Below are 53,649 nucleotides of genomic sequence, written 5' to 3'. Positions count from 1 at the left end.
ACCAACCCGTCCAACCCCTTCTTCGCCGGCCTCATCTCCGCGATCGAGGAGCGCGGACGCGAGCGCGGGTACTCGCTCATGCTGATGGTCACCGAGGACTCGGCGGAGAACGAGCGCCGCGCCGCGGAGGAACTCATGCGCTGGGGTGTCGACGGGGTGCTGGCGATCCCGGTCCAGCACGGCGCGGAGCACTGGCACCGGCTGTGCAAGTCCGGCACGCCCGTCGTGCTGCTCAACCGCCATCTGCCGGGGCTGGACGCCGACGTCGTCGGCGTCGACTACTACGCCGGTGCCCGTGCCGCGACCGAGCATGTGCTGGACAGCGGCGCGACGGAGCTGTACCTGGTCGAGGAGGACCTGGACATCTCGCCGGTCGCGGACCGTATCCGCGGGTTCCGCGAGACGCTCGCGGCCCGCGGGATCGGTGCTCCGGACGACGCGGTGGTGCGTGTGGACGCCCCGGAGGGCCTCCCCGTCTCGGCGAAGTTCGACCCCGGTGCCGCGTACGCCATCGGCGCGGACCTCGCCCGCCGGGCGGGGCGCGGCGCCGTCGTCCTGGCGGGCAACGACTACCACGCGCTCGGCCTCTACCGGGCGTTCACCGAGCGCGGGCTCCGGATCGGTGCCGACATCGGCGTCGTCGGCCACGGCGACCATCCGTTCTCCGCGTATCTCGACCCGCCGCTGACCACGGTGCGGCTGCCCGCACCCGACGTGGGCCGGGCCGGAGTCGACCGGCTCCTGGAGCGCGTCCAGTCCGGCGCGCACCCCGGCGCGGAGGACACGGAGCCGATCCACACGCTCCTGGCTCCCGAACTCGTCGTACGCGCCTCCACCGGGCCGCTCCGCAGAGGTGAGAGCTGATGGGTGCGTTCCTCGCCAAACGCCTGGCGCAGGCCGTGGTGGTCGCCTTCGGGGCGCTGACGCTGGTGTTCTTCATCGTGCGCGTCGTCCCGGGAGACCCCGCCAAGCTGATCGTCGGGCCCGATGCCTCGGCCGGCCAACTGAAGAGCGTTCGCTCCGACTTCGGCCTCGACGACCCGTTGTGGCGACAGTACGTGGACCACCTGGGCGGGATCGTACGGGGCGACCTCGGTGACTCCTGGCGGCTCGGCGGCTCGGCCCTCACCAACACCCTCGACCGCTTCCCCGCCACCCTGACCCTGTCGCTCGCGGCGCTCGTGCTGACCGTCGCCATCGGGATCCCGCTGGGGATGCTGTGCGCCCGCCGCCCCGGGAAGGTCCTCGACCTGGCGGTCTCCACCGGGTCGCTGGCCGGTCAGGCCATCCCGTCGTTCTGGCTCGGCATCGTCTTGATCCTGCTGTTCGCCCGTCGGCTCGACTGGCTGCCCGCGACCGCGGACGGCTCGCCCGCCGCGGTCCTGCTGCCGGCCTTCACGCTGTCGCTGCCCTTCATCGGCTGGCTCGCGCGGCTGGTGCGCAACAGCGCGCTGGAGGAAGGGGCCAAGGACTACGCCCGTACGGCCCGCGCCAAAGGCGTGCCCGAGGGGACGATCCAGTACGTGCACGTGGGCCGCAACATCGCGATTCCGGTCGTCACCGTACTCGGCCTGCTGATGGGCAACTTCATCGCGAACGCGGTCATCATCGAGGTCGTCTTCTCGTGGCCCGGGATCGGCTCGCTGATGGTCGACGCGATCACCAACCGCGACTACTCGGTCGTCGAAGCCGCCATCCTCACGATCACGTTGTCCTACATCGTCCTGAACCTGCTCGTGGACGTCGTCTACTTCGTCATCGACCCCCGCCTCACCCCGGAGGACGCATGAGCAGCACCACGGCCGCGGCCGAGCGCCCCGCCGCCCCCGCCCGGACCCGTTCCACTCCCGGCGCCGCGCGACGGATGCCGCTGCGCGTGTGGATCGGCGGCGGGGTGCTGGCACTATTCGTCCTCGCCGCCGTCGTGGGGCCGGTGCTGCGCCCGTACGACCCGGTCGCAACCGACCTGCCGAACCGGCTTCTGGCACCGGGAGAGCGCACCGAGGCGGGGGCTGTCGCCTGGCTGGGCACCGACCAGATGGGGCGCGATCTGCTCGCCAACCTGCTGGCCGGGTCGCGGATCTCGCTGCTGGTCGCCGTCGCGACCGTCCTGGTGGGCGGTGCGGTCGGCCTCGCCGTCGGGCTGGTCTCGGGGTACTTCGGCGGCTGGCCGGACACGATCGCCTCGCGCGTCGGCGACATCCAGCTGGCTTTCCCGTCGATCCTCCTGGCGATCCTGCTGGCGGGTGTGCTCGGCCCGAGCGTCACCAACATCGTCATCACCCTGGCGATCACCCGCTGGGTCATCTTCGCCCGGGTCGCCCGCGCGTCGGCGATGGCGACGCGCCGGCTCGGCTTCGTCGACTCCGCGCGGGTGCTGGGCGCCGGGCACATACGCGTCATGGTCCGCCATGTGCTGCCGTCCTGCTGGCAGCCGCTGCTCGTCGCGGCGACGGTCCAGGTCGGCCTGGTGATGGTGGCCGAGGCGTCGCTGAGCTTCCTCGGCCTCGGCGTGCCGGTCGACACGTCCTCGTGGGGCGCCACGGTCTCCGTGGGGCGTGACTACCTGGGTTCGGCGTGGTGGATCTCCACGATGCCCGCCGTGGCCCTCGCCCTCGTCGTCACCGCGGTCGGCGTGATCGGCGACGGCTTCCGTGACGTGTCCGATCCGCGGTCCCAGATATGAGCAGAGAGGAGCGAGCGATGGCTTCCCCCGCCGACGACGGCGCGCGCACCACCGGTGCCGCGCGGTCCCCCGCCGCACGGCTTCGCGGCGTCCACATCGGGTTCGGCGGCCGCGGCGGCGAACGCCCGGTCGTCCGGGGAGTCGACCTCGATCTCGTACCCGGAAGGGTCACCGCCCTGGTCGGGGAGTCGGGCAGCGGCAAGTCGCTGACGTCGCTGGCCTTCATGGGCCTGCTGCCCGCCGGCGCGCGGGTCAGCGCCGGATCGGTCGAGATCGACGGCCGGGACACGGCCGGGTTCACCGACGCGCAGTGGCGGCGGCTGCGGGGCGCGAAGGTGGCCATGGTCTTCCAGGACCCGATGGCCGCCCTGAACCCGTCCTTCACCGTGGGCTGGCAGATCGCCGAGACCCTGCGCCGCCATCGCGGCACCGGACGCAGCGCCGCCCGGAAGCAGGCCGTCGAGCTGATGCGGACGGTCGGCATTCCCGACGCGGAGCACAAGTACCGTGCGTACCCGCACGAGTTCTCCGGCGGAATGCGGCAGCGCGCGGTCATCGCCATGGCGCTCACCCTGGATCCCGCGGTCCTGCTGGCCGACGAGCCCACCACCGCGCTCGACGTCACCGTGCAGGCGCAGATCCTGCGGCTGCTCGCCGCCCGGCAGGCCGACGCGGGGATGGCGATGCTGCTCGTCTCGCACGACCTGGGCGTGGTGGCACGCGTCGCTCAGGACGTGGCGGTGATGTACGCGGGCCGGATCGTCGAGACCGGTGCCCTCGACGACGTCTACACCAGCCCTGCGCACCCGTACACCCGCGGGCTGCTCGACGCGGTGCCCGACCCCGCCCGCCCCGGCCGGCTCGTCCCCATCGAAGGTCAGCCGCCAGCCCCCGGACACCGCCCGGCCGGCTGTGCCTTCGCGCCGCGCTGCCCGTACGCGACCGAGACATGCCGGACCGACGACCCCCCGCTCGTGCCCCTGGCGGCTTCCCGGCCGGGCCCGGCCGCCGGGCACGCCGCCGCCTGCCATCACAGCGACCGGGTCCTCGCCCGGGCGACCAGCGCGGAGGTTCCCTCGTGAGCGCCACCCCTGCGAGCCCGCCGGAGGCCGACGCGGCCCTCCTGCGGATCCGCGGCCTGCACTCCGGCTACACAGTTCCCGGCCGGTCCGGGCTCGGGCGCCGCCGCGTCGACGCGGTCGCGGGCATCGACCTCGCGGTCCGGGCGGGTCAAACGGTCTGCGTCGTGGGCGAGTCCGGATGCGGGAAGTCGACGCTGGCCCGCTCGGTGGTGGGGCTGCTGGAGCCGTTCGCCGGGTCCGTCTCGTTCGCCGGTCTCGACCTGGCGTCGGCGGGCCGCCGACAGCGGCGGCGCGTCGCCCCCGACCTGCAGATGGTCTTCCAGGACCCGTACACGTCCCTGAACCCGCGGATGCGCGTGGCGGACATCGTCGCCGAAGGGTGGCACATCCACGCGGGCCGGGCCGCCCCCGGCGACCACGCCGCCGAGGTGGCGCGCCTGCTCGACCAGGTCGGGCTCGATCCGTCGTACGCCGGGCGCCGCCTGCACGAGCTGTCGGGAGGGCAGTGCCAGCGGGTCAGCATCGCGCGGGCGCTCGCGCTGCGGCCGAAGCTCGTCGTGTGCGACGAGGCGGTCTCCGCCCTGGACGTGTCCGTACGCGCCCAGATCCTCAACCTGCTCGCGGACCTCCAGGGCGAGTTGGGGATCGCGTACCTGTTCATCTCCCACGACCTCGACGTGGTCCGCCATATCGCCGACGAGGTGGCGGTGATGTACCTGGGCACCATCGTGGAGCGCGGCACCGCGGCGCAGGTCTTCGACGACCCGCAGCACCCCTACACCCGGGCGCTGCTCTCGGCCGCCCCCTCGGTCCGCGACCGTCCGGACAGCGCGACCGAGGCCGCGCTCACCGGCGAGGTGCCCTCTCCTGCGGCCCCGCCCTCGGGGTGCCGATTCCGGACCCGGTGCCCGCTGGCGGCCGATGTCTGCGCCACGGAAGCACCGGCTCTGCGGGTACGGGGCGACGGCGAGCACCCGGCGGCGTGCCACTTCGCGGGGCAGGGCGCGGCAGCCGCCGCATCGGCGGAGACCGCGGAGGAGAAGCAAGCATGATCTCCGGCTGGTTAGCAGGGCCGGCTTGCGTTGGTCCGGCCTTCGTCATCCGACTACGCCGGCACCTCCTGAGGCGGCGGTCGGACCTGTCCGGCGGAGGTCGGTTCTTCGCGGACGTCACCGGAAGACGCGGGGGCCGGCCGTTCGCCGGGACTGCGATCCTGTGCCGCCCCGGGCCCGTCGCCATCTGTCGCGGCAAGGAGGACGGGCCTGTCCGCGTGCGGGTATGGGTCGACCACTCCGAAGAAGTGCTTGAACATGCCGGGGGACGAGCCGCGGCAGACCGGAGCGGCCGCGATGAGTACGTCGGCTTCCTCGGCAAGGCGGAGCTTCGCCTCCACGTCCGCCGGGGCTCCGGGGCGCTCGATCGTGCCGGTGAATGCCGGGCCCAGGTGACAGACGTCGATCTGGGACGCCTCAACCGGAAGCATCTTTTTCCGGCGTATCGAGGACCAAGTGATCTCGACCCGCAGGTGAATCACCCGGTGATGGCGCTCGGTTCGACCGAGTGGATCCCCACGAATCTGGCTTTCGACAACAATTTTTCCGCATACTCGTCGGAGTGCTCAGACGCCGTGTCTGAGGAGTTGTCGCGCTGGTACCGGGGGCGCTTCGACCGTGGGCCCGTTCAGGAAGTTCGAGGTCGAGGAACTTGAATGCCTTGAACAGGAGATCGGGCTGTCTATTCGTCTTCGTATGACTCGTTCCTGGAGACAGGGACGGGGAGAACCTGACGTACTCGGATCGTTTGGCGGTTCGTGGATCGGAGCCGTTCCAGAATTTCGATGATCTCTATCAACTCGGCCGTGATGATGAGGGTGAATACGGCTGGGGCGCCTTGCTTGGCGAGTATCACCGCAGCGGTGATCGTTCGCTCGGACAGCTCGTTTTGTGAAAGCGCGAAGTCAAGGAGTTTAATGTCCAGTTTGTTCTTTCATTCTCTCTGCTTTGCTATCACTCCTTATATTGCGGGGATAGCCTTGCCTTCGCTCTATCCGCCGAGCTAGCGTCTGTATCTCCAGCAATCCAGAAAAGGGTGGGGAATGCGTAAGACATGCATGTCCGTGACGGCCGTCGGCGTCCTGTCGATGTCTCTTTTTTCCGGCCACGCAGCGGTGGCCCAGGATTCTCCGGACGGAGATGAAGGGGGAGTAGGCACTAGGATCGTGGGCGGCGAATACGCCACTTCTTCCGACGGTATGGCAGCGGTGCTGTACAAAGGCCAGTACCAGTGCAGTGCGTCCATCGTGGACAATCGCTGGATCCTGACGGCCAAGCACTGCCTCTACGACGACAACGGTGTGCGACTCGACGACAGCAAGTTCTCGGTACGAGTGAAGAGCCTCAATCGCACCAGCGGGGGCGGCGTCGTCGACATCGCGTTCACGAAGGCCCGCGACAATCACGACATCGCCATGATGAAAACGACTCGTTCGGCCGACGCCGAGCCCGTGCAGCTGGCGACAGCTCACCCGGCTGTCGGGGCGACCACCTATTCCTTCGGATGGGGGAGAACCTCACTCGGGGGTTCCAGCAGCATTCTGCTCAAGCGCGCCGAGCTGAAAGTGGTGTCCAACAGCGGAGTTGACGGATACGGCGGTCAGGCGGTTGACGCGAAGGGGATAAACGGGGCCGGGTGCTACGGGGACTCGGGAGGCCCGCTGTTCAAGCTCGTGGACGGACGGCGATACCAGGTCGGCGTCCTCTCCGGAGACAACAATCCCCAATGCAAGACCGGGGAGCGGGACAGTTATGCGAGCGTCCCGGAGAGCCTCAGTTGGATCAACAAGGTCATGGCCGACTTCTAGTGTGAAGCGCTACCGACCTGAGTCTGAGGTTTGACGTCAGTTCGGTATGAGTCATCCGGTCCGGGGATTCCGCCTTTGTCGGCGACCGCTCTGCACGAAGCCCGTCGCTGCCCCAAAAGGCCTGGAAGGGGGCCCTGCCGTCGTTGCGGCGAAGTGGTCACCGCTGACGACACCAGGGTCCGTACCGGCCGGGCAGGCCAGAGCATGCGGGCTGCGTGGTACCGGCTTCGGCGCACCCCACTGCCTTGCACAGCGGATGACCTCATGGCAGATGACAAGCTTCACCGGACCGAAGTGGGCCTCCGCCGTGCGGTACGGCGGAGGCCCACTGCACGGCAACCGCAGCGTCCCACCGGCCCGGACCGGGTCACACAGGTGGCGGGGCCGGAGTCCGGTGGGCGCCTGCGGGACGACATCGCACCGCCGACGCCGGCGGTGTGTGAACAGCGGACGCCGCGCAGGCGGCGGAAAGAGAGGAATCTTAATGACTGTGTCAAGCCGTCTGTGTGGCAGGCGGGACGGAGGTGAACAGCCTCTTGTCACGCAGTATCGCCCACAGCACGTCGACCCGGCGGCGGGCGAGTGCGAGCAGGGCCTGGGTGTGCAGCAGTCCCTCGGCCCGCTTCTTGAGGTAGTAGTCCCGGGACGGGCCCGGCCGCATCATTGCGGATTGCGCCGACATGGAGAACAGCCGGCGCAGGCGCCGGTTGTGGCGTTTGGGCCGGTGGTTGTTTCCTGTGCGGCGGCTGGTGTCCCGGGTGACCGGGGCCAGGCCGGCGTGCGAGGCCGGACGTCCGGCGTCGCGGTAGCCGGACAGGTCGCCGGCGATGGCAATGAACTCCGCACCAAGGATCGGGCCCATGCCGGGCATGGACTCGATGATCTCGGCGCGGTCGTCGGTGCGGAAGGTCTCGCGGATCTCCCGGTCGTTGTCCTTGATTCGCCCGTCCAGGGCCAGCAGCTGGCGGGCCAGGTCGCAGACCAGTTTCGCGGCCCGCTTCTCGCCGGGCGGCGCGATGTGCTGGGACTGTGCGGCCTCCACGGCCTTCGCCGCGACGTCGGCGGCGCCGCGACCCTTGCGGCGTTCCAGCCGGGTCGTCAGCCGCTTGACGCCGATCCGGCGCAGGGCGGCCGGGGTCTGGTACTCGGTCAGCATGACGACCGGGCCCTTGGCCGCGGAGTAGTCGAAGGCCCGCTCCAGGGCGGGGCAGATGCCGACCAGCAGGTCACGGAGTCGGTTGATCAGCCTGACGCGGTCGGCGGTGAGGCCGGCCCGATAGTTGGTCAGGACCCGGAGTGTGGTGACCAGCTCGGGGGGTGTGTCCAGCAGGGCGAACCCCTTCGGGCGCATGCGCGCCTGGTCGGCGATGACGCGGGCGTCCCGAGCGTCGGTCTTGCCCTCGCCCGTGTAGGCCGCGGACATGCGGTTCACGGTGCGGCCGGGCACGTAGACCACGTGCTGGCCGTGGGCGACCAGCAGGGCCAGCAGCAGGGTGGAGGCCCTGCCGGAGATGTCCACCGCCCACCGCATCTCGTCGGCCCGCTCGCGGGCGGTCTCGATGAGGGCAAGGATCTGGGCCTCGTCGTTGATCATCTTCGTCGAGAACAAAGTCTCGCCATCGGCGTCGACCGCGACCGCCCAGTGATGCCCCTTGCCGGCGTCGATGCCGACCCATATGCGCTTGTGAGACGTGCTCAAGCCCGTCGCTCCGTATCCCTCGTCACCCACATGCCGCGGTCCGGAGAACACCCCGCCGACAGGTCCCTGACCAGCGATGACCGCAGTCCTCAATCAGTGGTCGGAGCGTCCCGGAGGACCGGGCGGCCATTCCTCTCGAGCCATCAACGGCAAACCGACATCAGCCACACCCGGTCCTCCCGGACCGCCAACCATTCTTAGGGAACCGATATGGCAGGAACGGAAATCCCCACCCCCCTCCGCCGACGGCGGACGGGAATGAAACGGCGTCTCATCATGGTCGCGGCCCTGCTGTCCGGAGCGCTCGTCGCGTCCGCCGCCGTGTCGGCCGGCGCCGCACCGGCCGGCACGGCGAGCGCGCCTCCCATCACCACGGGTGCCGTCTTCAACAACCCGAAGGGCACAACGGCCGAAAAGGAGGCGATCAGGAACCACATCATCCAGGCGATCAACAAAACGCAGCGCGGACAGCTGATCACAGCCGCGCTGTACGCCCTCAAGGACGACGAAGCCTACGCGAAGGCTCTCGTAGCTGCGCACCGCGACCGTGGCGTGAACGTCCGTCTGGTACTGGACGCGAAGTACTCCACTTTCCCCGCTGCGGAGTACGTCATCGGTGAACTGGGGAGGGACCGCAGCCAGCGGTCCTGGGTCGAGGTCTGCCCCGCGGGCGAGGCCTGTATCGCCACCGGAGGCGTGAACCCGATCAACCACAACAAGTTCTTCACCTTCTCGCGCGTCGGCGACGCCGGGGCGGGGGCGGATGACGTGGTGATCCAGACCTCCGCCAACCAGACGCTGGAGAACATGAAGTACTGGAACAACGCCTACACGGTCGTCGGCAACAAGGCCCTGTACACGGCCTACAACAAGTACTTCGACGACCTGGCCGCCATGAGGAAGAACCCCAACTACTTCACCAGCGGCAAAGTCGGTACGGAGAAGTACTACTTCCTGCCGCAGAGCACCGGTGACGTCGTGGTGGACATTCTCGGCAACGTCTCGTGCGCCGGCCGGACGAAGGTGAGCGTGGCCGCCTTCGCCCTGCACCGCGACGAGGTGGCGTCGGCACTGGGCTCACTCGCGGACCAGGGCTGCGACGTGCGTATCGTCTACGCCAACAGCAACGACGCGGACAAGCTGGCGGGCCACGGGAACATCGCCCTGCGCCAGCTCAAGACATCGGACGGGTACCTGGTCCACTCCAAGTACCTCCTGATCGACGGTACGTACGCGAACAAGGCCAACACCCAGTGGACCTTCACCGGATCGCACAATCTGGACCAGTCCTCGCTCCGGGAAAACGACGAGGCGCTGCTGAGGCTGGAGGGGAAAGCCCCCTACGACGCCTACCAGAAGAACTTCACCAGCCTGTTCAACCAGGCCCAGCCCTAGCCTCGATCGTCTATGAGGGGCCGTCAGCTTGCTGACGGCCCCTTTGCGGTGGGGGTCGGTGGTATTTTCGGGGTCTGGGCGAGTTGAGTGCTCGGCTGTCGCGTCGGGTGTGCGCCGGGTTCCACGGTTCCGGTCGGGGGGTGCTGCTCGCAGGGAACCGCGGACCGCCCGGCTGGAGGTACGGGACTGGAAGGCCGACGACTTCCTCAAGTCCTCGGACGACGACATCGCCACCTATCTGGTGGACAAGTACAGCATCGCCTGCCCAATGCTGCGTCCCGAGGACAAGTCGATGTTGGAGCCACACGACACCTATGTCGTGGTGGAGGACTTTGCGGGACGCTGGGTGGAGAGGCTGGCCATCCTGCTGACCTTCGTCGTACCCCTGCACCGGCGAGAGCGAGGTCTTCACGCTCCGCCCTCATACGTGGGTTGAGCGGGAATAGACGACGCGCATCCACGACGGTGAACTCCACATTGACTGGACGGGCCGGAGCGGTGACGCGGAGCCGCGCAGCGGCACCTCGAAGCAGAACTCGCCGACCTGAACCGCCACTTGGTCTGGGCAAGACAGGACATCGACCGCAAACACGGAACCACGGTTCACCAGCACATTACCGCCCGGCGGACGGAACTCCTCACCGACCGCGGAATGGAGCATGCTCTGGGAATCCCGGTACGCCGCCGGGACGACGCACAGGTCCTGCCCGCGTCAGTCACCCGCCGCCCGATGGCCCCCCGCCCGCGCCCAGACAAGACCGGGGCATTCACGCCCGAGTGGGAACTGCTCACCGCAGACTTGGTACACAACACGCTTTGCAAGCCGTATGTCGAGATACCGACGGCCGAGGCGGAGAAAGTGAAGGGGATGCTCGCCGAAGCGGCCGCGTTCGACCAGGAGGAGATCCGACGAAGTCGCTGGACCTGGGGTCGATCGCATACCATGAGCACCTGACCTTCGTATGGATCGCCTTCGGATCGAACGGGGAGCTGAGGGCCGCCTTCGTCATCGACGGTCGTGACTACGCGAATGCCGGACAGGCTCGTGCCGCCGTTCGTGAAGCGCTGGAACAGACCGATCAGCGGGCACAGGTCGCCGACTTTCGGCCAGCCGATATCCCGGAGAACGAGAAAGATCTCGACCACTGGCCGAGTTGGGCCGAATTCCGCCGTTTTCTCGACGTCTACGGCCCGGTGTACCTTGGCGCCAGCGGTCGGCTCCACCGGCGAGGGCGGTTCCGCAGCCGACACCTGTCACCGTGCCGCAGACCCCGAAGGCGAGGACGTGCGTCACGCGTCCGTCGGCCAGCTGTCCCTCACCTACTGGGTGAACCGGCCCCTGCACCGGTTCAGCCGGGAGGAGCTGCGTCAGTCGGCGCTGGCCTATATGCGGGGGCTGGTCGCGCCGCTGGAGCGGAAGAACGGGTGGGTGCGCCACGAGGCGCCATGTGACCGAGTGGAGGTGGGAGACCTCTACCGCCGGGCCGTCGCAGCGGCCGGGTAGAAGCTGAGGGCAGTCCGGGCCGGGGAACGCCGGTGAGGACGGGAAGCAGCCCTGACAACGCCGGGACGGCGCGGAACTGCCAGACGCGTCGGGTTCGGCAAGCAAGGCCAGAAGGCGTACGAAGAGGAATCCGTGTAAAGCCCCGTAAGTCTTGTCACCGGGCTCCAATCTGGCGGATATGGGCCCGGGGTGCAGTGCGTGATCGTTCGCTTCGGCAGGGGCGGTCAACTCCGAAGCCGGTCTCCAACTGCCGGTGGGGAGGCCACGCTGAAGGTCTGCGGCGTAGGCGTGGTGATGCTGCCGGGGTAGTAGCGGGACGCCGACCTGGCCGATCGGCACATGGTGAACGTGGGAACCGCCTGCGGTCGCCCTTTCCCCTCCGGACAGCCGGTCCGGCGAGGAGGGCAGGCCCGTTGCCGGCTGAGGGCCGCAGGCGGGGCGGAGGCCCCGTAGTAGTCCGAGCGGAGGAAAGCTCCGTGCATGGCGAAGGGGGCCAGCAAGTCGGCAGGGAGGATGCTGCAATGCCGGGAGGCCGCCGGTGATTCCGACGCGCTGGAGTTCGCGCTGCTCAAGGCCGAGCGCCGGGTACTGGAGATGCAGACCAAACTGCACTGTTGGGCGACCGACGATCGTGATCGCCGGTTCGATGACTTGTTCAATCTCGTTGCCGATCCCGCGTTCCTGCTGGTCGCGTGGGATCGGGTGAGGAGGAACAGGGGCGCTCGCTCGGCCGGAGTGGACGGGCAGACGGCCCGCTCGGTGGAGGGCGGGCAAGGCGTCGAGGCATTCCTCGACGGGGTTCGGTCCGATCTGAGAGACCGCACCTTCCGACCGCTTCCCGTGCGCGAACGGATGATCCCCAAACCGGGGAGGGCCAAGCGCCGTCGGCTGGGGATTCCCACCGTGCGGGACCGGGTGGTCCAGGCGTCCCTGAAGCTGGTACTGGAGCCGATCTTCGAGGCGGATTTCCTCCCGTGCTCCTACGGGTTCCGCCCGAAAAGCCGGGCTCATGACGCGTTCGCCGAGGCACACCACTTCGCCAAGAACTCCTATGAGTGGATGGTGGAGGGGGACATCGAGGCGTGCTTCGACTCGATCGACCACACGGCCCTGATGGGCCGAGTGCGTCACCGAGTCGGAGACCGGCGCGTCCTTGACCTGGTGAAGGCGTTCTTGAAATCGGGCATCCTCAGCGAGGGTGGCCAGTCCAGGAACAAAGCCGACGACGATGGCGCCGCCGAGGAACGGGCCGACGGTCTGCGGCAAGGCGGCTGCGATGTTCAGTACGCCGAGGTCCTTGGCGAAGGTGTCGGCTGAGGGCAGCACTTCGGACATCAGGGCCGAGTCCACGGCCTGGTAGACACCGAAACCAAGACCGCAGACGACGGTATAGATGATCATGCCGGTGAGGGTCGGCAGGAGGAGCGGTACCAGCATCGCCACCCCCATCACCGCGGCGGCCGTGATGACAAACACCTTGCGGCGACCGAGACGGTCCGACAGCGGGCGTCGCCGCCCTCGTCGTCGTCCACGGCGTCGGCCAGCGCGTAGGATTCGGTGGGGACGCGCGGATCCAGGTGCTCGAGTTCGGGATGGTAGTTGTCAACGTCGAAGGTCATTCCTTCGACGTGCTGAGTGTGGCGGGTCCGGCGACGCAGGCATGCGGCCGTCTGCTCAGCCTGGACGGACCGAGACGGATGGGATCAGGCCGGGTCGTCCGCAGGTGTGGACGCGGCGGCAGCCAACACCCTGTCCACTTGCCCGAACCGTCTGCAGCCACCGGGGCACCCATCGATTTCGGGCGGCTTCCTAGACCCCTGCCAGGCATCCGTAGCCGAGCGTGAACGGTCCACAGAAGAAGGGGCCGGACAGATGTCACCGGCAGACGACCCTGCCGCTGAGGGTCCGGCCGGTCACCGCGTCAGGACGGTCACCGGGCTGCGGGCCACCGGAGCCGTGTTCACGTATACGCCGCCATGGTGTCGCGAATGGGCAATCACCTGTCGCATGGGGGCAACGACACCGCCGCCGCGATGGGGCCTTGCCCAGCCACCGCAGCCGCCCCGCGGCGTCTACCGCCAGATGCAGCCCGGCCAGCACCTCGTCCATCACCGCGAGAGTCTCCTCCCGGTGATGGGTGCCGAGGCCGTAGCGCACGGGCCAGCCACCGACCACGAGCGGACCCAGCGCCGTCCACACATGCCGCAGCACATGGTCGTCGACCACGGGCCCGGCGACCGGCTCCGCACCCCAGGCGACGGTCACAGCCCGCCGCCCCGGTTCACCGGCTGAACCGGCAGGACTTCACTTCCGTGTGCGGCGGGATAGTGTTCGCCCATGCCGCTGAAGTGGGTATCCCTTGCCTCCGGCCGTCGGGTCGAGCTCCTGGACCTGAGCCTGTCGCAGACGTACGGGGGGCTGCTGGAGGGCTCTCCCTTCAAGGAGCTGAACGACAGGAAGCTGACCCGGCTGGTCCAGGACAACCGGAGGTTCGCCCCGGCGCTCCTGGTCCCGCCCTCCCGGGAGTATCCCGATGTCCGGCCCGGGTCCATGGGCCCGGTTGAACTGCTCCCTGCTGTGACGTGCGTGGGCTGGTTCCGCTCGGAACCGGCCGATCCGTCCTACGACTTCTCGGCGCTCACCGTCATCTGGTTCCAGGCCGCTGCCTCGGTGCCGGCGGGCGGCAACGCCGATCCCGGACTCCTCGCCATCGACTGGGAGGCAGCGGCCCGGGACTGCCACTACTGAACGGAACGCTCTGCGGGTGCCGGAATGCGTCCAGGGCTGCCGCCGGGCCCGCCCAGCGCCCGCCGTGCCTAGGCGCGGCCGAGGTGGAAGACGGTGACGGTGACGGTCTGGTCGTGGACCTGGTACTGGATGCGGTAGAAGCCGATCTGGATGCGGTAGATGCCGGTGGTCCCGACGGTGAAGGCGCCGGTGGTCCCGACGGTGAAGGCGCCGGAGGGGCGGGGGTTGTCGGCCAGGAGGTCGACGGCGAGGAAGACCTGCTGGATGCCCTCGCGGTCGTCGGCGGCGTGTTTCTCCGCGGCGGCCAGGGCGGAGGGCTCCCAGGTGACGCGGTAGGTCACGAGCCGTCCCCGAAGATCCTGCGGCGGGCCTCGTCGTGGGGGATGCCGGGACCGGTCTCGCCGCGCTCCTTGCGCGCGAGGTATTCGGCGCTGATCCGGTGGTATTCGAGTTCCTCGAGTTCGGCCGGGCTGATCAGCACGGCCATGGTCTGGCCCCGGTCGGTGAGCGCGACGTGCTTCTGCTCGGCGCTGACCTGCCGTGCGAGGGCCCCGAGCTTGTTCCGGGCCTCGGTGATGGGATATGTGTCCATGCGCAGAACTCTACAGTAGTGCGCACTACTGCGCAGATGGGTGGATGTGGTTGGTGCTCGGCTGGCCCCGGGCAGTCGACGTCGGCCGCTCCGGCACAGCCGCCGCGACCCTGACGCCCGCCGGGGAGCAACCCCCGGGCCTCAGGACCAATGCCTGCTGAGATCCTGGGGAGGCACCACCAGCCAGCGCCGGCAAAGATCCGCGCAGGACACCCGGACCCCGGCCGAGGAGGACGCAGTGAGCGCCCAGCCCCAAGACCCGCCGCACCCCAGGGTCACCGCCATCCCGCGCACGATCAACGCGATCGGCGCGGCCCTCTCCCGTGAGAAGCACGCCCGCTTCCACGACGAGGTCATGGCCGCGGATGCAGGCGACCCGATAACACCGTCCTGAAAAAGTGGTGGATGGAGGCGATGTTCGACAAGGTGCCGGGCGCCGAGCGCAGCCGGGCCAACGCCGCCGCCGGCCGGGACCTGGTCTCACTCGACGAGATAGCCACGCGGGCGTCGGTCGCCGAGGAATCAGAGGTTGGCGGATGGTTCGGGAGAGCATGATGCGTGTCGCCGTGGTCGGCTCGGGCGCGCTGGGAGCGGCGGTGGCGGACGAGCTCGTGCGCCGCGGCCTGTCCGTCGTGGTCTGCACGGCGGAGGAGTCGCGGCCGCCGGTGACGGATGTGGCGTTCGGCTGGCTCAACTCGCACGGGTCGGCGGCGGAGCCGCCGTCGGCCGCGCGCGACCAGGACGAGCTCGCCCGGTCGCTCGGCGTGCTGCGCAACATCACGGCGACGCCGCCGTTGCGCGGCGTCATCACCTGGAACGGCGCCGTGAGCTGGGCATCGACCGCAGCCGCGACGGCTCGATTCGCCGAGCGATCGGGTCCCGGCGTCGCGACCGTCGGGGCGGAGGCTCTGCGGCAGATCCTTCCCGGCCTGCGGGTGCCGCCGCCGGTCGTCGCGCACGCGAGCGACGAGGGCATGGTCGAGCCGGACGACCTGCGCCGCGCGTTCCTCGCCCGCGCGCGGGCCGGTGGGGCCACCGTCGTCGCCGCTCTGGTGGATCGCATCCGGGCGCGGCGGGCGGGCGGCTACGAACTGCAGGGCACCGGAGTGGCACTACTCGTCGTCGATCGGATCGTACTCGCCTGCGGGACGGGCCTGCCCGCCCTCGCGGAGCAGCTCGGCGAGCACATCGAAGTGCCCGGTGTCCCGGCCGCGCGCTTCACCTTCTCCGCGCCGGAACTACGCCTGGACCGGGTGGTGTCCACGCCGGCTTTCGAGATCAGGCCGTCCGCCCGGCACGGCTTCGTCGGCGCCGAGGACGTGGTCCCGGGCGAGACGGAGACGGCGACGCGGGCGCGGGTGCGTGCGTCCCTGAGTGCCGTGAGGGAGGCGTTCGGACTGCCGCGGGAACCGGTGCTGGGGGACGTGACCACAGGCGTCCGCCCGATCCCGGCCGGCGACGGCGTGCTCTGCGCACCGCTGGCGAGCGCTCCGGGGGTCGTCGCAATGGCTGCGCACCCCGGGGTGACGCTCGCGGCCTCGCTGGCGCTGCGTGCGGCGGAACAAATCGGGAACCCCTAGAGTCCTGCGCCGGAGTGCGTCCTCTCAATGTGATTGCTGTCGCTGGCAGTTCTGTAAGCCTCGTCGGCTTTACCAACCGTCACTGGGGTGTGTGTGACGTTCGCGTGGAGTGGCCCGCGGGTGCGGGGGAGGGGTGTGGACTCGGGGGCTGGTGGTGCCGCTGCTGGGGTGGCGCTGTTACTCGGAGGGGCGGCGGATGGCGCGCGTTCGGCTGGTGGTGGGTGAGTTACGGGTGCAGGAGATCATCCGTGGGGGCGGGCAGGTCTGTTAGACGGTCGTGGATGCGGACTGCTCGGTGGTGGCGGAGTCGGACGGGTTCCTGCGTACCTGCGCGGCGGGTACGGACCGTACGTACGCGTACGTGCTGGTGGATCATCTGCGGTGGCTACGGTTCGCGGGCCTGGACACAGGAGCAGTGTCACTTGAGGGTCTGCGGCACTACAGGGCGGCTCCGGGGGCGGATTATCCGGGGCCTTTCGGGCTGCCGTGGCGGGAGGGGAAGCGCCCGTACGGGCACAGCGCGTTGAAGACCGCGGCGGCCTGCCTGAAGGGCTTCTACCTCCGCCTGGGCATCCACGGCGTGAACCCCGTACTGGCGGAGGCACTGCGCGTGACGCGGCTGCCGACGCGGGCGGACCGGCGGCGGGCGATGCTCGGGCACGTTCTGCACAGCATGCCCGCGAACCCTCTGGCTCCGGCCCAGCGGGTGCGCCGGCATCCGAAGACGCTGTCCGAGGGCGCCCGGGAAGTGTTGCTGGGGGGCGGTGTCGTGCGCGCGGGACCGGATGGTGGTCACATGGCTGGCCGACGGCGGTTTCCGGATCGGTGAGCTGTGCGGGCTGCGCCTGGTCGACCTCACCTGCGCGAGCAGGCCGCGTGCGGTCAATGCCGGGGCCCACACGTGCACATCTGCCACCGTGAGGACAACGCCAGCCGGGCCCGGGCCAAGACCAAGACACCCTGGACCTGCCAGGACGGCATCGTCTGCGGCGGGACGGTGCGGCGGGCGCGCCGGACGGTTTGTGGGAGATCATCGAGCCGTCCATCCTTGCGGACAGGGGGCGTTCACAGGGCGCCGGGACCCGGGTACTCGCACTCGCCGGTTCCGGGGTAGGAGCCGGGGGAGTGGGAGGTACCTCGCATCCCGCTGAGCTAAGACCGCGCGGTCCTCGCCGGCGCGGTGGTCCGCGAGAAGCTGCGCACCACCACCGCCACGGCTAACACCGTGCGGGGCCGGGTGTACGACGTCGTCGCGCACCAGCAGGCGGCGATGCCCGAGCAACTGCTCGTGCCCCTGGCCGCCGACCGGGAGCCAAAAGCCGGCCCCAGGAGGCGATTGACCTGACGGCGCTGCGGGCCTTGAGGGAGTCCCGCACCGACGTGGAAGCCCTGCGACCGGGCGGGCCGTCGAGCACCATTCACGGAAGGCGCCCTTGTCGGCGTAGGTGATCGTGAGGCATCCGCCTCGCTCCAGGTGTCGTGGAGTCCAGCCGGGCGGGAACTCGACGCCGCCGGGCTTGCCGCGTTCATGTAGCGGTAGTGGTGCTCGCTGTGCGCTACGGCACGGACGGGGACCTGTCCTTCGCCGTGGCCTACGGGCAATGGCCCGGGGAAATGGGACCCGGATACACCGACGGCCTGTCCGTTCGGGACGATCACGTGTTCCAGCTCTACTACGGAACGCAGAATCCGAAGCTGCCGCCGCCGGAATTCAGCTACTTCCACGGCGGCGTCTACACGTGCGGCTTCCAGATGTACATGCATACCTGGTCACACGAGATCACCGGTCCTCGCCCGGACCTGCTCCGTGACGCCGTCCAGGCCGCGGGCATCCCGACCGAGGACAACAGGAATACGGCACACGCCAAGTCCCTCACCGTCGTGGAGAAGACGTTCCGCCTCTCCCTACCCCGCCACAAAGTGCTGCACCAGGCCATCCCCGCCGCTCTGATCAAGGGGCAGACACCGGCGCAAAGAACAGACGTTCCACCAGCGACCACGGGCGGGGCCGGACGGCCGCCGGAGAGCTGTCCGGCATCGACCTGGCCCGGTCGCCCTGCACCAGACACGCGCGGCCGCCAAAGTCCGCAGCGAAGCGGGCGCGCGGAACGCGAAGCGGCGTACCCGTACCGCAGCCGCGCGACCTGACGGTCGCAAGCCGGCCGGGTTCGCCGCCGTGCTCCAGGGCTGATGGCCGACCGGGCCCGGGACATCCCGGCCGCCGGCGGCAGCATCCTGGACCTTCTCTGCACCATGCCGACAGGTGATCTACTCGGTGTGCAGCACCGAGGCGATGGTCATCCGGGCCGCCGACCGGGCAGGGATCAGGGCGCCGAGGACTGCGATCGCCACACCCGCCAGGAGCATCGCGGCCAGCTGCGGCGCGTGCCACACGTCCTTCATATATGCGGGGAAGTCGACCACCCCGACGTTGTCCACGACGAGGCGGTGCGCCGCGATCCCGAGCGGGATGCCGAGCAGCCCGCCGACCGCGCCCAGCCCGGCGACCGAGGTCACCGTCATCACCACCACCTGCCGGGGTGTCATCCCGATCGACTTGAGCATGCCCAGGTCCCGGCGCCGCTCACGGGTGTTCAGGAGAACGGTGTTGAAGACACCGAGCGACGCGACGAGTGTCAGCAGCACCGTGAACACCGTCGAGAAGGTGATGACGGTGGCGGTGCCGGCGTTGCCGGAGTCCATCACCGACGCGTGCAGGCCCGGGTCGAGCGCCGCGACCGCCTCGGCGTAGGCGCGCGCGTCGGCGCCGGGGGCGAGACGTACCGTGTATTCGGTGGCGTGGGCGTCCGGTGCGAGTTGGGCGAAACTCTCCCAAGTGGCCTCCAGGGCACGGGCGTCGCCCTCCATGATCTGGCCCACGACGGTCGCGGTGATCTTCCTGCCGTTCAGCTCCAGCGTGACCCGGTCACCGAGCTTCAGCCCGCGCTGGGTCAGGAACGCCGGACCGGCCACGATCTCGCCCGCCGCGGCCGGCGCCCGGCCCTTGACGATGGTGTGCTCGTACAAGGAATCGTCGCCGCGGTAGAAGTCGGCGAAGACGGGCTGGGTCTGCCCGGTCATGTTCGCCTGGGACAGCGCGCGGGCCCGTACCCCCTCCGCACCCGGCAGGGACCGCAGCCGTTTCTCGATCTGCGGGTCACTGAGCCGGGGCGGGGTCCGGTCGTTGCCCGATCCCCCGGTCGTCACGTGGATCCTGGCGCCTCCGTCCTCCCGCCCGACATTGCCGTACGCCACCATGGTGCTGGTCAGTCCGGTCGACAGGGTCACCGTGGTGACCCCGAGGACGATGGCCGCCATGGTCAGCAGGGTGCGGCCGGGGCGGGCGAACGGCTGGCCGAGGCCCAGACTGACCGGGCGCGGCAGCCGGGTGGCGCCGAGCAGCCGCTGGACGCGCAGCCCGCGCCCGGTCCGCGGCGCGCCGCCCGCGCTGATCGCCTCCGCGGCGGGCAGCCGGTGGGCGCGCAGGGCGGGGACCAGCGCGGCCAGCAGGACGAGGGCGGGCATGCCCACGAGGCAGGCCACGGACACCCACGGGCTGATGCCGCCGACCGAGGCCCGGCCCACGTCGATGCCGGTGAACGCGACCTTCAGGATCGGCCCGGCCAGCGCGTTGCCGGCCAGCGTGCCCAGCACGCAGCCCACCACCGCCGGTACGGAGAGCATCGTCAGGTAGACGGCCACGACCTGGTTGGGGGTGAAGCCCAGGGCCTTGAGCACTCCGATGTGCCGGTACCCGGAGACGACCGCCCCGCTGACCACGTTGCCGACGATCAGGGTGGAGACGAGCAGGCCGAGGATGCCGAAGAGTGTGATGAACGGGAGGTAGGAGTCGGCCAGCGCGGAGAAGGCCTGCTTGAGGGTGAGGTAGGTCTGAGCGCCGGTCAGCGATTCCTTGGACAGTCCCGTGGTGGCCCGTGTCAGCGAGGCGCTCAGCTGGGCCTCCGTCGAGGAGTCCGTGAAGCGGTAGAGCATCTGGGCGGAGGTCGGGTGCAGTGCGGCCATCTGCTCGGGCGAGACCCAGGCGCTCGCCGACTTGCTCATGCTGGCGGCGAATCCGACGACGGTCAGCGTCGCTCCGCCGGGGGTCTCCAGCTTGGTGCCGAGGAGCGCGGTGCCTGGGGAGCCCTGGGCGGACCAGTTGACGACGATCTCGCCGGGTGCGGTGGCCCAGCGGCCCTCAAGGAGTTCGATCCGGTCCACGGGTCCTGCTGGATCGGCCCGGCCCACCACCGTGAGGGTGCCGCCCGCCGTCCAGAGCCAGTCCTTGGGGATGTCGACGACGGCCTGCCCGAACGGTCCGGCCGCGGCCTCCACCCCGGGCTGCCGGGCGGTCCGTGCCAACTGCTCCTGCGAGACCTTCGTGGTGTCGAAGGCCGCCACCGTATGGGCACCGCGCTGTGCGGCGTAGGCCTTGTCGAAGGGGCCCGAGGCGGCGCTCAGCAGCGCCAGCGCGAGCAGGACGGTCGTGGTGGAGCAGAGCACGACGAGCCCGATGACGAAGGTCTGGAGCCGACGGCGCTTCACGGCCGCGCGGGAGGCTCTCCATACGGCGCTCACGCGGTCGCCTCCAGCGTGCTCTCGCGGGCGACCCGGCCGTCGGCGACTTCGATCAGCCGGCTGGCGCAGCGGGTGGCCAGCTGCGGGTCATGGGTGACGATCAACAGGGTCTGGCCGATCTGGTTGAGGTCGATCAGCAGATCCATCACCTGCTCGCCGGACCGGCTGTCGAGGGCGCCGGTCGGCTCGTCGGCCAGCAACAGCGCGGGACGGTTCATCAACGCCCGTGCGACGGCCACGCGTTGGCGCTCGCCGCCGCTCAGCGTCGCCGGATAGTTGTTCCGGCATTCGGCGACACCGAGTTCGTCCAGGAGCTCCAGGGCCCGGCGGCGCGCCTGCCGGGCCGGGGTGCCGGTCAGTTGCGCGGCCAGCACCACATTGTCCAGGGCGGGCAGATCGTCGATGAGGTTGAAGAACTGGAAGATCATGCCGACGTTCCGCCGCCGGAACAGCGCCAACCCGGTCTCGTTCAGTTCCCCGAGGTCATGCCCCTGCACCTCGACTGTGCCCGAGGTCGGCCGGTCCAGGCCGGCCACCATGTTGAGCAAGGTGGACTTGCCGCAGCCGGAGGGGCCCATCACGGCGACCGCGTCCCCCGCCCTGATCTCCAGCGACAGGCCGTCCAGGGCCTTCGCGTCGCCGTACTCCTTGTGCACGCCGTCCAGCCGCACCACCACGTGCCGGGCACTGCCATGATCGGTTGTCATGGCTCGAACTTAGGACGGAGTCCGCGGACGGGGCGTCACCCCCCGGATGTATCCGTCCGGGCGGGTCATCCCGGGGATGTATGGAGCTGCATCCGGGGGCTGATGTGGGGCGCGTCGTGCAGCTGCGAAGATGATCCGGTGTGGGGATCTGGGACGATCTGGCTGGTCATCGCCCTGGCGGCGGCAGTTGGCGTCGCCGGGTGTTTGGGTGCGGCGGTGGTCCGGGCGCGGCGGCTGCACCAGGCGGCCATCGAGGAGCGCGGCTGGCTGCTGGAGCGGGAGCGCGAGAGCGCGACGCGGACGGCGGTCGACACCGAGCGGGCCAGGATCGCCACCGAGCTCCACGACATCGTCAGCCACAAGGTGAGCCTCATGGTGGTCCAGGCCGGAGCCGCCCGCGAGGTGCTGGCCACGATGCCCGAGGAGGCCGCGGCGGCGATGAGCGCCGTCGAGACCGCCGGGCGGAACACGATGACCGAGCTGCGGCACCTGCTCGGCCTGCTCGCACCCGCGCAGAACGGCGACGACGAACCCTACGATATGGACCTCTCACCGCAGCCGAGCTTGAGCCGGCTCAGCCCGCTGATCGACCGGATCGCCTTTGCCGGCCTGCCCGTGGAGATGCGCATCTCGGGTGAGCCGCGCCCGCTGCCGACCGGGATCGATGTGCAGCAGGAGTACGAGCGCCGGGGCATGCCGATGCGGCTGCGCAACCGGGAGGAGGCCGAGGCGTCCCTCGGCGGGCTGGAGATGGTGGAGCCGGGGCTGAAGCAGGTCCACCACTGGCGGCCCGACGAGGGCGCGGAGGTTCTCGACGACCGGGACATCGCGATGTACGGGGCCGTCGCCCGCAAGGGCTGAACACCGGCAAGGGGCTGATCACCCCGCAAGGGCTGAACAGAGGGAAGCGGGACGGGGGCTGCCTCCGCCCCGGGCTCGCGGCAGGGGACTGGCCCCCGGGGCCTGGGGCCCGGCCCGGGGCAGGTGAGGGGGGGGCTGGCCCCACCTCCGGGCTCCCGGCTGCCGGATGGGCCGGGGGCCGGTGTTCGGCCACGCTCGGGGCATGACGTCCTACACCGCCCACTCCTTCATCCTCGCCGTCTGCGCGTCCGCCATCGCCGTCCCGGCCGCGCCCGCCGGGCCGGGGCCGGTCACGCCCCCGTCCCGGGTGGCCTGGTCCGCCGCCCCGGGCGGTACCGACCCGGCCGATACGGAGGCGCCCGATGCCCAGGCGGCCCGTGCCCTGGCGGCCGAAGCCCGGACGGCGGGTGCCCGTCAGGCCCCTCAGAGCACCCCGCCCGCCTCGTCGTGCCACACCTCCGGCCAGTACCGGTAGTCGTCCGGGTCCTCGGCGGGCAGACAGGCGACCGTGTCGACCGCGGCTAGCAGCTCGACCATGGTGTCGGCGAGGTGGTGGTAGAAGTCCTGGGTGAAGTCGTGTGTCTCGTTGAGTTCTCGCTCCCGGTGGTAGAGCCACAGGCAGAACACGGGAGTGGAGATGTCGTCGTTCACCGGGGTCAGCTCGTCGCCGAGCAGGGTGTAGAAGAGGGCGCCGGTCCGGCCGTCGACGACGATGTCGTAGTCCGCGACCAGCCCGCCGACGATGACCAGGTGTTCCGCATCGGGCGGCAGTTGCTCGTCTCCCCGCCACAGATGGGCGTGCTTGGGGTTGCTCCGCGAACTGGCCCACTCCTCCGGGAGGGTGGGCAGGGGGCCTGGGTCCGGTCGGTAGAACAGGGAGCCGTCGAAGGGCACGCCGACCTCGGTCAGGAACCGCCGGGTCGGTTCATGGGCCAGGGCCGGGGGCCCGGTCCGCGGAGATCCGGATGATCTCGTCCGCCCCGAACTCCTCGTCCAGCAGTCCCGGCGGCAGATCCAGCGCCAGCCCCCGCCCTGGTCCGGCGATCAGGCCGAGCGGGCGGATCTCCGCCGCGATCCGCCAGAACGCCGGTATCGCGTGTTTCCGGTCCGACGCGGAAACGGCAGGGCCCGAGCCCTCCTCGTCCCAGTCCTCCTCGGCGATCGCCGCATGGAGCAGCGGCCGGGCATCGCGGACCGCATCGGGCCCCGTACGGCCCGCCAGCACGGCGAACGGGCCGCGCCGGGCGCGGAACGCGTCCACCATGTCCAGCAGACGGCCCAGCGCGGCGACGGAAGGCGCCAGCGGGAGCAGTTTCGCCAGGCTGGGCGCGTCCTCGAACATCCACATGCTGAACACCCGGCCGTTGGCACCGTCGAGGACGACCTCGTCGCCCGTCGGCTCGCCCTCCAGGATCAGATGCCCGATCAGGACCAGCTCCAGCTCCGGCTTCGGCTCCGCGGGGTCCCCGCCTTTGGCGGTCAGATGGTCGCGGACCGTCTGCGGCTGCGGCGCCGTGAGCGGATGGAAGCTCACCGGGCCGTGTCCGCGCAGCCCCGGGCAGCCGCTGAGGGCGCGGCGCGTGGGTTCGTGGACGATCGACGGGTGCTGTGCCGCCTCGGGCACGACGACGCCGGTCTCGGACATGGGTCTCCCGCTGGTGGTACGTGGATCAAAGGCACTGACCACCGCAGGCGCCGCCACTGGCATCGCCGCCCGTCGGCGGCGGCGACGGGCGGCGAGGGAGAAGGGCGGAGAACGGGAGAAGGGGGGGGGGGGGGGGGGGGGGGGGGGGGGGGCGGGGGGGGGGGGGGGGGGGGGGGGGGGGGGGTGTGGGGTGTGGTTTTGGGGGTTTTTTTGTGGTGGGGGGGGGCGGGGGGGCGCGGCCCCCCCCCCCCCCTTCCCTGTCATCAGGGTTTGATTACCATCTTGTCGAGCTTGCGCAGCGTCGCCCCGCTGGCTTCCACCGCTTCGAGGTCGATCCGTACCTCGCTCACCCCTCCCTTCAGGGCGGGTGAGGTGAAGTTGAAGCCCTTGGACGAGCCGGGGCCGAGTCCGCACGCGGTCCGGTACTGGACGTCCATCACCTGACCGCGTGAGAACACCACGAACTCGACGCGCACACAGCCTTTGGTGTGCGACTTCACGGTCCCGGTGATCTTGGCAGACCGCTCGTAGAAGGTCACGGAGCCGTTCGAGTAGCCCGCCCGGACACCGTCGGATCCGCTGACCTGGAACTCCGAGGGGGCGCTGGCCGCCGCCATCGCCTCCCCAGCGCCGAGCCCCGTCATGAGTGCCGCCCCTGCGAGAACTGCGCCCGCGGCCTTGGTCCTTACCTTGATCATGTGGTGCTCCCCAGTGATCGAGAACGGTTATACACCGTAAGGTCCTGTACACCGTAAGAGAGTCAATTCGGGGGCGGCAAGGAAAGCCCGCATATCACGCTCGTATCACGGACTCACACACCACGCATCGGGCGTACCGGCCGCCCCGTGCGGTCACCACCGGTCCGCCGCGCCCGGCACGTCCGCCGCGCCCCACACCTCCCTCGGGTCCCCCGGAGTCAGCCCCCAGCCGCTCCGCCACCGCCCCCAGCCGGTCCGCGATCGCGGCCAGCCGGTCCGCGATCGCGGCCAGGGACTCCGCCGCGCGCAGGCGGGCCGCCGCCGCGTCCGAGCCGTCGGCGCCCGCACGCGCGTGCGTGTACGCCGTGCGGATCTCCGGCCAGCGGGCGGCCTGGGCCTCCGTCAGCGTGCCGCGCAGCTCCGCGAGCTTCAGCAGGTTCGCCTCCGCGCCCGAGGGTGAGGGTCTGGGCCTCGCCCCAGTAGTGGTCGCCGACGAGGGCGGCGAGTTCGGTGTCGTTCATCACCGGGCTGATCCGCTGGGCGATCCGGTTCAGGTTGCGGTACGAGCCCTGGAGGCGGAACGGCGGTTCGGTGCGGGCGGCGGCGGCGATGTACGCCTCGTTCGCTCACCGAGCTGACCGGCCGCACGCCCGCCCTGCTGACCGGCGACAACGAGCGTGCTGCGCAGCAGCTGGCCGACGAGGTCGGCATCACCGACGTCCGCGCCGGGCTGCTCCCCCAGGACAAGGTCAGCGCCGTCAAGGCGTGGGAGGCCGAAGGGCGCCGGGTCCTGGTCGTAGGCGACGGCGTCAACGACGCCCCCGCCCTGGCCGTCTGCGCCTGCACGCCCGCTCGGCCGCCGCGGCCGGGGCGCTTCTGAGGGAGGCCGCCCGCCTCGCCGGTTTCACCGCCCCCTCCGGGTCCGGCGCCCGTACGGCCCGCACTGCGCGGGCCCCGGCCCGACCCGCACCACAGCGGCGGCCCGGGCCCCCGATCACGCTGACGGCCCCCCGCCCGTATCTCCGTATCTTGCTGAACCACCCACCCCCAACCACGGGAGCCCTGTTCCTTCAGGACATTCCAGCCCGCGCCGCTCGGTGAGCCGTTCGCCGAAGCGCTCACCGAGGCAGCCCAGTCGGCGGCGATGGCAGTCCGCCTGATCCTCACCGTCACCGACGCGGTCCGCCGCGCCGCCCGAAGGCACCACTGCGGCACAGACACGGACGACGAGCCCGGACTCGGCGAGGACGCGGCGAAGCTGGCCCCGGGCTGGGCCGCCGACACCCTGCGCACCACCCTCCCCGGCGACATCCTCACCGACCTGACGGCGTCCCCCGCCTGGCCGCAGCTCGCCGGGCAGCTCGCCGCCCTCCAGCACGCCGGCGTCGACATGACCGCCGGTGGGCTTGAGGTCGGCCAGCACCAGCCCCCGCCAGACGATGCCGCGACGGCCGCCACCCGGTTCGCCGAGATGCGCACCGCCGCCGACCGCAGGGGCCACGACGTCGATGTCCGGGACCGGCAACGAGTCGGTCGGCTGACCGGCAACGCGGGCGTGGACCGGGCCATCGCCGCCGCAGCCGCCAACTGCTCGATGAAGGCTCGGTAGAGGCCCGCTCTCCCCTTCGGAACATTCTGGTCGTCCAGGAGTGCCATGGCCATGGAGAACATGAGCGGATTGCCGGCGGCGTTTCGGCAGGTGGCATCGCGTGAGGGTCAGTGCTTGGGGAGGAAGAGGTCGAGCCGTAGTTCGCGGACGCCGTGCAGTGTCACGTGTCCGGTGGCGCTCACGTGCCGGACTGTCTGGTCGACGGTGCGCTGTGCGTCGGTGCCGGAACGGCGTACCCAGCGGGCGTCGATGCCTTTGATTCCGCGGAGCCGGTCGTGGTTCAGCAGCAGGGCGATCAGGGCTGGAGGGGCGCTCCGGCGCAGCAGGCGCAGTTCGCGGAGCCGCTGGACGACGGCTGCCGCGTCGGTGTAGACGGGGGAGCGGCCCTGCCCGGCGTTGCGGGCGTGGATGAAGGTGAGGAGCACCGCGACGATCTCGCCCCAGTGGGAATCGAGGACAGCTGGCAGCCGTACGGCGAAGACGTCTCCGGTGGCCCGGCCGTCCCTGTCGGTGTCCACGAAGGCGCAGGCACTGTGGTTCGCTCGGCCGTAGTCGGTGGTGAACCCGCGTTCGGTCAGGTCGTGGACCGGTAGCCCGGCTCCGTTGCGGATGCCGATGCGTACGGCGTTGGCGGCGTCCTCCAGGGTCCGGACGGCCACCGGGTCCGTGCCTGAGGCCGGGAGCATCGCCTCCAGTGCCGACCGCGGGTCCGGGTACCGGCTGCGGGTTTCCCGGGGGAAGAAGACCAGGTCCGCGAGTCTGGGGCGCACTTCGTCCAGCAGCCTGGTCTCGCCGGAGAGCCGCGGCTCGGCACCGGCGACCACGGACTCGATGAGCATGCGCGTCTCCGGCAGGACGGAGAGGAACGCCTCGTCCCCGTCGCGTACGGCCAGCAAGGCCAGGCAGACGGCGATCAGTTCGCACCGGGGCTCGTCCAGGCCCCCGGCCGGGAAGCGGACCACGAAGGGCTTCGGCCCGTTGCTCAATCTCCTGGTCAGGCATCCGTTCAGCACGTGCCACCGGCTCCGGCGTACGGCGGCGAACGCCCACGGTCCGTCGATCCTGACGGCCACCACGATCACATGACCTGTCTGACAGCCGATCTCACGCCCCCTGTTCTCTCCCACAGCCTGCCCGTATACCGGGTTCAGCATTCGCAGCTTCCGGCAGAGCCCCAGCGCAGAAAGTCTTCATCTCCTTCGCCGCCGACGACGGCTATCGCGTACTGTGCATAGCGCCATTCCTTGCGGCTCCGGGCTTCGGTTCGGGACTCCGCACAGCACCGGACGCCCACTTCGCGTGGATCGAGGACACTGCCTTCTACGGCCTCCGCAGGGCAGGTTTGACGCTTCGCCAGTCCAGGAATTCACGAATCCGCGCGCTTCGCGGAGGTCGGCGCCACATCCGATGCGCGAACCGAAGGTTGACGACGGCGCGAGAAGCGCCCCGGGTGCCTTCGAAGACTGTGACTGGCCACAACTGGCATCGGCGGCGATGAGGCGTGGCTGCGCCTGCAATAGTGAGGGCCGCTGGCCGCGTGACTCATCGGCCGCCGCAGCTGTCTGTCGGCAGGCACGGGCCTTCGTCACGGCCGCTCGGCCGACGGGGTACACGTACCTGAGGCTATGAGTTCGGGGTGTCCGCTGTTTCCCTGGTAGGCGGAAACGGACCAGCGAGTGTAGGCCCAGTTCTTGTTGCTGTTGTACTCGGCGATCAGCTTCCTGCAGACAGTCCTGGAGACGACCTCCTGGAAATGGGCTTGCTGCGCACGGCCGGAAAGAGCGTTGTAGCCGTCCAGTGCCCACACGTACGCGGCCTTCTCGACGGGATCGAAGCCGAGGTTGATCGCATCGTCTTCCTCGAAGGGGACGAGGCCGTGACCTTCGGCGACCCGCGTGTTCCAAGCCGCGGAAATGGCCTTGGCTGTCGCCAGCGACACGAATCTCGTCCCTGTCGGTGCTGGGATGCCCAGCGGTCGCCATACCGGGCTCGCTGCCCCGCCACTGCCCACCAATCTCGTTGAAGCATCCACCGGTGGCCTGCCCGTAGCCGAGAGGAGTTGCTTCGGTCTGGCCGTCGAAGTCCTTCCAATAGATGTAGTAGCGACCGTAGGGCCAGGTAGTGGGGTGGTCCTGGAGCCGGTGCGCGAGGATGGTACAGGCGCCCATCTCCCCTGCTCTGCGGAACACTTCCTTGTAGTCGTCGGTCAGGGTGGAGACCGGGCCGCCCGTCACCATCACCGTTTGCTTCCGCCTGTTGAACGTGATGACGGGCTTCATGAAGTCCATGCCCTTGGTGGCGAGTACGGACTTCATATGGTCTTGGATGGCCTCTTGCGTGTCCTTCTCCCCCTGGTTTCTTGCGGCTGTGCTCGCCCGCCAGTCATCGGGGATCGGCTGGGACCGGGACAAGGGGTCGGTGCGCTTGTAAGCGGGCCTGGACACCCCGGCCAGCGGGTCCGCCGGAACGATGACCGTGCGAGGGTCCTCACGCTGCTGGGTCGTACCACTGCTTGGGCGGGCGGGGCCGGTGTGCTGGGCTGTGCTGCCCGGGCTGGTGACCGCCTTTGCTGTGGTGTCGCCCGTGCTGCTGGCGCTGCTGGTGGGGAACGCCAGCGTTCCGCCCACGACACCACCGACGACGGCGGCAATGATGAGGACAGCTGTGACGGTGCGTCTTCGAGAGGAGGGACGCGGGGCAGGCCAGGCGGGGTCGTCCGGGGCGGGGATGTCCCATTGGGCTGTGCCCAGTTCGCCGAGATGGGTGGTTTCCGGCCCTCTACTGACGTCACTGAGGACCTGAGTGGCCTCGGAGGCCAGTAGCAGTGAGCATGCGTCCGCCGCCGGGACGGCGGATATCCGGTCGGAGGGGTTCTTGGTGAGGGCCTTCTCCACGATCTCCCGCAGACCTTCGGGTATGCCTTCCAGGTCGGCGGGCTGGGACATGATGCGGAAGGCGATGACGTCGGGGGCTCCGGTGCCGAAGGGGTGTCGGCCGGTGGCGGCGTGGGCGACGAGGGCGCCCCAGGCGAACATGTCGCCTTCGGGTCCGGTGGTGCCGGTGCGGTAGTGCTCGGGGCTGATCCAGCCGGGGGTGCCGGTCATGATGCCGGTGCGGGTGACGCTGGTTCCGTCGGCGGCGTGGGCGATGCCGAAGTCCAGCATGCGGGGTCCGGCGGGGGACAGGATCACGTTCTGCGGTTTGACGTCCCGGTGGACGACCCCCGCTGCGTGGATGGCGGCCAGGGCCTGGGCGGTGCCGGCTGCGAACGCGTACAGGGTGCCTGCGGTGAGCGGCCCGTGGGCCGCGAGGTGCCGGTCGAGGGTGGGGCCGGGGGCGTAGGCGGTGGCCAGCCACGGGGCGTCGGCGTCGGGATCGGCCGCGACGAGCGGGATCAGGCACGGGCCCTGCACTCGGGCGGAGAGCTGGACTTCGCGGCGGAAGCGGGCGCGGAACTCGGGGTCCTCGGCCTGCGCAGGGTGGATCACCTTCACCGCGGTCCGCTGCCCGTCAGGGGCCAGGGCGGCGTAGACGGTGCCCATGCCGCCCGTCCCGAGGCGGTCGACGATCCGGTAGGGGCCCACCCGGGCGGGGTCGCCGGGACGCACGGGCCGTACCCGCGGCCCGCCGGAGCCGGTATCACTCACAGGCGCTGTTCCTTCGCTCTGAACTGAATCTGCGGGACGAGCCGGGCACAGCACGGCCGGGGGCGGCCGGCCGCTTCTGCGCTCGGTCAGGGGCTGGATCGTAACCGCAGCCTGTCCGGCAGGACGAGCCGTCTCAACGGCCGGTGCCGGCAGGGACCTTGGCCGTCGCCCGCCCGTGCCCCGACGGCTGTGCCCCAGGCGCACCGAGTCGTGTGGAGAGCTGAAATCCCAGGACTCCCCTCCTGTCGCAGGAGAACCACCCGGCGCGCCCACCGGCACCACGGGCCCCTGCGCTCTCCCGGGGCGAGCCCGGAGAAGTCCACGTGAAGTTGCCCCGTCGTCGTCTGGTGACAGGATCGCGGCATGACTGGAGTGCTGCCGCGGACGATCCGGGCCATTGACACCGAGCGGCTCATGTTCCTGGAGAAGGAAGCGGCTCGGTTGGGTTTCAGCCAGCGGCTTTCGGTCGGCTGGCTGCGGGAGCACGCGGCGGTCTCGGCGGTGCACTATCTGTTCCCGGCGCTGGAGCACCGGCTCGGCCACCGGCCGCAGGTGTCACCGCAGTGGCGGTGCGAACTATTGCTCACGGTCCGGACCGGCGAGGAGGTGCTGAGCCTGCTCGATGTCCTGCCCGCCCGTTTCCAGGGGCTGGCGGAGACGCTCGACGCGTCGGAGAAAGCGGCCACGGCGGCGCGCATGAGGACTGCGTGCTCCGTGCGGGAATGGGTCGAGCAGGGCCGGCAGCCCTCCTGATGATCCCCCGCTGAGGGTGAGGGCAGGCGACGACCGCCACGCACAGCCGAGGGCCAGTGAAGATCGTGCGGCAACGCCAGGCCCCGGCCCTTCCTGCTGCTGCACGGGGTCATGGCTCCCGCCCCGGCACGGCCATGACCCCGTGCAGGCGGCCTCTGCCGCTGCCGGAGGGTGGGCACCCGGCCCGGGCAGGCCGCCCAGGCGGGCTCCGGGTGCCTTTCCGGATAGGTTGGGGGCATGGCACGCAGGGTTCGGCGGATCACCGTCAGCGGGTACAAGTCGATCAGAGAGGCAGGGCTCGACCTCGGGCCGGTCACCCTGCTCGTCGGCCCCAACGGCGCGGGCAAGAGCAACTTCATCGAAGCGGTCGAACTGCTCGGACGCATCGCCGACGGGGAACTGCGGATGGAGGTCGGACTGCGCGGCGGAGCGGAGGCCATGCTCCACGACGGAGCGAAGGGAACCGCCCGGATCAGACTGCGGCTGGAAGCAGGCGAAAACCATCGGAGCAACGTCTACGAGGCCGTGCTGGTACCCGCCGCCCAGGGGGAGCTGATCTTCAAGCGCGAGACGCTGGAGTTCCACGACACCAGGCGCTTCGAGCAGCCGTGGACCGAGTCCCTCGGCCAGGGGCACCGTGAGTCGAAGCTTACCGAGACCGCCGCCGGAGGAACGCTCGCAATGGGCGGCGTCGCACGGCACACGCTGGAGATGCTGCGGGGCTGCCGCGTCTACCACTTCCACGACACGACCCCCAACGCACCGGTGAAACAGGCCGGCTACACCTCCGATTCGGAGGCCCTGCACCCTGACGCCCGGAACCTGGCGGCCTTCCTGCTCCGCCTGCGGGAGGAGCACCCGACGGTCTACCGGAAGATCGTGCGCACGGTCCGTTCCGTCGCACCGTTCTTCCGCGACTTCGTCCTGTCCGAAGACACCGAGGAACGGGTGCGCCTGCGGTGGAAGCAGACGGAATCCCGGCCGTGCTCGACGACGGCCGGGAACTGACCGCCGACGACTTCTTCACCGCGGGAACGGAAGACCGCTACCCGGACGTGTTCGGCCTCATTCCCGCTGAATCCGACCACATCCGGTCCCAGCGCGACGAGCTCGCCCAATACCTCTCCACGCTCCCGCGATACGGAATCACGCTCGGGCACAACGTAGACGCCAATACGAGACTCCTCACCGCGCTCACCGGCCGATGAGCCTGACTGGGCCGTGCACCGTACGTGCGGTGGCACGGCCCGTCGTCATCTTTGTACAACGACGCGGGGCCCCAGCTCCCTGTCCCTTAACAATGAAGTCAACCGCTGGGCCAACGAATCCAGCCGAGTGACGAGTCGCTTCCCGTCCTCAAGGGCGAAAAGCCCCCTTCAAAGCCCAGCGGATTGCTCTTTCGGGTGCCAGTCCGCCTCAGACCAGTCGTACTCCACGAACTCGGCGGGAACCTGCCCACAGGGGGCGTAGACGCTGATGAACAGAGTCGTGGTCGAGTCGTTCCACTGTACGTCGACCTGTTCACCGTCCACCGGATTTTCGAATCGGAAGCCCAGTTCGCGGAAGGTTGCACCTGTACGGTCGCCTTCGTGGGTGAGATTCCAACCCTTCTGCACCAGTCGATGGCGCACGCGCCGCTGCGCCTCTCGGGCGGTGGCTTCGGGGACGCCGGGCACGCTCCAATCGAGGCCGAAGCTGCGGACGTCGCTTCGCGCCTCATCAATGTGGGCGATGCCCTTCAGCCCACGGTAGTAACAGGCGCCGGTATCGACCCTGCCCGAGCTTGCGGCGTACTTCTCGGGCAGCGCGAAGTCGTCGTGCACCTCGTCGGACCGGGCCTTGAGCCGTTGCGCGACCGCGTCGGGGGCGGCCGAAGGATACGGCGCGCCATTCCACACGACGTTTCCCGCCACCACGGCAGCGACCAGCAGCGCCACCATCACGAGCCCTGTGACGGCATACAGAATGGACCGCCCGGAGGTCCGGGCTCTACGCGCAGGGCTCTGGATCATGCGTGTGACGGTAGGCGCCTGCATCGCGCGGCGCATGAGTAGCCGTACTGAGCTTGTTCCGCTTTGACGGACACCATCGGTGTGGTGGTCAGGCTGCGAGGGTGGCCTCGTAGTCTGCGGGTGTGCGGTAGCCAAGGCTGCTGTGGAGCCTCCGCAAGTTGTACCAGCTCTCGATCCACTCGAATATCGCGGTGCGGGCGGCGGCCCGGCTGGGCCAGGGGCGGGTGTCGATCAGCTCGTTCTTCAAGGTGGCGAAGAACGACTCCGCGAGGGCGTTGTCCCAGCACTGCCCGGTGCGGCCGACCGAGAGCCGGATGTTGAACTCCGTTGCCAGGGTGGCGAATTCACGGCTGGTGTACTGCTTGGGTTCAACCAGTCGTAGCAACACTCCTGATCAGAGTAGTGTGTTGTGGGACGGCCAGCGGGTTGGATGACGGAGTTGACAGGGCGGTCACCTATGAAGTCGCCGGGGCGGCCGTCGACGCGGCGGGAGGCGATGTCGATGACGGTGGCCAGGTAGAGCCATCCTTCCTCGGTCGGGATGTATGTGATGTCGCCGCACCCGCGTGTGTCGAGGGCCGTGGGGTCGGGCTGGAAGTCGCGGACGACCAGGTCGGTCCGGGTGGCGACCCGTGGATCGGGGACCAGTGGTCAGCCGGCGCCGTCGAAGGCCAGGTCACGCGGATCAAGCTGATCAAACGGCGGTCATACGGTCGAGCTTCCTTCGCTCTCTTGCGAACGCTCGTCCTTGCTCAGCCGCCGTGACCGTCACGAAACCCACCACAGCCGCTTTGAAAAGCGTCTCATCAGAGCCGAGGGCAGCGAGCACGGCGAGGTAGTTGATGTCGACGCGGAAACGGTTCCGGACGAAAAGAGCGCCGACCTGGCCATGCGAACGCGGCACATATCCACGGACCGGGAAACATGGATTGATCAGGCGCAAGGTGGCGTAACCGGCCCCGGACCGAGGTCGGGCGGCCGGGCTCAAGGGCTACGGGTGGGGCAGCGGACGGGAGCCGTGGTGTGTGCACAGTGAGCCGGGCGGCGATAGCGGCCGCGATGGCAGATCTGGTGGTGGCGCATCCACACCTAGCGGTGGATCCCTCCTCACATCCCGCACTGGCAGGGTGCGAGGAGGTCATCTGGTCGGAGCTGCCTGGTTGTGTGGACGGGGTCCCGGCACTGTTGAACGGCCTGGTCGACCCCGATGCCGCCGAGGTTGCCGGACAGACGCTGAGCTGGCTGGTGATGGCAGGACCGATGCACATCAGCGCCGCGATGCCGGCGATCGTGCCGTACCTGCTCCGTCTGGCGGCCGACCCCGAAGTGCCCCATCGGGGCAAGCACTTCGATCTCATACTGGTGGCCGCGGCCCTGTCGGAGCCGGTCGACCCCGGTAACCCGCGGGATCTGGCCATCAACGGCCGTGAAGAAGAACACCCTGAGCGGGCCCTGTGTCGCAAGGCGTTCGAGGCCAACGCGGTATGGGTGCGCCGGCTGCTGGCCGACGATCAACTTCCGGAAGGCGAGCCGCTGCTCCAGGACGAACGCGACTCGCTGCTTCGGGCCGCCGGACTCAGTCCGGCCTGACCAAACACGGACCTGTAGCCATCCGCGGTCGGCTCGCGGGAGATCGGGCCGGGGTCGGTCAACCGCGAGCCCGCGACGCGACCCGTTGGAACGCGCTCGTCTCTGACGACCCGCACGGTGAGCCTCGCTTCCCACCCGAGCTCATGTGCCCAACCACCATGGTCATCACGAAATATCCGCCACAGCCTGGAACCTCCCCAGGTGTCGCTCTTCAGGTGGCCAAACCTGCTCGGGTGATCTCCCCACCCTTTGCGTGATCCTTGTCGGCGTGTCGAACTGGCGTCGGCGTGTCGTGGAGAGCCTGCGTGACGCCTGCTCGTCGCGCTGCGACAGTGGGGGGAGGGCAACTGGTTAGGCGCGGACGAGGGGTGGCTCGAAGCCGTCGACGAGCGCGACGGCCAGCCCGTGGCAACCTGCCCACAACGGGCGCCCCCTGGTCCCCGGCGAAGTCGAAGTCCGAAAGGTCAGTGCCTGACCTCCCGCTCGTGGCGAGGCGTCACTCACCCGCGCCCAGGCGCAGGGCGTTGGTGAGCTGCTCGGTGTTCATGGCGTAGGACGGGTCCAGGGCCTGGACCGAGCGGAAGACGCCGACGGTCTTCTCGTTGTCGTAGGTGACCTGGAGTTCGGCGGCCAGGGAGAGCCAGGTGGTGAAGGACACGCCGAGCTGGGTGAGGCGGCCCAGGGCGGTGTCGTGGGCGACCTGGGTGGATCCGGCGCAGGCGTCGACGACGACCGTGACGCCGAGGCCTCGCCGCAGGGCACCCACCGAGGTGCGCAGCACACAGCCTTCGGTGGTCAGCCCGGCGATCACCAGATGACGGACGCCTGTCGCCTTGATCGCTTCCTCGAATCCGGGGTGGCCGAAGGCGTCGAAGGTGCCGGCCCGGTGGACCAGCGGCAGGTCGCCGATCTCCCGGGCAAGTTCGGGGTAGAGCGTGCCGCGCGGGTCCCGCTCGGGGCCGAGTGTCACCACCAGCGGCGCCCCGTACCCGAGCGCCATCCGGGCCAGGGCGACGGCTCCGGTGACGTTGTCGGTGATGGGCTGGGTCCGGATGAGGTTGGCGTAGCCGGTGACGTAGTCGACCAGGACGAACGCGGTGTTCTCCGGGGTCCTTGCTTCGATGTCCATGGGAGTTCCTCTGCGGATGCGGATACGGGTGTACTCAGTGGAGCTGGGTGCGTTTGTGTACGAAAAGCACAGCGGCCAGTGCGGCGAGGAGGGTTCCGGCGGCTGGGATCAGGACGGCCAGGTGGAGGGAGGCGGTGAAGGCGTCCGCGAAGGCGGCCGAGACGTTGTCCCGGATCCCGGCTGGGACGGCGTCGACCGGGGCGCCGGATGCGATGCCGTCGGTTATGTCCCGTGTGGCTTCGGACGGAACTCCGTGTCGGGTGAGCTGGTCCGGCAGCCGGTTGATCAGTCCACTGGTGACGATCGTCCCGGTGACGCTGGCGCCGAGGGTGCTGCCGATCTGCCGGAAGAGGTTGACGGTGCTGCTGGCCATGCCTGCCTCGGCCGCGGGGGCGCTGACGACCGCGGCCGCCGTGCTCGGTGGGAGGACCAGGCCCGCGCCCGCTCCGAAGACCGCCAGATACCCCCCGATCCAGACTGCGGAGGTGTGGGCGGTCTGGGTGAGCATCAGCAGGGTTCCGGCGCTTGCCGTCAGGGAGCCGAGGGCGAGGGTGGCCTTGAAACCGAGCCTGCGGACCACATGCCCGGCCACCGCGCTGACCAGCAGATAGGCACCGGTGACCGGCAAGGTGATCAGGCCGGTCTGAAGGATGGATTCGTGGCGGACGCGCTGGAAGTACAGGACCTGGGCGATGGCGACGGCCAAGAACGCGTACTGGGCGACCAGCGCGACCAGATTGGCCGCGGTGAACGAGGGGTTGCGGAAGAGCCTCAGGTGGAGCATCGGCGTGCGGGTGCGGGTTTCGACGACGAGGAAGGCGACGAGCACCACGGCGAACCCCGCGAAGGACCACAGCACCTTCGGGGCGCCGAATCCCTCGTACCCGCCGTCGATGACGGCGAAGTTGAGCAAGGCGATGGCGAGAACGGTCAGGGCGAGACCGGGCGGGTCCAGGTGCCTTCCGTGCTGCCGGCTCTCGGCGACGTAGCGGGGCGTAAGCACCAGGATCAGCACCGCCAGCACGACGTTGACGAGGAAAACGGCGTGCCAGGAGAAGTACAGCAGGACCGCGCCGGCGAGGATCGGGCCGAGGGCGAGGCCGAGGCCGGAGACGGCGACCCAGATGCCTACGGCGGTGGTGCGTGCGTGGGGATCCTTGAAGGTGCTGGTGACGATTGCCAGGCTGGTGGGCAGGATGGCGGCTCCGCCCAGGCCCATGATGGCCTGGCCGGTGATGACGACCGCCGCTGAGGGGGCCAGGAAGACCAGGAGACTGCCCAGTCCGAGCAGGAAGGCGCCGGCGGCGAAGACACGGCGGCGGCCCAGGATGTCACCGAGTGTGCCGGCGGCCAGGACGAAGCTGGCGATCATCATCGCGTTGATGCTGGCGATCCAGACCAGCTGGGATCCAGTGGTGTTGAGCGCGGCTTGAACGGAGGCGAGCGTGGAGGTGGTCTGGGTGATGTTGATGAACAGCCCGAGCTGCCCGAGGCTGACGACCATGAACCCGGGCCGGGGACTCTTCGTCCTCACGGGTGCTGGTGCGTCGCTCTGTGTTGCCTGGACGGTGGTGAGATGGGGAGGCATAGGAAGTCTTCCAAGGGGAGTCGACGCGTGGAGGGCTGATCAGTGCAGCGGGACGTCGTTCTCGATCGAGGTGGCGGTGAGCGAGCCGCCTAGGGTGCGGGTGCCGAATTTGAGATCGGCCGTGCCGAACGCGGTTCAGCTCAGATGCGGCTTTGTGAAGCCGTGAGGACGGGGGAGCCGCCCCCGCCCTCGGCCCCATGCCGGCACGGGAACTACTTGTCCAGGAAGGTGGCCACGTCTGCGGCGAATTCCTCGTGGTGCTGGAAGAGGAAGCCGTGGGCCGCGTCAGGGTAGATCTTGACCTCGGCGTTGGGCAGCAGGCCTGCCAGCAGGTGGGAGTAGCGCGGCAGGATCATCGGGTCGCTGTCTCCGTTCGCGACGTACACCGGTTGGGTGATGCCCTGCAGACGCTCCAGCTGAGCGTGGTTCGGGATGCCCCAGTGCATGACCGCGTCGTACTGCGCCAGCCGGGTCGCCCAGGTCGTCTGGACGTCGTGGCCCTCGGTACGGCTGCCGAAGACGCGACCCGCAACGGTCTGGCCGACCTCCGCGGAGGTGAAGAAGATGCTCACGTAGCCCTCGGGAGAGGGGACCTTCCCCCCGACCGCCTCAATGACCTCCGGCGCCCACCCGTGCATGCCCGGGGCACCCTGAGGCGCCGAGGAAGCCAGCACGATCCGGTTCACCAGGCTGGGGCGGAGGAGTGCGATCTCCTGGGCGACGAAGCTGCCCAGGGAGAAGCCCAGCAGGTCGACTCGTGTCAGGCCGAGTGCCGTGATGAACTCCACGGCGCCCTCGGCCATGGCGGCGACGGTGTGCGGGGTGCTGCCCGAGGTGGCGCCGACGCCCCGGTTGTCAAAGGTGATGACTCGCCTTCCCCGTGCAAGGGCGTCCACCAGGGCGGGGTCCCAGTTGTCCAGGTTGCCGCGGAAGTGCTGCAGCAGCACCAGCGGCCGGGCGTCGGCGTCGCTGCCGAGGCTGCGGTATGCGTAGGTAACGCCGTCCGCGGCCTTGACGGTCTGCGTCTTGATGGTGGCGTATGTGCTCATGTCGGTTCCTCCTGTGCCATTTGGATGGTCGTACTCATGTCGGCCGTTTTGTGCGATGTGGCTCGCGCTGCCCGCGCCGACTGGCGGCCCGAGACCGCCGCCGTGACGCAAACGTCGCTGATCAGCGTCATCGGGGCAGTTCGCTGCCGTGCTGCTCGGCGACCATGTAGGCCGCGTACCAGACCGGCCACTCGTTGTCGTACTCGCCGCCGTTGCGGGCCTCGTGCTCGCTGTGGGCGACCGCGACGCGCTTGAGTGCCTCGAGCAGGTCGTTGACGGACGCGTACGACGTCGCTGTGGAATCGATGCGGCCGGGAAGTCGGGTCGTGACTTCCTGGAGCAGGTAGCTGTTGCCGTCCGGGTCGCTGAACCGGGCGAAGGAGCCGTAGCTTGCCCGCTCCCGGTCCGCACCATCCGCACGTCCCTCGCTGCCCGTCGGCTGGAACTGCGATCCCGGGGCCTCGGGGTGGAACGTCTCGCTGATCTCGACACCTTTGGCGGCGAGTTCGTCGCGGGCCGCGTCGATGTCGGAGACGACCAGATACATGCTCTCGGCCGAGCCCGGCGCCGCGCTGGTGATGTCGGTGCCGAACTGGATCGACGCGGGTGAGCCCGGGGGCGTGAACTGCACGACCCGGAAGCCGTTGCCGAAGGCGAATCGGCGTCGAGGCGCCAGCCCAGGTCCAAGTAGAACTTTCTGGATCGGTCCACGTCGGTGACCGGGATGACGACGACCTCTAGCTTCAGGTCGGTGCTCTTGTTCTGGGTTGTGGTGTTCATGGATTCCTCCTTGGTGGACGACCGGGGCGCTGTCAACCACCGAATGCCGTCCGAACGCCGTCTGAACACACGAGAGACGGACTCTGCTCCATGCCCGGCCCCGGGCCCGAACTGTGCGGTTCGGCGTCCTCGTCATGGATGTCGGGTACGTCCTCGTCGAGGTGGTCAGAGGTAGATGGTGTGGAGGTGTTGGTAGTGGGTGAGGCCTTCGGGTCCCAGCTCACGTCCTATGCCGCTGGCCTTCACCCCGCCGTAGGGCGCGCCGAAGTCCGGCAGGTAGTGGTTGATGCCGACGGTGCCGGTCTGTACCTGCTTGGCGACACGCTCCGCGCGTTCGGGGTCGGTTGACCAGACGGTTCCGCCGAGGCCGAACTGGGAGTCGTTGGCGATCCGGATCGCCTCGTCGTCGCCTTCGTAGGCGATGATCGACAGGACCGGGCCGAAGATCTCCTCCTGGGCGATGACCGAGGCGTTGTCGACGTCGGCGAAGATGGTGGGCTCGACGAACCAGCCGTGGTCGATGTCGGGTCGCCGGCCGCCTGTCACGAGTGTCGCGCCGTCGGCGATGCCGCGTTCGATGTAGGACTCGACGGTGGCGCGGTGTGCAGCGCTGACCATCGGGCCGATCTGGGTGGCCGGGTCGAGTGCGTCGCCCACGACGGAGCCTTCGGCGAGCGTCTTGTAGAAGTCGACGACTTCGGCGTAGCGGCGTCGGGGTGCCAGGATGCGGGTGCTGGCGAAGCAGGTCTGTCCGTTGTTGAGCAGTGAGGCGGTGAAGAGTGCCTCGGCGTTCGACGCGAGGTCCGCGTCGTCGAGGATGAGTGCGGCCGACTTCCCGCCCAGTTCCAAAGTCACGGGACGCAGAAGCTGCCCCGCACGCCCCGCGATCTCCCGGCCCACGGCGGTGGAGCCGGTGAAGGAGATCTTGTCGACGCCGGGATGGCCGACCAGGTACGCCCCCAGGCTGTCGCCACCGGTGAGGATGTTGATCACGCCGGGCGGGACGCCTGCCGCATCCACTGCTTCCGCGAGCAGGGCGAAGTCCAGCTGGGTTTCCGAGGCCGGCTTGACCACCACGGTGTTGCCGGCGGCCAGTGCCGGAGCCAGTTTGAAGAAGGTCAGGGTCTGCGGGAAGTTCCAGGGCACGATCGCGGCGACCACGCCCAGCGGAGTGCGGTGGACCAGGGAGGTTCCGCCCAGGACGCCGGGACGGCGTTCCTCGGTGGGTATCTGCTCCAGCAGTGTCGCGTAGTACCGCAGCACCCCCGCCGGCACTGCGGCCTCGAAGTCGATGGAGACCGAGTACGGCATGCCGTTCTGGCTGCTGACCCGCCGGGCCATCTCTTCCTTGCGGGCGTCCAGTTGGTCGGCCAGCCGCTGCAGGGCGCGGGCGCGCTCCGCCGGCTGCCAGTTGGCCCAGCCGGTGGGATCAGCGAACGCACGGCGTGCGGCGGCGACGGCCGTATCGGCATCCTCGAAGGTGCTGACCGGGACGCGTCCGATGGCCCGCCCCGTGCTGGCGGACGTCACGGAGATCGCCTGCGAGGAGGCGGGCCTGCGCCACTCTCCGTCGATGTACAAGGAGTCGTAGGTCAGGGCGTCGTTGGTGGCGTCCGGCTGCGCTGTGTCGGTCATGCTCCGGCCCTCCTCAACGTTGGGCATGGTTTTCTGGGCGGGTTCAGAAGACGACGACGGGCTTGATGGTGGTGCCGTTCTCGCTGTCCTCGAAGGCCGTGTTGATGTCCGTGAAGGGGTACGCCTTGATGAACTTGTCGAACGGGAACCGGCCGTCCTGGTAAAGGGAGATGAGGCGCGGGATGAACGTGTGCGGGACCACGTCTCCCTCGATGACCATGCTGATCTTGGCGCCCGTGAGGATGGTGCTGCCGATGTCGATCGCCGCTTCGGTGCCCGGCGCGGCCAGACCCACCAGAGCAGCGTGGCCACGGGAACCGAGCGAGTCCAGCATGGACCGGAAGATCTCCCGGTTTCCGGTCGTGTCGACGGCGTAGTCAACGCCACGGCCGGTTGTTTCCTTGATGCGTGCCGCGGCGTTCTCCATGCGGCTGTTGATGACGTGGGTGGCACCGAGCTCCCCCGCCAGGTCCAGTCGGCTGTCGACGATGTCCACGGCGATGATGGTCGAGCAGTTCGCCACCCGGGCCGCAAGGAGGGCGGACATCCCCACCGCGCCGGCTCCGAAGACGACGAGGCTGCTGCCGGCTTCGGCGTCCAGAACGTTGAGGACGGCTCCTGCGCCGGTCTGCACACTGCATCCCAGCGGCGCGAGCAGCTTGAGCGGCACCGTCGGCGGAATCTTGACGACGCTGCGCTCGACGACGTTGCTGACCGAGGAGAAGGACGACTGGCCGAAGATGTGGGAACCGACCTGCTCTCCGTCGTCGGAGAACGCCGTGGTCCCATCCGCGCGGCGGCCGGAGAAGTTGAGTCCGAAGAACTGCGTGCAGTAGGCGGGATGCCCCATCGCGCACGAATCACAGGTTCCGCATGTGTAGAAGCTGAGCAGGACATGGTCGCCGGACTCCACCGTGGTGACGCCCGGTCCCACCTTCTCGACCACCCCGGCCCCCTCGTGGCCGAGCACTACGGGCATGGGGGTGGGGTAGACCTCGTTCCGGACCACGGCGTCGGTGTGGCAGATACCGCTGGCCACCATCCTCACCTGGACTTCTCCCGGTCCGGGTTCCTGGAGATCCAGTTCCTTGATCGCGAGAGGATTTCCCTTGCCGGTCGCAACCGCTGCGGTCACCTTCATGGACATGGTCCTTCGGAAATTCGAGTGAATGGGTACAGAGCCCCGGTGATTTTGCTGTGGTGCGGCGGGCGCGACGGCGGGGCGTGAGCGTCAGCACCCCCCCGCCGGCTGGCCGTCGAGGCGTCGTGGTGGCGCGGCGGGCCGCCTGCCGGGCCTTGCACGGCTCCGTCACAGGGTGCTTGACAGTCTGGTCCGGTGGGCCCGCCGGGACGGAAAGGGATACCCCCTGGTGTCGGGGGAGTGTCCCTGTCCCGGATTACACCTTGGTGTGTCCGCCGTTCCACCAGTCGGTGACAAGAGTGGCGTAGCCGGTGGCGTCTTCTTCCCAGGTGAAGTGGCCGACGTCGAGATAGTCGAGCCTGCTGTGCGGCAGGCGCTTGCGGAGGTACTCGGCGTTGGCCGGGGGGACGGCGGTGTCGTGGCGGCCGGCGATGATCTGCACCGGTGTCTTGATGCCGGGCAAAAGTTCACCGAGGGCGGGCAGGTTGGTGTGGTAGGACCGGGCGTAGGCCATGGACTCGACGAACTTGTCGCCTTCGTAGGCCGACACGTAGTCCTCCCGGATGTCGGCGGGCAGGGTGTGGTTCTCGATGGTGTCCAGTGCACCGTTGACGATCTGGCGTCCGATGCCCCGGTAGGGGGTGACGTCGGGGGTGAACACCCAGTCGCGGAGCACGGTGCCGAGCTCGATGGGGTACGAGGCGCCGCCGCTGCCGATGACGATGCTGCGCAGTCGGCCGGGGTGGTTGGCGGCGGCGAACAGCAGGGCTCCGGTGCCGATGTCGGGTCCAACGGCATGCGGGTTCTTCAGACCGAACGCGTCGGCGGTCTTGATGACGAAGTCGCCCATCGCCTTGGGCGTCAGCAGGGTTTCCCGGCGTTCGGAGTGGCCGAAGCCGGGGAGGTCGATCGCGATCAGGCGGGTGTTCCTGGCCAGGCGGGACCACATCTGGTCGAAGGCGAACAGGCTTTCCGGCCAGGGGGACAGCAGCAGTGCCGCCCTGCCGCCCTTGCCCGCCGGGCCGCTGTCCGCGTAGCGGACGGACAGTCCGTCGATCGTCCGGTAGCGAGGCTGAATGGCCTTGGGCGAGCCGCCCCCGGCCCCCGCTGCCCGTTCCGCCGCCGAAGCGGTCCCGGTCAGCCCGACTCCCCCTGCCGCACCGGCCAGGGCCCCACCCAGCATGGTGCGCCGGAGCACACCGTTTCCGTTCTGCATAGCTCCTCCTTCGAAAAACCGAACAAATTCAATATGACCGCCCATCTTAAATCTGTCAACGGCCTGCCCCCGGCGAACGGGCCCCTCGCCTCCCGGGGCCGACGCCGCCGACTCGATCGGTGGATCCGCCGGCAGCGATAGAGAGCCCCTCCTCCTCCCCGCGACCGCACGGGACCCCTGCTCCAGCCGGTCTGCGAGCCCTTGCCGTCGGCGGCATGCCGCCGAACCGGCCCGGGTGCTCGACCTGGCCCCGCCCAGGGGCGCGGCGCGAGGCCTCCTAGAATGAGGAAGGCCCTGGAGGGTACAGTAAGACGGTTGGCCGTATTACTTGAGGAGCTAGAATGGCCAGGCCCAGTCTGCGCGAAGACATCATCAAAGCGGCGGTTGAGCAGTTCCACACGTTCGGTTTCACCGCCGCCGGGGTGAAGGACATCACCGCCGCCGCCGGTGCCCCCAAAGGGTCCTTCTACAACCACTTCGAGAGCAAGGAAGCCCTGGCCGTCATCGCTCTGGAGCGGTACGGGGCCACCCGCGGGCTGGCGGACCTCGGCGACACGAGCGTGCCGCCGCTGGCCCGGCTGCGCCGGCACTTCGAAGCGATGCGCGACGAGAATCTCGGCTACGGGTTCAGCCGGGGCTGTCTCATCGGCGATCTGGCCACCGAGATCGCCGACCACAGCGAGGTCGTCCGCACGGCCGTCCGGGACAGCCTGCAGTACTGGTGCGACGCCTTGAGCGGGACGATCGCCGAGGCCCAGCAGGCTGGCGAAGTCAGCAAGGCCCTGGAGCCCGACACCATCGCGCGGTTCGTCCTCAGCGCCTGGGAAGGAGCGCTCATCTCGGCGCGCTCCGACAAGTCGGCGAAATCCTTCGAGGCCTTCTTCACCGTCGTCTTCGGCGTCGTCCTGCGCTGAGCCACGGGCCCATCGTCGGCCGCGTTGCCGGAGCGGCCCGGCCGCTGGAGTACAGCATCAGGACGGACCCGGGCTCCAGGGTGTGCTCACGCCACTGGTAGGCGCGCTGCGTCGTGACGCCGAGGGGCAGGTTGGCGGTTGCCTCCAGGGAGCTGATGCTTCCGTCGGGCCGTAGCATCCAGCGGCTCAGGGTGGCCGGCCAGCGCCACATCGGCCGTGCAGCGGGCGACGATGCGGCAGGCGGCGAACAGTTCCGTATCGAGCTGGGGGAGCGGTCCCCCGATCCGGTCGAGCACGGCCACGGCGTGGTGCCCTGCAGGTACGCCTCGGCTTGCGGCTTGCCGTCGGGCCCGTCGCTGCCGCCCGCCGTCGAACGGCCGTCGGAGAGCAACAGCGGGCGCCCCCGGACCGCCTGTGCCGCCGGGGTGCGGGCGTCCAGGCCGGCCCCATGAAGGTTTCCGGACGATGCCGAGGAGGCACCGCCGTGTCCCAGGATCCACAGGCAGCCCTCGCCGGCCGAGGCCAGGCCAGGCCTGAGCACGGACCAGGGTCACGACGCAGTACCGCGCAGCCACGATGACGTGGTCCATGGTCGTGGCCTGGTTCGGCATCCCGCCCAGACGCCGCCGCGCATACATCATCCTGATGCCCGGCGTGCTCCGGGCGCGCCGGGCCCCCCAGCCCGGCGTGCAAACGTCCACACCGTGCTCCGGCCAGACCACCGGCGCGGGCCCGGCCATGATCGCGATGCCGCGTTAGGCGAGCTCGGTGAGGGGCGCGGCCGGCTTGTCCCCCCACCTCCTGCAAGCCCAGCCGGAGAGCTCCGCCCCCGAGGCGATTCGCCGCGGATCCGGGCCACGGATCTCGCGGCGGTTCTGTGTGTGCCGGCCGCGAGGCAGTGCGGTTGCGGGAGCGGTCTGCCTGCTGAACGAGGAGCGCCGCCCGGCTCCACGTTGCGTTGATCGGCTGTGGCTCGCCCTCCTGCTTCGCGCTACCCGGCCATAGCGACCTGGACGCGCCCTACGCCGTCGCGCGGGCGTTGGCCACGGGCAAGGCGGCCGTCCTTTCCGAGCAGCTGTCTGAAGCGGGTCTGCAGTTATTGTGCTGCCCGACCCATACACCGTTCTCGCGGTGGTTGCAGTGGGCCAGCCACCGCGTTTGTCTCGATGACGTGTTGATCTTTCAGGGGAGTCTCCCTTGCTTGTTTAATATGACCGGTCATCTTATGATGATGTCGCCCTGGGCGGGCCTGACACGCAATCGCCGGCCCAGGGCGATACCAGCGCCCCAACCCGCGATATTTCGAGGAGCACACCCATGAACATCAAGACCGTCTTCCGACCCACCCACAAGAACACCGCTGTACTGGCCGCCGCCGCAGGCGTCGCAGCGATCGCACTCACGGCTGCCGCCCCGGCCAACGCGGCCAAGGGCGCGCATCAGCCGGTGAAGAAACCCACAGTCGTACTGGTGCACGGCGCCTTCGTGGACGCATCCAGCTGGAACCCTGTGATCAAGCGCCTGCAGCACGACGGCTATCCGGTCGTGGCGGCGGCCAACCCGCTGCGTGGCCTGGCGAACGACTCGGCCTACCTCCGCAGCCTCCTGGACAGCATCAAGGGGCCGATCGTGCTGGCAGGCCACTCCTACGGCGGCTCGGTGATCAGTCAGGCCGCCGCGGGAGACCCGGACGTCAAGGCACTGGTCTACATAGCCGCCTTCGCGCCGGACAAGGGTGAGAGCGCGACGGAGTTGAACGAGAAGTTCCCTGGCGCCGAACTGGGCTCGGCTCTCAACGCCGTGCCCTTCCCGCTGCCCGGCGGCGACACCGGCACCGACCTGTACGTGAAGGCCGACAAGTTCCACCACGTGTTCGCCAGCGATGTACCCACGTCACTCACCGACCTGGCGGCCGCTGGCCAGCGCCCGGTCGCCGCCTCGGTCTTCGGTGACGAGTCCACAGAGGCCGCCTGGAAGACCATTCCGTCCTGGACCCTGATCACCACCCAGGACAAGGCCATTGTGCCCGCCGAGCAGCGCTTCATGGCCCAGCGCGCCCACGCCCACACCGTCGAGGTCAAGTCCTCCCACGCTGTCACGCTCTCCCACCCGGGCGCCGTCAGCCGCCTGATCGAGCGGGCTGCGGCCACCACCGTCCGCTGACACCCACCACGAGCGATCGCCGCTGCCGCCGCCCGAACTCCAGCTGATCGGCGGCGGCGATCAGCTCCACCCATGCTCCACGAAGCGCCCAGTCACCGGCCCGGCCCGACGACCCGGACGCGGCCGTCGTCCGGGCGGAAGCCGCGGTCAGACACGCCTGGGAACTGCGGGGAGCCCAACAGGCTGCGGACACGTCCCAGGTGCAGTTCGACGGCTTCCACGAGGGGCTGTTCGCCGCGCACGCAAGGATCGACCGGGCTTACGACCTCAACCGGGACGACCCCACATCGAACTCGCCATGCTCGCCGAGGAACTGAAGGCGAGTGACGTCGGCCTGGAGTTCCTTACCGGCGAGCTGAAGGGCTCACACGACCCCTCCGGGATCGTGTTCACCGTGCTCGCCGCGATGTCCGGGATGGAGCGCGAGTACATCCGCGACCGCACCCTCGAAGGCCACGAGTCCGCCCGAAAGCGCGGCAAGACCATCGGCGGCGCCGGGGGCACCGACGAGTCCATGCTGTCCATGGCCCTGCACCTGCGCGAGCAGGAGATGAGCCTGCGCGACATCGCGAAGCGGCTCGTCATCACCACCGGACCGAAGAAGGGGCAGCACCCTTCCCCCGCGACCGTGATGAGGATGCTGCGCGAGCACGACGAACACGCCGCAGCGATCTCGGCACCGCAGTAGGTCCGTCAGTCGTTCAAGATTATCCTGTTGCCCCTTTGACCCGTATCCCGGTCAGACCCCCACCTGCCACTAATCGACAGCGCGTGACCCAGCAGCCCCACTACAGTGGAGGGGAACCCATGCCGGGTTCCCCCACCTTCTGCACCCAGAGGACACAGGCAATGCGCGTGATGCGGCGACGAGCACCCGGCGTCGAGCTGGAGCACTGAGACAGCGGATCCCCGCTCCTCAGCCCCGACTCGCGGTCCGGCTCGGCGCGCACCCTGTCACCCATCACCGTTCCCGGACCTCTGAAAGCTGCCCCGATGCCTGTACCGCCCACCAGCAGCCGTCTGCAATGGACCGACCTCCCCACATCGCTGCGCGCCCGCCTCGAAGACGCCCTCGGTGCACCCGTCACCGACACGGTCACCCCCAGCGGCGGCTTCGGCCACCAGCTCGCCGCCGCACTCACCCTGGAAGGCGGCCGACGGGTCTTCGTCAAGGCGGCCCCCGACGACGACCCGCTCACCACCGCCAACGTCCACGAGGCCGCCGTCCTGGACGCGCTGCCGCCCGGCGCCCCGGCCCCGGACCTGCTGGGCAACCATCGCGCTGCCGACTGGACAGCCGTCGTCATCGCCCACCTGGACGGGCCGCACCCCGACCTCTCCCCGGCCTCTGGTGACGCCGGGCAGACCTGGGCCCTCCTGGACAAGCTCACCTCCAGCCCCGCCCCGGCCTTGTACGCTGCGGCGGTGAGCACCGCCCAGTCCACGGCGGCGGCCTTGCACGGCTGGGACGAACTTCTCTCCAACCCCCCGGTAAACCTCGCCCCCGCCGCCCGCGCCCACCTGCCGCAGTTCGCCGAACTGGAAGCCGCCTGGCCCGCCCTCGCCCACGGCAACCGCATCGTCCACGGCGACCTACGGGCCGACAACATGGTCCGCGACCACGAACGCGGCGTGACCTTCGTGGACTGGGCACACGCCACCACCGGCCCGACCTGTATCGACGCCGCCTCCCTCGCACCGCAACTCATCCTCGCCGGACACGCGCCCGCAGACATCGCCCGCCTGCTCAGCGACCACCCCGCCACCGCCAGCAGCCCCGACACCACCACCGCGTTCCTCGCCGCACTGACCGGCCACTGGCACCGCAACGCCCGCAAGCCTGGGCCCGCTGGCGCCCCCGGACTGCGCGCCTACCAGCACCGCGCAGCCGCCGCCGGCCTCGCACTCCTGGTCTACCGCCTGAAATGAGCTGGAGCTGCTCGGACTTGGTGAGGGTTTCCGGGCGCCAGAGGATCCATTCGGCGACTGTCCTGCGCGACATCATCATGAAGAACGGCTGGCCACCGTTGATCTGGACCAGAGCCGAGGGCCACCAATTCGGCTCGGAACGCTCCGGGCTGGAGGCATACGAATGGGTCGCGCTCACCGAAAAGTCGACCGAACTGGCCCAGGTGCAGGTCGGGGCCCCGGCGTCGTCGTCCCGCACCCCTGGGCGGAGATCCTGAAATTGCGCTTTCCGCCAGGGCCCACCGGCCCAGGGCACATGGCTCGGTAGCCTTCGCTCGGCTGTGCGCCGGGCTCCTGGGACGGGTGGTTTCGCGTGGTACCGACCGCTCGTTTGCGGCGCGGGCAGTACGGTGCCGGGGTGGCCGACACTTCCGGGTTCATCAAGCAGCAGGTCTCCTCACGGCTCCACCGGCCGGACGGGCGGGTGGAAACCACGCGGGATCCGGCGGTGTGGACGCTGGCGCACCGCGGCTACAGCGGCAGCGGGCGGCTGGACGTGTGGGTGTACGCCACCAAGCAGGAAGCCTTGAGCGAGGGCGCGAAACTCGCCATGGCCTGCGGCATGGACGAAGACGAGCAGGCCTGCCGGGACTTCGAGGCCGGCCGCTATCAGAAGGTCCTGGACCGCTACGAGGAAACCCACCCCGACACCCACCTGCTTCGGGTGCAGACTGCCTTCCTCCAGTACCCCGACTGAACGGACCGCTGGACCGCCGGCTCCTGGACGTGACCGGCTGGGTGGCCAGACGAGATCGCCACCGGTGCCGCCCAGCGGCCGCCGACGGCGAATGGGTCGAACCCATTGCCACGAAACCGCTGCGGTACGACCGTCGGCTCCTGGGCAACGGCCGGGTCGGCGATGGCCGCTGGCGCCCCGACACCGCGCTTTCGCTGGCAGACTGCCGCCGTACGGTGCGCCACAGCGGCGCCCTGGTAGAAGGAAGGGCGTGAGCCGGATGAACGGTGGGGGTCCTGGCGTGGTGGAGACCGTACTCATCGCATTGGTCACCGCCGTGGTGGCAGCGGTCCTGACGGGGTTCTTGGTGACGCCCCGTCTGGAAGCACGCAAGCGACGGATCGGGGAGGTCCACCAGTCTCGGGACCGGTTCCTGGCGTCGATGCTCCGAGTGATGACGGTCGGCAGTCGGCTACGGGAGGTTTCCGCGGCCACGTTTGAAGACCCGGGGTGGACACCGGTGATGCGCGAGCGGATGGAGGCGGAGCGGGCCCGGTGGGTGAAGCAGCTCGACGAGGCGACGGAGTGGATGGTCGACAACGTCGAGATCTACGGGCTGAGCTGGCCCACCGAGATCCTCCGCACCGTGATCGGCCAGTACGTCCTGCATGCCCGCGCCGTGATGTTGTCGGAGCGGCAGGACGACAGGAAGGCGGAACTCCTGGTCGAACTCACAAAGCCGGTGTGGGACGTCTTCGCCGCTCGCCTCTGGCAGGCCAACCCGCGCCGACTGCCCCGCGCGAAGCAGCGCCTGGAGGAGCTGCTCGCCGAGATCGGCGCCGAGGCAGACCGGCAGAACCCCGAGGTCGTGCCCGCCGCCTGAGCCAGGCCCAGGCCGTTCGGCGGAGCTCGCCGGGACGGCGCACTGCGGGCGGTAAAGGGGCTTACAGCTCTACGGCCTTCGGGGCATCCGGGTCGGGGGTCCGGGCTCCCGGCCGGTAGAGGATGAGCGTCAGGACGAATCCCACCGCGGTGAACCCGGCGGCCCACCAGTAGGCCGTGGAGTAGCTGTGCAGCCCGGCCTCCGCGAGGGCCGTGGGGGTGGTCCCGTGGTCGCTCAGGTAGGCGGCGGCAGCGCCGGCCGCGAGGGTGTTGAGCACGGCGATTCCGAGCGAACCGCCCACCTGCTGGGTGGTGTTGACGGCAGCGGACGCTACTCCCGCGTCGTCCTCGGCGACCCGGTAGGTGGCGAGGTCGATGGCCGGGGCGTAGATGAGCCCGAGGCCGAAGCCGAGGACCAGCAGCGGCGGCAGGATCCCGCCCGCGTAGCTGCTGTCGAGCTCCAGTGCGGTGAACCAGACCATGCCCGCGGTGAGCAGCAGCATGCCCAGCGGTACGACGACGCGCGGCCCGTAGCGCGGCATGAGCACCCCGGTCGCGATGCCGGACGCGGCCACCAGGGAGACCGGGATCGGCAGGAACGACAGGCCGGTCTCGATGGGTGTGTACTGCAGGGTCTGCTGCATGTAGTACGCGAGGAAGAGTGCGACCGCGTACATGCCGCCCGTGGTGATGAGCAGGGCGACAAGCGAGGCGCCGCGGTCCCGGTCGATGAGGATGCGCAGTGGCAGCAGCGGGCTCCCGGTCACCGCCTGCCGGCGTACGAAGCAGGCGAGCAGTACGACCCCGCCCACCAGGAAGCCCCAGGTGGCGGGCGAACTCCAGCCCTTGGACTCGGCGTTGGAGAAGCCGTACACCAGGGCGAAGAGGCCGAGCGTGACGAGGGCGGCGCCCGGCAGGTCGAGCTTGGGGCGTTCGGTCTGGCGCTGCTGCTGCAACAGCAGCGCGCCGCCGACGAGGGCGGCGGCGGCGAGGCCGACGTTGATGTAGAGGGTCCAGCGCCAGTCGAGGTACTCGGTGAGCACACCGCCCAGGAGGTTGCCCAGCGCGCCGCCGGCGCCCGCGATGGCCCCGAAGATCGCGAACGCCCGGGCCCGCTCCTTGGCGTCGGTGAACGTCGTGGTCAGCAGTGCGAGTGCGGCGGGCGCCAGTAGAGCGCTGAAGAGGCCCTGCAACGCCCGAGCGGCGACCAGGACTTCGAAGCTGGTGGCCGCGCCGCCGACGACGGACGCGACGGCGAAGCCGACGAGTCCGGCGAGGAAGGCTCCCTTGCGGCCGAACAGGTCGGCGATGCGCCCGCCGATCAGCAGCAGGCTGCCGAAGGTGAGCGCATAGGCGGTGACGATCCACTGGCGGTCGTTGTCGGAGAAGCCGATGTCCGCCTGCACGGAGGGAAGCGCGATGTTCACGATGGTGGCATCGAGCATGATCATTAGCTGTGCGAGGCCGATGACGGCCAGCACCCACCAGCGGCGCGGCGAGGACCCGGGGCCCGCAGACGCCTGATTGTCGGGAAGTCCGGTCGGCACGTCGAAAGCTGACGCCATGTTACAAACTCCAGAGGGGATGCGGGGCCGGTTCCACGGCCACACTGCAGAATAAGTAACCAGTTAGTCAACTGGGTCGAGGGCCAGACCACGACTGCCGGTCACCTGGCTGCCCGGCCGCCCGGTCACTCGTCCAGCCGGATGCGGATGCCCACCGCGCGCCCGGAGCCGCCGCTCAGCCTGCTGCCGAGCAGTCCGACTCGGGCGGCCAGTCCGTACTTGCGCTTCATCAGGTCGGCAAAGTGTGCGCTCGTCTCCGGCGCCAGCACTTCGGCGAAGCCGGGCGTCGAGGCACCGAGCGGCTTGCCCCGCCAGTCGCAGGGGCCGACCGTCACTCGGCCACCGTTACGGATCCGTTTCACCTTCCCGGCGTCCGCCGCGCTCCACACGGCCAGTGTCCGGCCGTCGAGCATCACCCAGACCGGGGTGGGGACCGCCCTGCCGTCCCGACGGAAGGTGGTGAGGAGCAGGTACTTGCCGGCCGCCAACTCGCCGAGGGCCGTGTCAGTATGAGCCATGACAATAGAGTAACTGGTTAGTCAATTAGCCTGTCGACGCTACGGCCCAGCGATGCGAACGATGCAGCTGAAGGGAATCCGCATGGTGAGATTCGTATGGACCCTGCTCGCCGGCTTTGCGGTCGGGACCCCGGCGGTCACCGTGGGCCTCTCCCTCTCCCTGCCCGGTCCGGTCGCGCTGTTCGCGGTGCTGCTTGGTGCTGCCTGCTGCGTGGTGTTCGCGGTGTTCGCCATGGAACGCGCGCGGTTGCGCTGGCAGTCCTGGCGGGCCCGCCGGAAGTCGTCCGAGATACGGGCTGGTTCGGCGGGCCCATCCGTCGGCAGTGCACCCTCGGACGGTGCGGCTGCCGTCGGGTCACCCGCGGGCGACCGGCTCTCCAGCACCGCGGGGCGGCGGGCGCGTCGCGTCTTCGAACGGTACGGCGTGGTGGGCTTCGGCATCGTCGCGCCCGCACTCTTCGGCACCTGGGGCTCGTCCCTGCTCGGCGCCGCGTTGGGCATCCCCCGCTGGCGGCTGATCCGCTGGCTGATGGCCGGGGTCACCCTGTGGTGCACGGTCCTGCTGGTCGCGTCGGACGCCGCCTTCGACGCCTTCGGGATCGGATGACCGGTCGGTGCACAGGCGTCTCCACGGGAGTGTGTCTAACTGGTTAGTCCCCGTTACGATGGCTCGCATGTCCCGATCCGACGCAACCAAGGCCCGCATCCTCCAGGCCGCCACCGACGAGTTCGCCGCGCATGGCATCGCCGGAGCCCGGGTGGACCGGATCGCCAGGGCGGCGGCGGCCAACAAGAATCTCATCTACGTCTACTTCTGCAGCAAGGACCAGCTCTTCGACACAGTCTTCGACGCCCATGTCACCCACGGCCTGAACACTGTTCCCTTCACTCCCGACGACCTCCCCGGGTACGCGGGACGGCTCTTCGACTACTGCCAGCAGCACCCCGAAGTCATCAGGCTCGCCACCTGGCACCGCATGGAGCGCGGCGACAGCCACGACCGGGACCCGGCAGTTGCGGCGCCGACGCGCGACGCCAAGCTGGAGGCGCTCGCCGCGGTGCAGAAGAAGGATGGCATCGGCGCCGGCTTCACGCCCACCGCGTTGCTCACCCTCGTTCTGAGCCTCGCCCTCGCATGGAACCCGAGCAACCCCACCGGCATACCCACCTCCACGACCGAGGCCGAGAGCACCGGCGACCGCCGCCGGTCGATCATCAAGGCCGTGCGCCGCCTCCTGTGAGCCAGGCCCTGTTTGCACCACCCTGCACCTCTGGGGTTCCGTGCCGTGCCTGCACCATCCTCGATACCCTCGCCGGAGTGTCCCCAGCCCGGGTCGGAACGACTGTGGGACAGAAACCCGAGCGGATCGAAGGGGCCGTCCGTGCAGGGTGCGGCGAGGCCGACCATCCGTCGCAACGGAGCAGCCCTCACCCTGAAGGGCCCTTGCATCGCGGATGGCACCGAGCCGGTCTGGGAGAAGGCGGCCTGGACGGCCGACGGCCACGGCGTCCCGCCCGCCGGGCCCTCCCGCCGGCGGACCGGTGAAGTGCTGCGGTGAGCGCAGCGTCTGTCTGACGGACCTCCGACGAGCGGCACTACGGTGGAGCAGCCGGGGCATGGACTGCCCGTCCGCCGCGGCGCCGCCCGATCCGAATGGAGACCGTGTACTGGGACGCCCCCCTACCGGACCGGTCCGGTCCCTGAGGAGCCGGCCGCCAAGCCCCGTAGTGCCGGAGGCTGGGATTCGGTGTGAACCCGCCCCCGCTGCCGGGGCAGCGCGTCTTCACGGGCATGGGCTGCGGCTGGCCCGGCGAAGGGCTGGGAAGGCGCGGCGGGGGTGGGAATCGGTGTTTCAGCCGCAGTCGTTGCTGTTGATTCGCAAGCTGCGGGTCTGGTCGTTGAGGTTGTAGGACTGGAGGTCGTGGATGGAGCCGCCGCTGCGGGTGACGCACACCCACCGCCCGGAGTGGTTGCGCTTCTCGTAGACGCGGGCTGTCTTGTTGCTGTTGTTCCTGATGGAGCTGCCGCGGTCGCGGATCTGGGAGGGCAGGTCCCTCACGCTCCCGTCGGACGCTCGCCTCACCCAGGGCTGGCCCTGGAAGTTGATGTCCGGGTAGATGCACACGTAGCCGTCCGGGCAGTCGATGGCCTGCGCGGGGGCCGTGGCGTGGGCGGGTG

Annotated in this window: 61 protein-coding genes and 4 pseudogenes (1 of these 65 only partly in view); 35 read left to right on the top strand and 30 right to left on the bottom strand. The window is 69.6% G+C overall.

What is annotated here, in order from left to right; genetic code table 11:
• The 5 genes in view from ACFYT4_RS31830 to ACFYT4_RS31810 are tightly spaced (at most 17 nt apart) and all read left to right on the top strand, a layout consistent with a single transcriptional unit that may run on beyond the window.
• Positions 1 to 864 carry the 3' portion of a LacI family DNA-binding transcriptional regulator gene (locus ACFYT4_RS31830; RefSeq protein WP_389276865.1) on the top strand. Its footprint begins 213 nt before the window's first position, so the window shows 864 of its 1,077 coding nt (coding positions 214-1,077); its start codon lies beyond the left edge, outside the window; its stop codon occupies positions 862 to 864.
• On the top strand, positions 864 to 1,790 hold the full coding sequence (locus ACFYT4_RS31825) for an ABC transporter permease (RefSeq protein WP_389276862.1): 927 nt from the start codon (positions 864 to 866) through the stop codon (positions 1,788 to 1,790). The genes ACFYT4_RS31830 and ACFYT4_RS31825 overlap by 1 nt, the downstream gene beginning before the upstream one ends.
• Entirely contained in the window at positions 1,787 to 2,686 is a 900-nt protein-coding gene (locus tag ACFYT4_RS31820; RefSeq protein WP_389276859.1) for an ABC transporter permease, read from the top strand. Before ACFYT4_RS31825 ends, ACFYT4_RS31820 begins: the two co-directional genes overlap by 4 nt.
• A 17-nt stretch (positions 2,687 to 2,703) precedes the next feature.
• The gene (locus ACFYT4_RS31815) at positions 2,704 to 3,768 is read left to right on the top strand and encodes an ABC transporter ATP-binding protein (protein ID WP_389276856.1); all 1,065 of its coding nucleotides are present in this window, start codon (positions 2,704 to 2,706) and stop codon (positions 3,766 to 3,768) included.
• Complete coding sequence (locus ACFYT4_RS31810) at positions 3,765 to 4,820, top strand: ABC transporter ATP-binding protein (protein WP_389276853.1); 1,056 nt, start codon at positions 3,765 to 3,767, stop codon at positions 4,818 to 4,820. The genes ACFYT4_RS31815 and ACFYT4_RS31810 overlap by 4 nt, the downstream gene beginning before the upstream one ends.
• A gap of 53 nt (positions 4,821 to 4,873) precedes the next feature.
• Here the strand turns inward: ACFYT4_RS31810 and ACFYT4_RS31805 are convergent, their stop codons facing one another.
• Positions 4,874 to 5,251 carry an NADPH-dependent FMN reductase gene (locus ACFYT4_RS31805; RefSeq protein WP_389276850.1) on the bottom strand — a complete coding sequence of 126 codons (378 nt, stop codon included), beginning with the start codon at positions 5,249 to 5,251 and terminating at the stop codon, positions 4,874 to 4,876.
• A 627-nt stretch (positions 5,252 to 5,878) separates the two neighbouring features.
• On the opposite strand from ACFYT4_RS31805, the gene ACFYT4_RS31800 reads away from it, so the two are divergent.
• Positions 5,879 to 6,628 carry a S1 family peptidase gene (locus ACFYT4_RS31800; RefSeq protein WP_389276847.1) on the top strand — a complete coding sequence of 250 codons (750 nt, stop codon included), beginning with the start codon at positions 5,879 to 5,881 and terminating at the stop codon, positions 6,626 to 6,628.
• Positions 6,629 to 7,121: 493 nt separating this feature from the next.
• Here the strand turns inward: ACFYT4_RS31800 and ACFYT4_RS31795 are convergent, their stop codons facing one another.
• Positions 7,122 to 8,327 carry an IS110 family transposase gene (locus ACFYT4_RS31795; RefSeq protein ID WP_389276844.1) on the bottom strand — a complete coding sequence of 402 codons (1,206 nt, stop codon included), beginning with the start codon at positions 8,325 to 8,327 and terminating at the stop codon, positions 7,122 to 7,124.
• 258 nt (positions 8,328 to 8,585) lie between these two features.
• On the opposite strand from ACFYT4_RS31795, the gene ACFYT4_RS31790 reads away from it, so the two are divergent.
• The 5 genes from ACFYT4_RS31790 (at position 8,586) to ACFYT4_RS31770 (ending at position 12,543) form a co-directional block, all read left to right on the top strand.
• Positions 8,586 to 9,722, top strand: coding sequence for a phosphatidylserine/phosphatidylglycerophosphate/cardiolipin synthase family protein (locus ACFYT4_RS31790; protein WP_389276841.1), 1,137 nt, complete (start codon positions 8,586 to 8,588; stop codon positions 9,720 to 9,722).
• 109 nt (positions 9,723 to 9,831) lie between these two features.
• The gene (locus tag ACFYT4_RS31785; protein ID WP_389276838.1) at positions 9,832 to 10,158 is read left to right on the top strand and encodes a hypothetical protein; all 327 of its coding nucleotides are present in this window, start codon (positions 9,832 to 9,834) and stop codon (positions 10,156 to 10,158) included.
• A 216-nt stretch (positions 10,159 to 10,374) separates the two neighbouring features.
• A complete protein-coding gene (locus ACFYT4_RS31780) occupies positions 10,375 to 10,677 on the top strand; it encodes a hypothetical protein (RefSeq protein ID WP_389276835.1) in 303 nt (100 codons plus the stop codon).
• A gap of 330 nt (positions 10,678 to 11,007) precedes the next feature.
• Entirely contained in the window at positions 11,008 to 11,226 is a 219-nt protein-coding gene (locus ACFYT4_RS31775) for a hypothetical protein (RefSeq protein ID WP_389276892.1), read from the top strand.
• 480 nt (positions 11,227 to 11,706) lie between these two features.
• Positions 11,707 to 12,543 carry a reverse transcriptase domain-containing protein gene (locus ACFYT4_RS31770; protein ID WP_389276832.1) on the top strand — a complete coding sequence of 279 codons (837 nt, stop codon included), beginning with the start codon at positions 11,707 to 11,709 and terminating at the stop codon, positions 12,541 to 12,543.
• On the opposite strand, the pseudogene ACFYT4_RS31765 reads toward ACFYT4_RS31770, so the two are convergent.
• From ACFYT4_RS31765 to ACFYT4_RS31755, 3 genes and pseudogenes are all read right to left on the bottom strand, one after another.
• A pseudogene (locus tag ACFYT4_RS31765) lies at positions 12,508 to 12,675 on the bottom strand (MFS transporter); the annotation flags it as partial. The gene ACFYT4_RS31770 and the pseudogene ACFYT4_RS31765 sit on opposite strands and share 36 nt — an antisense overlap.
• The gene (locus ACFYT4_RS31760) at positions 12,675 to 12,845 is read right to left on the bottom strand and encodes a hypothetical protein (RefSeq protein ID WP_389276829.1); all 171 of its coding nucleotides are present in this window, start codon (positions 12,843 to 12,845) and stop codon (positions 12,675 to 12,677) included. The pseudogene ACFYT4_RS31765 and the gene ACFYT4_RS31760, both read right to left, overlap by 1 nt.
• A 256-nt stretch (positions 12,846 to 13,101) precedes the next feature.
• Entirely contained in the window at positions 13,102 to 13,491 is a 390-nt protein-coding gene (locus ACFYT4_RS31755; RefSeq protein ID WP_389276826.1) for a hypothetical protein, read from the bottom strand.
• A 72-nt stretch (positions 13,492 to 13,563) separates the two neighbouring features.
• On the opposite strand from ACFYT4_RS31755, the gene ACFYT4_RS31750 reads away from it, so the two are divergent.
• A complete protein-coding gene (locus ACFYT4_RS31750) occupies positions 13,564 to 13,974 on the top strand; it encodes a hypothetical protein (protein WP_389276823.1) in 411 nt (136 codons plus the stop codon).
• Positions 13,975 to 14,042: 68 nt separating this feature from the next.
• Here ACFYT4_RS31750 and ACFYT4_RS31745 read toward each other — a convergent pair whose 3' ends face one another.
• Positions 14,043 to 14,315 (bottom strand): type II toxin-antitoxin system RelE/ParE family toxin, encoded by a 273-nt coding sequence (locus ACFYT4_RS31745; RefSeq protein ID WP_389276820.1) that lies wholly within the window; start codon positions 14,313 to 14,315, stop codon positions 14,043 to 14,045.
• On the bottom strand, positions 14,312 to 14,566 hold the full coding sequence (locus tag ACFYT4_RS31740; protein WP_389276817.1) for a type II toxin-antitoxin system Phd/YefM family antitoxin: 255 nt from the start codon (positions 14,564 to 14,566) through the stop codon (positions 14,312 to 14,314). Before ACFYT4_RS31740 ends, ACFYT4_RS31745 begins: the two co-directional genes overlap by 4 nt.
• Positions 14,567 to 14,804: 238 nt before the next feature.
• On the opposite strand from ACFYT4_RS31740, the gene ACFYT4_RS31735 reads away from it, so the two are divergent.
• The 6 genes from ACFYT4_RS31735 (at position 14,805) to ACFYT4_RS31710 (ending at position 18,294) form a co-directional block, all read left to right on the top strand.
• Positions 14,805 to 14,960: a hypothetical protein gene (locus ACFYT4_RS31735; protein ID WP_389276814.1), complete on the top strand. Its 156-nt coding sequence runs from the start codon at positions 14,805 to 14,807 to the stop codon at positions 14,958 to 14,960.
• Between the two features lie 20 nt (positions 14,961 to 14,980).
• Positions 14,981 to 15,121 (top strand): hypothetical protein, encoded by a 141-nt coding sequence (locus tag ACFYT4_RS31730; RefSeq protein WP_389276811.1) that lies wholly within the window; start codon positions 14,981 to 14,983, stop codon positions 15,119 to 15,121.
• On the top strand, positions 15,118 to 16,146 hold the full coding sequence (locus ACFYT4_RS31725) for an NAD(P)/FAD-dependent oxidoreductase (protein ID WP_389276808.1): 1,029 nt from the start codon (positions 15,118 to 15,120) through the stop codon (positions 16,144 to 16,146). Before ACFYT4_RS31730 ends, ACFYT4_RS31725 begins: the two co-directional genes overlap by 4 nt.
• Before the next feature lie 277 nt (positions 16,147 to 16,423).
• Entirely contained in the window at positions 16,424 to 16,975 is a 552-nt protein-coding gene (locus tag ACFYT4_RS31720) for a hypothetical protein (RefSeq protein WP_389276805.1), read from the top strand.
• A gap of 351 nt (positions 16,976 to 17,326) precedes the next feature.
• Entirely contained in the window at positions 17,327 to 17,491 is a 165-nt protein-coding gene (locus tag ACFYT4_RS31715) for a hypothetical protein (protein ID WP_389276802.1), read from the top strand.
• 194 nt (positions 17,492 to 17,685) lie between these two features.
• The gene (locus tag ACFYT4_RS31710) at positions 17,686 to 18,294 is read left to right on the top strand and encodes a hypothetical protein (RefSeq protein ID WP_389276799.1); all 609 of its coding nucleotides are present in this window, start codon (positions 17,686 to 17,688) and stop codon (positions 18,292 to 18,294) included.
• A gap of 120 nt (positions 18,295 to 18,414) precedes the next feature.
• On the opposite strand, the gene ACFYT4_RS31705 is transcribed toward ACFYT4_RS31710, so the two are convergent.
• Both ACFYT4_RS31705 and ACFYT4_RS31700 read right to left on the bottom strand, forming a co-directional pair.
• A complete protein-coding gene (locus ACFYT4_RS31705) occupies positions 18,415 to 20,724 on the bottom strand; it encodes an FtsX-like permease family protein (RefSeq protein WP_389276796.1) in 2,310 nt (769 codons plus the stop codon).
• Positions 20,721 to 21,431: an ABC transporter ATP-binding protein gene (locus ACFYT4_RS31700; RefSeq protein ID WP_389276793.1), complete on the bottom strand. Its 711-nt coding sequence runs from the start codon at positions 21,429 to 21,431 to the stop codon at positions 20,721 to 20,723. The genes ACFYT4_RS31705 and ACFYT4_RS31700 overlap by 4 nt, the downstream gene beginning before the upstream one ends.
• Before the next feature lie 138 nt (positions 21,432 to 21,569).
• On the opposite strand from ACFYT4_RS31700, the gene ACFYT4_RS31695 reads away from it, so the two are divergent.
• Together ACFYT4_RS31695 and ACFYT4_RS31690 are read left to right on the top strand one after the other, a co-directional pair.
• A complete protein-coding gene (locus tag ACFYT4_RS31695; RefSeq protein ID WP_389276790.1) occupies positions 21,570 to 22,292 on the top strand; it encodes a histidine kinase in 723 nt (240 codons plus the stop codon).
• 202 nt (positions 22,293 to 22,494) lie between these two features.
• Positions 22,495 to 22,767, top strand: a complete 273-nt coding sequence (locus ACFYT4_RS31690; RefSeq protein WP_389276788.1) for a hypothetical protein — start codon at positions 22,495 to 22,497, stop codon at positions 22,765 to 22,767.
• On the opposite strand, the gene ACFYT4_RS31685 is transcribed toward ACFYT4_RS31690, so the two are convergent.
• From ACFYT4_RS31685 to ACFYT4_RS31670, 4 genes and pseudogenes are all read right to left on the bottom strand, one after another.
• Positions 22,716 to 23,201 (bottom strand): SUKH-4 family immunity protein, encoded by a 486-nt coding sequence (locus ACFYT4_RS31685; protein WP_389276886.1) that lies wholly within the window; start codon positions 23,199 to 23,201, stop codon positions 22,716 to 22,718. The two genes, ACFYT4_RS31690 and ACFYT4_RS31685, sit on opposite strands and share 52 nt — an antisense overlap.
• 16 nt (positions 23,202 to 23,217) lie before the next feature.
• Positions 23,218 to 23,937: a hypothetical protein gene (locus tag ACFYT4_RS31680; RefSeq protein ID WP_389276784.1), complete on the bottom strand. Its 720-nt coding sequence runs from the start codon at positions 23,935 to 23,937 to the stop codon at positions 23,218 to 23,220.
• A 263-nt stretch (positions 23,938 to 24,200) separates the two neighbouring features.
• Positions 24,201 to 24,635: a hypothetical protein gene (locus ACFYT4_RS31675; RefSeq protein WP_389276781.1), complete on the bottom strand. Its 435-nt coding sequence runs from the start codon at positions 24,633 to 24,635 to the stop codon at positions 24,201 to 24,203.
• 94 nt (positions 24,636 to 24,729) lie between these two features.
• Positions 24,730 to 25,258 (bottom strand): annotated as a pseudogene (locus ACFYT4_RS31670) (hypothetical protein); the annotation flags it as partial.
• Here ACFYT4_RS31670 and ACFYT4_RS31665 point away from each other — a divergent pair.
• Positions 25,249 to 25,467: pseudogene (locus tag ACFYT4_RS31665) on the top strand (HAD family hydrolase); the annotation flags it as partial. The pseudogenes ACFYT4_RS31670 and ACFYT4_RS31665 overlap by 10 nt on opposite strands.
• Before the next feature lie 312 nt (positions 25,468 to 25,779).
• Positions 25,780 to 26,244, top strand: coding sequence for a hypothetical protein (locus tag ACFYT4_RS31660; RefSeq protein WP_389276779.1), 465 nt, complete (start codon positions 25,780 to 25,782; stop codon positions 26,242 to 26,244).
• Positions 26,245 to 26,351: 107 nt separating this feature from the next.
• On the opposite strand, the gene ACFYT4_RS31655 is transcribed toward ACFYT4_RS31660, so the two are convergent.
• Both ACFYT4_RS31655 and ACFYT4_RS31650 read right to left on the bottom strand, forming a co-directional pair.
• Positions 26,352 to 27,371, bottom strand: a complete 1,020-nt coding sequence (locus ACFYT4_RS31655; RefSeq protein ID WP_389276776.1) for a hypothetical protein — start codon at positions 27,369 to 27,371, stop codon at positions 26,352 to 26,354.
• A gap of 63 nt (positions 27,372 to 27,434) precedes the next feature.
• Entirely contained in the window at positions 27,435 to 29,786 is a 2,352-nt protein-coding gene (locus tag ACFYT4_RS31650) for a serine/threonine-protein kinase (protein WP_389276773.1), read from the bottom strand.
• Positions 29,787 to 30,254: 468 nt separating this feature from the next.
• Here ACFYT4_RS31650 and ACFYT4_RS31645 point away from each other — a divergent pair, with 468 nt between their 5' ends.
• The 3 genes from ACFYT4_RS31645 (at position 30,255) to ACFYT4_RS31635 (ending at position 31,852) form a co-directional block, all read left to right on the top strand.
• Positions 30,255 to 30,644, top strand: a complete 390-nt coding sequence (locus ACFYT4_RS31645; RefSeq protein ID WP_389276770.1) for a hypothetical protein — start codon at positions 30,255 to 30,257, stop codon at positions 30,642 to 30,644.
• A gap of 237 nt (positions 30,645 to 30,881) precedes the next feature.
• A complete protein-coding gene (locus ACFYT4_RS31640; protein WP_389276767.1) occupies positions 30,882 to 31,652 on the top strand; it encodes an AAA family ATPase in 771 nt (256 codons plus the stop codon).
• Positions 31,628 to 31,852: a hypothetical protein gene (locus tag ACFYT4_RS31635; protein WP_389276764.1), complete on the top strand. Its 225-nt coding sequence runs from the start codon at positions 31,628 to 31,630 to the stop codon at positions 31,850 to 31,852. The genes ACFYT4_RS31640 and ACFYT4_RS31635 overlap by 25 nt, the downstream gene beginning before the upstream one ends.
• A gap of 168 nt (positions 31,853 to 32,020) precedes the next feature.
• Here the strand turns inward: ACFYT4_RS31635 and ACFYT4_RS31630 are convergent, their stop codons facing one another.
• From ACFYT4_RS31630 to ACFYT4_RS31620, 3 genes are all read right to left on the bottom strand, one after another.
• The gene (locus tag ACFYT4_RS31630) at positions 32,021 to 32,656 is read right to left on the bottom strand and encodes a hypothetical protein (RefSeq protein WP_389276761.1); all 636 of its coding nucleotides are present in this window, start codon (positions 32,654 to 32,656) and stop codon (positions 32,021 to 32,023) included.
• An 88-nt stretch (positions 32,657 to 32,744) separates the two neighbouring features.
• Positions 32,745 to 33,041 carry an integrase core domain-containing protein gene (locus ACFYT4_RS31625; RefSeq protein ID WP_389276758.1) on the bottom strand — a complete coding sequence of 99 codons (297 nt, stop codon included), beginning with the start codon at positions 33,039 to 33,041 and terminating at the stop codon, positions 32,745 to 32,747.
• 309 nt (positions 33,042 to 33,350) lie between these two features.
• Positions 33,351 to 33,599, bottom strand: coding sequence for a hypothetical protein (locus tag ACFYT4_RS31620; protein ID WP_389276755.1), 249 nt, complete (start codon positions 33,597 to 33,599; stop codon positions 33,351 to 33,353).
• 116 nt (positions 33,600 to 33,715) lie between these two features.
• Between ACFYT4_RS31620 and ACFYT4_RS31615 the strand changes: the two genes are divergently transcribed.
• On the top strand, positions 33,716 to 34,246 hold the full coding sequence (locus tag ACFYT4_RS31615) for a hypothetical protein (protein ID WP_389276754.1): 531 nt from the start codon (positions 33,716 to 33,718) through the stop codon (positions 34,244 to 34,246).
• Positions 34,247 to 34,742: 496 nt separating this feature from the next.
• Here ACFYT4_RS31615 and ACFYT4_RS31610 read toward each other — a convergent pair whose 3' ends face one another.
• From ACFYT4_RS31610 to ACFYT4_RS31575, 8 genes and pseudogenes are all read right to left on the bottom strand, one after another.
• Positions 34,743 to 35,375: an isochorismatase family protein gene (locus ACFYT4_RS31610; protein ID WP_389276751.1), complete on the bottom strand. Its 633-nt coding sequence runs from the start codon at positions 35,373 to 35,375 to the stop codon at positions 34,743 to 34,745.
• A 34-nt stretch (positions 35,376 to 35,409) separates the two neighbouring features.
• Positions 35,410 to 36,909: an MFS transporter gene (locus tag ACFYT4_RS31605; RefSeq protein ID WP_389276748.1), complete on the bottom strand. Its 1,500-nt coding sequence runs from the start codon at positions 36,907 to 36,909 to the stop codon at positions 35,410 to 35,412.
• A gap of 266 nt (positions 36,910 to 37,175) precedes the next feature.
• Positions 37,176 to 38,012 carry an alpha/beta fold hydrolase gene (locus tag ACFYT4_RS31600; RefSeq protein WP_389276883.1) on the bottom strand — a complete coding sequence of 279 codons (837 nt, stop codon included), beginning with the start codon at positions 38,010 to 38,012 and terminating at the stop codon, positions 37,176 to 37,178.
• A 127-nt stretch (positions 38,013 to 38,139) separates the two neighbouring features.
• On the bottom strand, positions 38,140 to 38,643 hold the full coding sequence (locus ACFYT4_RS31595; protein WP_389276889.1) for a VOC family protein: 504 nt from the start codon (positions 38,641 to 38,643) through the stop codon (positions 38,140 to 38,142).
• A 59-nt stretch (positions 38,644 to 38,702) separates the two neighbouring features.
• Positions 38,703 to 38,792: pseudogene (locus ACFYT4_RS31590) on the bottom strand (glyoxalase); the annotation flags it as partial.
• Between the two features lie 165 nt (positions 38,793 to 38,957).
• A complete protein-coding gene (locus tag ACFYT4_RS31585; protein ID WP_389276745.1) occupies positions 38,958 to 40,427 on the bottom strand; it encodes an aldehyde dehydrogenase in 1,470 nt (489 codons plus the stop codon).
• A 43-nt stretch (positions 40,428 to 40,470) separates the two neighbouring features.
• A complete protein-coding gene (locus tag ACFYT4_RS31580; RefSeq protein ID WP_389276742.1) occupies positions 40,471 to 41,568 on the bottom strand; it encodes an NAD(P)-dependent alcohol dehydrogenase in 1,098 nt (365 codons plus the stop codon).
• 256 nt (positions 41,569 to 41,824) lie between these two features.
• Positions 41,825 to 42,784 carry an alpha/beta fold hydrolase gene (locus ACFYT4_RS31575; RefSeq protein WP_389276740.1) on the bottom strand — a complete coding sequence of 320 codons (960 nt, stop codon included), beginning with the start codon at positions 42,782 to 42,784 and terminating at the stop codon, positions 41,825 to 41,827.
• A 341-nt stretch (positions 42,785 to 43,125) separates the two neighbouring features.
• Between ACFYT4_RS31575 and ACFYT4_RS31570 the strand changes: the two genes are divergently transcribed.
• Positions 43,126 to 43,698 (top strand): TetR family transcriptional regulator C-terminal domain-containing protein, encoded by a 573-nt coding sequence (locus ACFYT4_RS31570; protein ID WP_389276737.1) that lies wholly within the window; start codon positions 43,126 to 43,128, stop codon positions 43,696 to 43,698.
• On the opposite strand, the gene ACFYT4_RS31565 is transcribed toward ACFYT4_RS31570, so the two are convergent.
• Positions 43,667 to 43,876 (bottom strand): SpoIIE family protein phosphatase, encoded by a 210-nt coding sequence (locus ACFYT4_RS31565; protein WP_389276734.1) that lies wholly within the window; start codon positions 43,874 to 43,876, stop codon positions 43,667 to 43,669. The two genes, ACFYT4_RS31570 and ACFYT4_RS31565, sit on opposite strands and share 32 nt — an antisense overlap.
• A 1,139-nt stretch (positions 43,877 to 45,015) precedes the next feature.
• On the opposite strand from ACFYT4_RS31565, the gene ACFYT4_RS31560 reads away from it, so the two are divergent.
• From ACFYT4_RS31560 to ACFYT4_RS31535, 6 genes are all read left to right on the top strand, one after another.
• Positions 45,016 to 45,861: an alpha/beta fold hydrolase gene (locus tag ACFYT4_RS31560; protein ID WP_389276731.1), complete on the top strand. Its 846-nt coding sequence runs from the start codon at positions 45,016 to 45,018 to the stop codon at positions 45,859 to 45,861.
• Entirely contained in the window at positions 45,839 to 46,549 is a 711-nt protein-coding gene (locus ACFYT4_RS31555) for a recombinase family protein (RefSeq protein WP_389276881.1), read from the top strand. Before ACFYT4_RS31560 ends, ACFYT4_RS31555 begins: the two co-directional genes overlap by 23 nt.
• Positions 46,550 to 46,854: 305 nt before the next feature.
• Complete coding sequence (locus ACFYT4_RS31550; RefSeq protein ID WP_389276728.1) at positions 46,855 to 47,790, top strand: phosphotransferase family protein; 936 nt, start codon at positions 46,855 to 46,857, stop codon at positions 47,788 to 47,790.
• 98 nt (positions 47,791 to 47,888) lie between these two features.
• Entirely contained in the window at positions 47,889 to 48,047 is a 159-nt protein-coding gene (locus ACFYT4_RS31545) for a hypothetical protein (RefSeq protein WP_389276725.1), read from the top strand.
• A 140-nt stretch (positions 48,048 to 48,187) separates the two neighbouring features.
• The gene (locus tag ACFYT4_RS31540) at positions 48,188 to 48,526 is read left to right on the top strand and encodes a hypothetical protein (RefSeq protein WP_389276722.1); all 339 of its coding nucleotides are present in this window, start codon (positions 48,188 to 48,190) and stop codon (positions 48,524 to 48,526) included.
• A gap of 433 nt (positions 48,527 to 48,959) precedes the next feature.
• On the top strand, positions 48,960 to 49,388 hold the full coding sequence (locus ACFYT4_RS31535; RefSeq protein WP_389276719.1) for a hypothetical protein: 429 nt from the start codon (positions 48,960 to 48,962) through the stop codon (positions 49,386 to 49,388).
• Between the two features lie 61 nt (positions 49,389 to 49,449).
• Here the strand turns inward: ACFYT4_RS31535 and ACFYT4_RS31530 are convergent, their stop codons facing one another.
• Positions 49,450 to 50,952 (bottom strand): MFS transporter, encoded by a 1,503-nt coding sequence (locus ACFYT4_RS31530; RefSeq protein WP_389276716.1) that lies wholly within the window; start codon positions 50,950 to 50,952, stop codon positions 49,450 to 49,452.
• 125 nt (positions 50,953 to 51,077) lie between these two features.
• Positions 51,078 to 51,470: a PPOX class F420-dependent oxidoreductase gene (locus ACFYT4_RS31525; RefSeq protein ID WP_389276713.1), complete on the bottom strand. Its 393-nt coding sequence runs from the start codon at positions 51,468 to 51,470 to the stop codon at positions 51,078 to 51,080.
• 82 nt (positions 51,471 to 51,552) lie between these two features.
• Between ACFYT4_RS31525 and ACFYT4_RS31520 the strand changes: the two genes are divergently transcribed.
• Together ACFYT4_RS31520 and ACFYT4_RS31515 are read left to right on the top strand one after the other, a co-directional pair.
• Positions 51,553 to 52,077: a hypothetical protein gene (locus tag ACFYT4_RS31520; protein ID WP_389276710.1), complete on the top strand. Its 525-nt coding sequence runs from the start codon at positions 51,553 to 51,555 to the stop codon at positions 52,075 to 52,077.
• A 67-nt stretch (positions 52,078 to 52,144) separates the two neighbouring features.
• Entirely contained in the window at positions 52,145 to 52,711 is a 567-nt protein-coding gene (locus tag ACFYT4_RS31515) for a TetR family transcriptional regulator (RefSeq protein ID WP_389276707.1), read from the top strand.
• A 612-nt stretch (positions 52,712 to 53,323) separates the two neighbouring features.
• Here the strand turns inward: ACFYT4_RS31515 and ACFYT4_RS31510 are convergent.
• On the bottom strand, positions 53,324 to 53,649 hold a 326-nt coding region (locus tag ACFYT4_RS31510; RefSeq protein WP_389276704.1), incomplete at its 5' end, for a peptidase inhibitor family I36 protein.

This window comes from Streptomyces sp. NPDC004609 (assembly GCF_042873655.1).
Taxonomy (GTDB): Bacteria; Actinomycetota; Actinomycetes; order Streptomycetales; family Streptomycetaceae; genus Streptomyces.
Note: the sequence above shows the minus strand (reverse complement) of the source record. Positions and strands in the feature narration are given on the sequence as shown.

What these genes read in the sequence shown, in the direction of transcription:
- ACFYT4_RS31825 (WP_389276862.1), top strand. Translation starts at nt 864, where the DNA reads ATGGGTGCGTTCCTCGCCAAACGCCTGGCGCAGGCCGTGGTGGTCGCC.
- ACFYT4_RS31820 (WP_389276859.1), top strand. Translation starts at nt 1,787, where the DNA reads ATGAGCAGCACCACGGCCGCGGCCGAGCGCCCCGCCGCCCCCGCCCGG.
- ACFYT4_RS31815 (WP_389276856.1), top strand. Translation starts at nt 2,704, where the DNA reads ATGGCTTCCCCCGCCGACGACGGCGCGCGCACCACCGGTGCCGCGCGG.
- ACFYT4_RS31805 (WP_389276850.1), bottom strand. Translation starts at nt 5,251, where the DNA reads ATGCTTCCGGTTGAGGCGTCCCAGATCGACGTCTGTCACCTGGGCCCG.
- ACFYT4_RS31800 (WP_389276847.1), top strand. Translation starts at nt 5,879, where the DNA reads ATGTCCGTGACGGCCGTCGGCGTCCTGTCGATGTCTCTTTTTTCCGGC.
- ACFYT4_RS31790 (WP_389276841.1), top strand. Translation starts at nt 8,586, where the DNA reads ATGAAACGGCGTCTCATCATGGTCGCGGCCCTGCTGTCCGGAGCGCTC.
- ACFYT4_RS31780 (WP_389276835.1), top strand. Translation starts at nt 10,375, where the DNA reads ATGGAGCATGCTCTGGGAATCCCGGTACGCCGCCGGGACGACGCACAG.
- ACFYT4_RS31770 (WP_389276832.1), top strand. Translation starts at nt 11,707, where the DNA reads ATGGCGAAGGGGGCCAGCAAGTCGGCAGGGAGGATGCTGCAATGCCGG.
- ACFYT4_RS31760 (WP_389276829.1), bottom strand. Translation starts at nt 12,845, where the DNA reads ATGACCTTCGACGTTGACAACTACCATCCCGAACTCGAGCACCTGGAT.
- ACFYT4_RS31750 (WP_389276823.1), top strand. Translation starts at nt 13,564, where the DNA reads ATGCCGCTGAAGTGGGTATCCCTTGCCTCCGGCCGTCGGGTCGAGCTC.
- ACFYT4_RS31740 (WP_389276817.1), bottom strand. Translation starts at nt 14,566, where the DNA reads ATGGACACATATCCCATCACCGAGGCCCGGAACAAGCTCGGGGCCCTC.
- ACFYT4_RS31730 (WP_389276811.1), top strand. Translation starts at nt 14,981, where the DNA reads ATGTTCGACAAGGTGCCGGGCGCCGAGCGCAGCCGGGCCAACGCCGCC.
- ACFYT4_RS31725 (WP_389276808.1), top strand. Translation starts at nt 15,118, where the DNA reads ATGATGCGTGTCGCCGTGGTCGGCTCGGGCGCGCTGGGAGCGGCGGTG.
- ACFYT4_RS31700 (WP_389276793.1), bottom strand. Translation starts at nt 21,431, where the DNA reads ATGACAACCGATCATGGCAGTGCCCGGCACGTGGTGGTGCGGCTGGAC.
- ACFYT4_RS31690 (WP_389276788.1), top strand. Translation starts at nt 22,495, where the DNA reads ATGACGTCCTACACCGCCCACTCCTTCATCCTCGCCGTCTGCGCGTCC.
- ACFYT4_RS31680 (WP_389276784.1), bottom strand. Translation starts at nt 23,937, where the DNA reads ATGTCCGAGACCGGCGTCGTCGTGCCCGAGGCGGCACAGCACCCGTCG.
- ACFYT4_RS31675 (WP_389276781.1), bottom strand. Translation starts at nt 24,635, where the DNA reads ATGATCAAGGTAAGGACCAAGGCCGCGGGCGCAGTTCTCGCAGGGGCG.
- ACFYT4_RS31660 (WP_389276779.1), top strand. Translation starts at nt 25,780, where the DNA reads ATGGCAGTCCGCCTGATCCTCACCGTCACCGACGCGGTCCGCCGCGCC.
- ACFYT4_RS31650 (WP_389276773.1), bottom strand. Translation starts at nt 29,786, where the DNA reads ATGGGCACCGTCTACGCCGCCCTGGCCCCTGACGGGCAGCGGACCGCG.
- ACFYT4_RS31645 (WP_389276770.1), top strand. Translation starts at nt 30,255, where the DNA reads ATGACTGGAGTGCTGCCGCGGACGATCCGGGCCATTGACACCGAGCGG.
- ACFYT4_RS31640 (WP_389276767.1), top strand. Translation starts at nt 30,882, where the DNA reads ATGGCACGCAGGGTTCGGCGGATCACCGTCAGCGGGTACAAGTCGATC.
- ACFYT4_RS31630 (WP_389276761.1), bottom strand. Translation starts at nt 32,656, where the DNA reads ATGATCCAGAGCCCTGCGCGTAGAGCCCGGACCTCCGGGCGGTCCATT.
- ACFYT4_RS31615 (WP_389276754.1), top strand. Translation starts at nt 33,716, where the DNA reads ATGGCAGATCTGGTGGTGGCGCATCCACACCTAGCGGTGGATCCCTCC.
- ACFYT4_RS31610 (WP_389276751.1), bottom strand. Translation starts at nt 35,375, where the DNA reads ATGGACATCGAAGCAAGGACCCCGGAGAACACCGCGTTCGTCCTGGTC.
- ACFYT4_RS31600 (WP_389276883.1), bottom strand. Translation starts at nt 38,012, where the DNA reads ATGAGCACATACGCCACCATCAAGACGCAGACCGTCAAGGCCGCGGAC.
- ACFYT4_RS31585 (WP_389276745.1), bottom strand. Translation starts at nt 40,427, where the DNA reads ATGACCGACACAGCGCAGCCGGACGCCACCAACGACGCCCTGACCTAC.
- ACFYT4_RS31580 (WP_389276742.1), bottom strand. Translation starts at nt 41,568, where the DNA reads ATGAAGGTGACCGCAGCGGTTGCGACCGGCAAGGGAAATCCTCTCGCG.
- ACFYT4_RS31575 (WP_389276740.1), bottom strand. Translation starts at nt 42,784, where the DNA reads ATGCAGAACGGAAACGGTGTGCTCCGGCGCACCATGCTGGGTGGGGCC.
- ACFYT4_RS31570 (WP_389276737.1), top strand. Translation starts at nt 43,126, where the DNA reads ATGGCCAGGCCCAGTCTGCGCGAAGACATCATCAAAGCGGCGGTTGAG.
- ACFYT4_RS31565 (WP_389276734.1), bottom strand. Translation starts at nt 43,876, where the DNA reads ATGCTACGGCCCGACGGAAGCATCAGCTCCCTGGAGGCAACCGCCAAC.
- ACFYT4_RS31560 (WP_389276731.1), top strand. Translation starts at nt 45,016, where the DNA reads ATGAACATCAAGACCGTCTTCCGACCCACCCACAAGAACACCGCTGTA.
- ACFYT4_RS31550 (WP_389276728.1), top strand. Translation starts at nt 46,855, where the DNA reads ATGCCTGTACCGCCCACCAGCAGCCGTCTGCAATGGACCGACCTCCCC.
- ACFYT4_RS31535 (WP_389276719.1), top strand. Translation starts at nt 48,960, where the DNA reads ATGACGGTCGGCAGTCGGCTACGGGAGGTTTCCGCGGCCACGTTTGAA.
- ACFYT4_RS31530 (WP_389276716.1), bottom strand. Translation starts at nt 50,952, where the DNA reads ATGGCGTCAGCTTTCGACGTGCCGACCGGACTTCCCGACAATCAGGCG.
- ACFYT4_RS31525 (WP_389276713.1), bottom strand. Translation starts at nt 51,470, where the DNA reads ATGGCTCATACTGACACGGCCCTCGGCGAGTTGGCGGCCGGCAAGTAC.
- ACFYT4_RS31520 (WP_389276710.1), top strand. Translation starts at nt 51,553, where the DNA reads ATGGTGAGATTCGTATGGACCCTGCTCGCCGGCTTTGCGGTCGGGACC.
- ACFYT4_RS31515 (WP_389276707.1), top strand. Translation starts at nt 52,145, where the DNA reads ATGTCCCGATCCGACGCAACCAAGGCCCGCATCCTCCAGGCCGCCACC.